Source organism: Lachnoanaerobaculum sp. Marseille-Q4761, from assembly GCF_017565785.1.
GTDB lineage: Bacteria > Bacillota > Clostridia > Lachnospirales > Lachnospiraceae > Lachnoanaerobaculum.
In genome coordinates this window covers 57,672-109,305 of sequence record NZ_JAGEKB010000001.1, presented here as the reverse complement: position 1 = coordinate 109,305, position 51,634 = coordinate 57,672, and the positions used below count along the sequence as shown (strand labels likewise).

Here is a 51,634-nt window from a genome sequence, read left to right as displayed (position 1 = left end):
CTTTTGATAGTAGAATCTATGACGCAGAGAAGAATTTAAGCCAGACTTTTGATAGTAGAATCTATGACGCAGAGAAGAATTTAAGCCAGACTTTTGATAGTAGAATCTATGACGCAGAGAAGAATTTAAGCCAGACTTTTGATAGTAGAATCTATGACGCAGAGAAGAATTTAAGCCAGACTTTTGATAGTAGAATCTATGACGCAGAGAAGAATTTGAGCCAGACTTTTGATAGTAGAATCTATGATGCAGAGAAGAATTTAAGCCAGACTTTTGATAGTAGAATCTATGACGCAGAGAAGAATTTAAGCCAATCTTTTGACAATAGAGTTTGGAAAGCGGAATTATACTTAAAGAAAGAAATTTTAGCAAGAATTTGGTTGTTAAATAGAATGCTGGCTAATATTGAAAACTCTCAAAACCATAAAGATAAACTTTCCACCACATCTATATATGGAGCAAATTTTTATGAAGATAATCAATATGGTTCGTTCATGTCTGCAATTGAAGTTTTAAAGTATTTGATACCCATATATAATCCGAGCAGTATAGTAGATTTCGGATTTGGAACCGGGACATGGTTGGCAGCAGCTAAACAGATTAATAGGGATATACAGGTTACAGGAGTAGATGGTGATTATGTAGACCGAAATATGTTAATGGTAAAAAAAGAGGAATTTTTAGCAAGAGATTTGACAGAAAATCTGGATTTACATAAGAAATTCGACATGGTAATTTCATTAGAGGTGGCTGAGCATTTAAATGAAAAGTATGCAGATACTTTTATAGATACATTGTGCAGGCACTCAGATATCGTTTTGTTTTCTGCAGCTCATGTAGGTCAGGGAGGAGATGGCCATGTGAATGAGCAACCTATAAGTTATTGGGTAGAAAAGTTTGAAAAAAGAGGCTATATTTGGAATGATATAAGAAATGAATTTAAAGATAATTACAATATCGAACAATGGTATAAAGATAATATATCTATTTTTATAAAGAACCGGTAATAATGAGAAATAGATATGGAAAAAAGTTGTAATTTTTGGAAAACCCACAGATGGAAATTATAAATGTCAATATATAATGAGTTCATATGTTAATCATTATACTACTATAGAGTTTTGTTGTGGAGAAGGGCTCAGTATTTAAACTTGGAGATGTTTTGGTAGTAAAGTTTGTAAACCGTAATGAAAAGGAATAAATACTGTACAGAATATGTGTTATTGTTATAGTAAAGCTGAGCTAAAGTAACAGAGTTTACTTTAGCTGGATTTAATAATTATTGCTAGCAACAGATTTTAGATTAGAATAGTAGTTTTGAAAAAATAAGTAAGGGGACTAAGTATTATTTATGTATTGAAGTATTAAGATAATATTAAATATTATGAGTAATACTTTATATTCCATAAATATGTAATTTTTATTGAACATGAGAGGTAATTAAATGACTTTTATTTATAGTTTATTATTTGTTGTATTTACCTTCTTATATCTTTGTTTGATAAAAAAAGATATAAGAAGGTGGATCTATGCACCAATAATGGGAGGGGCCACTGTAATATTTGTAATAATATTGAACCTATTTATTGTTTTTCCGGCAGATACTGTTACCATTAGAGCTTTGGATGAAAAAGATTCGTCTTCAGCTGCAACATATATTACTATGCAGAATATAACAGATAATAATGATACTGTTTTAAAGTATAGTGTTGTAGACGGGAAATGGTTAGATACCAATGGTGGACAGCGTTGGGGGGGAGTATCTGTTACAGGACTTACAGATACCATTACTATAAAATTACGAAAAGGCAATGATAGAAGTATAAACTTCCATGCCACAAGATGGGGAGGAAAGGCTGCCCTTAGTTTTAACGGTTCATCTGAAAAGGTACTATCTTCTTATGTTGATTCTGATAATGACAGTGTATCTATTCCTTTGCCCAATACAGGTGGAATTATAGGTTTTGGCATAATAAATATATTTGCTATTGTTTTGGAATGTATTATTTTAGGAATAGTTATATTTTGTCTATATATACACAGGATAAAGATTTTAAATTTAATTACAGAACACCAATATGAGTTGGTAGCAATAGTAATAGCATTAGTCGGATTCACAATTATGATTTCTTTGGGAAATTATAAATCAACATGGATGGATGATTCGGCAACTATGGGGATAGCGGCAAAAAACAGAAGCCTGGGAGAAGTGATAGAGCTTATCCTTAGGGAGGAGTCAACAACACCACCTTTATACACTGTTGCATGGCACTATTTTTCAAAGCTTATTCCTGTTGGAACAGGAGCTTTGGCATTGTGGGCCAGAATGTTGTCAATTATAGCAAATACTATCGGATTTTATGTTGGTGCTATGGTAGTAAGAAGAGGATGGAATAAATATGTTGGAATAATATTTGAGCTTTTTTTGATAACATCAAATGCTTTGATAGTAAATTCGGGTTTTGCAGTTAGGTCATATGGTTTTATGATATTGATGCCTTTATTTTTGCTCTATGCTATTATTCTTCGCCTGGAAGATGGAAAAGAAAACAAAACTAAAACAACAGTAGTTCATATATCAGCAATTTTAGCCATATGTTATACACATTACTTTGGAATTCTCACTTGTTTTGGATTATTTTTGTATGAATGTTATTTGTTTATAAAGAAAAGATATTCATATAAATTTATATTTTCATATATGGTAGCAGGTGCCGTTTATTTGCCATGGCTTATTATAAATTATTTAATAACAAGAGAACAGTGGGGTAATGCATTTTGGATTAGTCCACCCACCTTCGGAAGTATTATAGATATACTGAATTGGCTTGTATCATCTCAAGAATTTGCGATTTTATGCGTAATGATCGGTTTTTTTGTTACAATTTATAAAATCAGAGAAGCAAAGCTGTGTATTGATTTGAATTTAGCAATGATTATAACAATTATTGTTGAGATATTCATTGTGTTCTTTTACTCTAAGTATCTTAATCCAAAGTCATCTGTATGGACTAATAGATACTTCCTCAATTTATTGCCATATATGCTCATTATAGCAAGTTTTGGTTTGGAAGAAATTATATCTTTCTTTACAAATGGAAGGATAAAAAGAATTGGATTTGTATATTTGGTAATGTCCTGCTTTATTTTTATAAACAGTAATGTTACTTTATATACAAAAAGAGATATGGAATCAAGTTTTTATCAGCCATACAGAGAGGCTGCAGAATATCTGATAAATCAACCTGATGCAAACAGTCCGGATACATTAGTATTAATTAGTTCAACATATTCTATAGGGTGGGACTACTATTTGACACACAATGGTAAGTTTGAGCCTATAAAATATCAGAAAACATTTCAGGGGGATTTTGATAGAGAAAATATAAAGAAATATAAGAAGATATATTTGTTGGATATACATATACTGTTGAATGATGCAGATAGAATGGCTTTAGAGGAAAACTTTCATCAAATATATAAAGATGAAAAATCTACGGTCACAACATATATTCGTAACTAATAAAACTTACAATTCTCAATTATTTATTTGCTAAACTTGATTATTATTGCTTTTTATGATAGTTTATTGTTGATATAATGTAACATGAGAATATAGAGTTTTTAAAATAAAAAAAGGAGTGCATATTTTATGCAAAAAGATTTATGATTATTGCACAGACACCATTTAGAATGTCATTTTTTGGCGGAGGGACAGATTATGAGGGATTTTATAAAGAACATGGAGGTGCTGTCATTTCGACTACTTTTGATAAGTATTGTTATACAACAGTGCGTCATCTCCCTAGATTCTTTGACTATTCCAATCAGATCACTTATGGGATAATTGAAAGAACAAAGACTATTGATGAGATACAGCACCCTGCTGTTAGGAATATCATGAAGTATTTAGATATGCATGAGCTCAGGGTAGTTTATGAAGCGGACCTTCCGGCAAGATCAGGGCTTGGTACCAGTTCTTCATTTGCAGTAGGTTTGTTAAATGCCTGTTATGCATTGAAGGGTAAATATGCAGATAAAAGAAGACTGGCAGATGATGCCATTTATGTTGAAAGAGTACTTTGTAATGAAGCAGGTGGTATTCAAGACCAAATAGCAGCTTCATTTGGAGGATTTAATAGAATTGATTTCAGAGATGATGGATATACGGTAAAACCGTTGGTATTTTCTACTGATAGAAAAAAAGACTTGAATGATAGGCTGATGCTGTTTTTTACAGGTTTTTCAAGATTTTCAAGTGATATTGCAAAAAATCAAGTAAAGGCGACAAAGGATAAGACTGCCGAGTTACTGGAAATGAAGGCACTTGTGGATGAAGTACAGAAACTGCTTGTTTCGAAGGCTGATTTGAGAGAGTTTGGAAAGCTTCTTGATTATACTTGGAAATTAAAAAGAGGTATTACATCAGACATTAGTAATAACGACATAGATTTGTTATATAAAAAAGCAATAGATTCCGGAGCAACCGGAGGCAAGTTACTTGGTGCCGGTGGTGGTGGTTTCTTGTTGTTTTATGTAGAGCCTGAGTATCAAGAGAATGTAAAGAAAGCTCTTGAGGATCTGGTGTATGTTCCTTTTGAGTTTGAAAATGAGGGAACAAGAATTATGTATTTCAGACCTGAGTATTTTGACTTGGAATCTGTTAAGGAAGGTTCATAGGAAAGGAGTAGTATGGCTACAAAAGCGTTAATTACAGGAATTACAGGAATGGTAGGTTCTCATTTGGCTGATTTTCTGCTGGAGGAGACAGATTGGGAAATTTATGGTGTGTGTAGATGGAGAAGTCCTCTTGATAATGTTGACCACCTTTTAGAAAGAGTAAATAGAAAAGACAGGGTTTTCTTTGAGTATGCTGATTTAAATGATCAGATGTCTTTATATCGCGTTGTGTCAGAGATTAAGCCTGAGTACATATTTCATTTAGCTGCGCAAAGTTATCCACAGACAAGCTTTACAGCACCTATAGATACTTTGAACACTAATATATTGGGAACATGCAGATTACTTGAGGCCGTACATGTTGCAATGAAAGCGGATGATAAGTATAAGCCCGTGATTCATGTTTGTGCTTCTTCTGAGGTGTTCGGAAAGATTCCGGCAGATAAAAAGCCTGAGGATGGAATTAATGAGGATTGTCCATTTCATCCAGCATCCCCATATGCTATTTCAAAGGTTGGAACAGATCTTGTCGGAAGATATTATGCAGAAGCATTTGGCATGGTTGTAATGACTACAAGAATGTTTACACATACAGGTCCAAGAAGGGGAGACGTATTCCATGAGTCTACATTTGCAAAGCAGATTGCTATGATTGAAGCAGGTATGCTTCCTCCTGTTGTAAAGGTTGGAAATCTCAAGTCTCTGCGTACTTATGCAGATGTAAGAGATGCGGTTAGAGCATACTATATACTTGTAACAAAGAATCCTGTTGCGGGAGAATATTATAATATTGGTGGTAGGTACACTTGTGAGGTTGGAGATACTTTAGAGGCTCTTATCAATATGTCACCAATGAAAGATCAGATTAAAGTCGAGGAAGATCCGGAAAGACTTCGTCCTATTGATGCAGATTTACAGGTTCCAGATTGTAGAAAGTTTACTGCACATACAGGATGGGAGCCGGTGATTCCATTCGAACAGACTATGGAAGATCTTTTGAATTATTGGAGAGATAGAGTAAAAGGTGGACATGAGTTCTTAACAAGATAAAATATGTGGAAATGTATTGGTCATGGACCGATACATTTCCTTTGTTTGCATAAAGAAGGATGTATTAAGTATTGATTTTATATAATATTAGTTTTAGATAGGAGCGATAATGAAAATAGCTGTTTTAGGTGCCGGTGTATCAGGATTAAGTGCTGCAAGAATATTAAAAGATAAGGGACATGAGGTGGTAGTATATGAGAAGAATCCTACTATCGGAGGTTTGGCAAGAAGCCGTTATGTAGATGGAATGCTTTATGATCCTCATGGTGGTCATATTTTAAATTCAAAACATAAAGAAGTTATGGATTGGGTTTTTTCCATCTATCCAAAGGAGAACTGGAAGTATACTGATCGTAACGCTAAAATTTTCTTTTCGGGCAAATATGTTTCATATCCTTTTGAACTTTCTCTTTGTGAGTTGGATGCAGATGATGCCGTAGATTGTGTACATGATTTTGTGCTTTCACAGATGGGACCGGAACCCGACAATTTCAAGGACTGGCTTACATGGAATTTTGGAAAGAGCATAGCAGATTTCTATATGATTCCATATAATGAGAAAATTTGGGCTTATCCGTTGGAAGACATGGGAACAGGATGGATGAGAGGAAAGATGCCGCTTCCGACTAAAAAAGAAATAATCCGATCAGTTATTCTGAAAGACCCTAAGGAAAGAAAGATGCCACATTCATCATTCTATTATCCACTTCATGGTGGTATACAGTCTATGGTTAATGCTATTGGCGAGGGATTAAATATACATACCGACTTTACAATTAAATCACTAGAAAAGATAAACGATAAGTGGAATGTGAATGGTGAAGGTGAGTATGATAAGATAATCAGTACAATTCCACTTCCAGAGTTGCCAAATGTAATGGAGCTTCCTGAAAAGGTAGTAAACTTGATTAAGGGACTAAAATACAACAGCTTGACAACGGTATTGTTTGATTGCCCAAAAACTGATATCACTTGGTTATATATACCGTCTCATGATTATAAGTGCCATCGTGTAGGATATCAAAGTGCTTTAACACCATATGCCAATCCTGATACTACAAGAGGATGTGGAGCACTTGAAGTTATCGGTACAAGCTTTAAAGTAACAGACGATATTGTGAATGATAATACACTTCCAAAAGAACTTGGTTTTGAGAAAATTTTAGATCAACAGTTTTCAGAGTATGCTTATGTTATTCATGATAAAGCCTATGATACAAATGTTAATGGAATTAAGGAGTATTTTAGGGGGGATCCTACATTTAATCTTCTTGGTAGATGGGCTACATGGAATTATAAGAATATGGATTTATGTATGCTCGACGCAATGGAACTTACAAAAGATCTGTAGGTGTTAGTATGTATTGTATTATCGGTGCAAATGGTTTTTTAGGATCATATATTATAAAATCTATTTTAAAAAAAACGAACGAAAATATAGTTGCCTGTTGTAGGGATATATCATTAGTTGGAGATTCTCTAAAGGATGAAAGGATAACTTGGAGAAGTTTGGATATTTGCGATTTTAAGGCGGTGAGCAGTTTTTGTAAAGAATATAATAGGGAAAACAAAAAGGTTGTCTATCTCGCCGCTTACCATAATCCTGACCTGGTTGAGAAGAATCCGAAGACAGCTTGGAATACAAATATAGTATCTTTGTCTTTTTTCATCAATGAAATGGATAATGTAAGTGCATTTTATTATCCATCATCAGACAGTGTATATGGAAATAGTATAGATGGTAAGGTTTTTGAGGAAGATGATGATACGAATCCTGTAAATACATATGGAAAACAGAAGGCTTTGGCAGAAAGAATTGTTACTACATATGGATATCAGGTGGTGAGGTATCCGTTTTTGATAGGGACAAGCCTTCTGTCCAGTAAAAAACATTTTTATGACCATATTGTGGAAAGTTTAAAATCAAAGGTGGGGATGGATATGTTTAGCGATTCATATCGTTCTACGATATCGTTTAAGCAGGCTGCAGACTATATTGTAGAATTGATAGAAATGAATGATAAACATCCAATAGTAAATATATCTTCTGATAAAGCATTATCAAAGTATGAAGTTGGTTTAATAATTGCAAAAAAACTGGGATTGGATGAGAGTCTTGTCAGACCTGTCAAGGTGGAGGATTCAGAGGGGATTTTTGTTGCAAAGAGAGCAAGTTCCACTATGATGGACAATAAGCTTTTAAAATCTATTTTTGATGTGGATGAGATTCGCTTGGAGATTTAGGAGGGATTGTGAAAGTTAAAGAATTTAAAAATGTATCAATTATTCTTCCAACCTTAAATGAATCTTTTTCATTTAATCAGACGATTGATATTATCTTGGAAGAATGTAATCATGAGGATATCAAAGAGTTTATTGCAGTAGTATGTAATCGTACGTTGCCTGAAAGTATAGAAGCTATAAAAAAATCAAAATCGGTATGTGAAGAGGCCGGAATTCCATTACATATACTTTATCAAAAAAGACCATTTGCAGGAGGAGCTGTAGCAGACGGATTTTTGGAGGCAACAGGAAGTCACCTGCTTATGATGGCACCTGATTTGGAAACAGATCCACATAATGTAAAAGATTTTATTACTATGGGAAAGAAGTATCCAAGTGATATGATAACAGCTTCAAGATGGCTTAATAAGGGCAGTTTTGCAGGATATAGTAAAATAAAACTTGTTCTCAACTTTTTCTTTCAAAAAATGTTTGCTGTTTTTTATGGAGTAAAACTTACAGATATCACTTTTGGATATAGACTTGCACCTACTGAGTTGATGCAAAAAATTAAATGGGAAGAGTTAAAGCATCCGTTCTTTTTGGAAACAGCACTAAAGCCTATTCGTTTAAAGGTAAAGATACATGAAATACCTTCTAATTGGGCTGCCAGAGTAGAAGGAGAGTCACAGAATTCTTTACTTCAAACTTTTAAATATTTAAAAATTGCTTTTAAAGTAAAATTTGAGAAGAAAAGTGAGTTGCTTAATGGTTAAGAATCTGTGGGAGAAATATAAAGAATTATTCTTTTATGGTGTTTTTGGGGTGGGGGCTACGGTTATAAACGTAGCATCCTACCATATTTTGGAAAGAACAGTCGGTTTGCCATACTTAGTAGCTAATATTATTGCTTGGATATTAGCTTTTATTTTTGCATTTATTACAAACAAACTGTTTGTATTTGAAAGCAGGAGCTGGGATAGAGCAGTAGCCATAAAAGAGTTTAGCGGTTTTTTGTCAGCCAGACTTTTAACAGGTGTATTAGATACTTTTTTAATGTGGTTTTTTGTAAGTATAATAAGATTGGATGATACATTATCTAAGATAATTATTAATATATTAGTGATAATAATAAACTATATTGCAAGTAAGTTTTTTATTTTCAAGAAGAAATAGTAAATATAGGTGTGTTCTTATAAAGAGAGAACCTATATACTTTACTGAGAGAGGATATATGTTGATTAATATTTTAAAACCCGACTTTACGTTTAACGATGAAAGGGGAACTTTGGTTCAGCTTGTACATGAGGGTTATAGTCAGATGAATGTGGTGACATCAAAAAAAGGAGTATTTCGCGGAGGTCATTATCATAAAGTAAACAGGGAAGTCTTTTATATCATATCAGGACATTTTAAGTTCACAGCAGAAAAAGACGGTGTAGTAGAGGAGTATGATTTTAAAGATGGTGATATGTTTGAGGTCCTCCCATATGTAATGCATAGCTTTGATTATTTAGAAGATACCACACTTGTAGCTATGTATGATAAAGGTGTGGAATTATCGGACGGAGGTATGGATAGTTATATATCCTAGAATAGAATGAAGTCTAAATATTATGCAGTAAAGGGTATGTTTGCTATTTGCATAGCATGTATATATCATATTGCGACAATAGACTTTTTGTATACATTGACACCTCCTTTTGAGAATGTATGGTGAATTAAATATTTTTTTTCATTAAAACCATTACATTGTTTATGTGAAATTTTGTTTTATATTTACCTTATGAATTACAAAATAGAAGCGGCATTTTATTTATAGAATGAACATAATGCCATTTTATATTTTATATATTGTGATTCATATTTTTGTAGCATATGCTGTAAAAGTGGTTTTAAATATTATGGTGAAAATATAAAAATATATAATAAGGTTGAATATATAGAGGAATATGATGATAGAGAGTATAATTAGAATATTAGATGAATTATTAGATAGATATCCAAGTCTGATTGAGCAAAGAGAAAGTATTATTGGAGTCTATAATGTTTTAGAGGAGTCCTATGCTAATGGTGGGAAATTGCTGGTTGCCGGAAACGGTGGTAGTGCAGCCGACTCTGAGCATATAGTTGGAGAGTTGATGAAAGCTTTTATTAAGCCAAGAAAACTTGATGAGAGTTTACAAAACAAACTTAAATCTATAGATGACAAGTTGGGACAAGTTTTAGCGGACAATTTGCAAGGTGCATTGCCGGCAATTGCCGTTACAGGTCATGTTGGTCTTTCTACTGCATACTTGAATGACTGCAATCCGCTACTTTCATTTGCACAGCAGGTAAATGGATTTGGTAATGAAGGTGATGTGTTTCTTGGAATATCAACTTCAGGAAATTCCGAGAACATACTGTATGCTTTGGTGACAGCCAAGGCTAAGGGTATGAAAACGGTCGGATTATCCGGTAGAGATGGAGGAAAGATGCGAGAACTTTGTGATGCAATTATTATAGCTCCCGAAACAGAGACATTTAAAATACAGGAACTTCATTTACCGATATATCATGCACTATGTTTGATGCTTGAGGCAAGATTTTTTTAGAAAAATTTGATGGCGTTACACTTATTTAGTGGACGCCTTTTTTATTAATCTTTCAGATGAGTCTCTTTTTATTGACGCACACATATTTATGTACTAACATATAAAAATATACAGGTTTTAATATGGGAGTCTTTATCATAGTAATATGAAGATAAAAGGTGTTAAAACGTATTAATGATTTACTCAAAGATATTCATAGAAATGGATTTATAGCAAGTACGGGAAAACCTGAACAAATGAAGAGTAAGAAGGCATACAGCCGCGTATAGATAAAAAGTTTTATGGATTGGTGATTAAAACCGAGATGAGCCTATAATGTCATTACGATGATTGATAGAATATGGAGAGCAAGATGAAAACAGTTATATTAGCAGGCGGACTTGGAACCAGAATTTCCGAGGAAAGCCATTTGAAACCGAAGCCGATGATTGAAATCGGCAGTCAGCCTATATTATGGCATATTATGAAATACTATTCAACATTTGGAATAAATGAGTTCGTTATACTCGCAGGTTATAAGCAGAATAAGATAAAAGAGTATTTTGCAAACTACTTTGTATACAATTCCGATGTAACTTTTGATATGAAAAATAATAAGATGGAAGTTCACAGAAGGAATGCGGAAGACTGGAAGGTAACAGTGCTTGATACAGGACTTAATACTATGACGGGTGGAAGAATACTGAGAGCAAAAGAGCATTTACAGGATGAGCCTTTTATGCTTACATATGGTGACGGTGTATCGGATGTTGATGTAGACGGATTATTAAAATTTCACAAACAGCATGGGAAAACCGCTACAATAACTACTGTAAGTCTTGCACAGCAAAAAGGTGTACTTCAAAAAGATGAGTCGGGACTTATCACATCATTCAGGGAAAAGAGTGAGGATGATTCAGCTATTATAAATGGCGGTTTTATGGTGTTAAATCCTAATATTTTTGACTATATAACGGAGGGTGATGCCACTATATTTGAGCAAAGTCCTATGCTTAAACTTGCTGGTGACAAAGAGCTTATGGGCTTTGAACATGACGGCTTTTGGCAATGTATGGATACTCAAAGAGAGAAAGAAAAACTTGAGAGTCTTTGGGCAAGCGGCAAGGCTCCTTGGATGAGGTGGAATGAATAAATGAATTTTGAGGAATTAAAAAAGTTTTATAGCGGTAAAAAGGTTCTTCTTACCGGACATACGGGCTTTAAGGGTACATGGCTTTCAAAAATACTTATAATGTGCGGTGCCAAATTGACAGGTTATGCTCTGAATCCTCCGACAGATACAAATATTTTTGATATTTTGGGTTTGGATGGAGAAATGAATTCCATCATAGGTGATATAAGAGATCTTAAATATTTGAAAAAAGTTTTTGATAAAGTTGAGCCTGAGTATGTTATTCATATGGCGGCACAGCCAATAGTAAGAGAATCCTATGAAAGACCTGTTTATACATATGAAACCAATGTTATGGGCACTGTAAATATAATGGAATGTGTGCGACTCTCAAAAAGTGTAAGAAGTTTTTTGAATGTCACAACAGATAAGGTTTATGATAATAAAGAACAGGCTGAGGGATATGTTGAAACGGATTTTTTAGACGGATATGATCCATATTCAAACTCCAAGTCATGCTCGGAACTTGTTACCCACAGCTACAAAAAAAGCTTTTTGACTGATTTGCCGGTATCCTGTGCAAGAGCCGGAAATGTAATAGGAGGCGGTGATTTTGCAAAGGACAGAATAGTTCCGGATTGTGTAAGAGCGGCAATATCAAAAAATCCTGTAATAATAAGAAACCCTAATTCTATAAGACCTTTCCAGCATGTTTTGGAACCGCTCTTTATTTATCTTGATATCATTATGAGGCAGGAAAAAGACAGGGGGAAATATGAGGGCTATTTTAATGTGGGACCTGATGACAGTGATTGTGTAAATGCAAAAACACTGGTGGAGAGCTTTAAGAGAGCATGGGGAGACGGCTTTGAATTTAAGATTCAATCTGATGGAGGACCTCATGAAGCAGGATTTTTAAAGCTGAACTGCAATAAATTAAAATCGGTATACGGCTGGAAACCGGGACTTAATGTACATGGAGCCATTGATTTGAGTGTTGAATGGTATAGAGCCTGGTATATGGGTGAAGATATGAATGAAATCACTGGAAAACAGATAAAATCTTATTTGGATAAATAAGATTAAACAGATAAATTTGGAGGAAATATGTTCGAAAATAAAACAGAACAAGAGGCTCGTAAAGAAATATTGGAGACGGTCAAGGCATATCATGATGCCTATCATAATAAATATAAGGAATTTAAAGAGGGAGACAGAATAACCTATGCATCCAGAGTCTATGATTCGCAGGAAATGGTAAATCTGGTGGATGCCTCATTGGAATTCTGGCTTACAGCAGGAAGATATTTTGATGAATTTGAAAGAGAGTTTGCAAAACAGTTCGGAACAAAGTTTGTATCACTTGTAAATTCCGGATCAAGTGCCAATCTGCTTGCCTTTATGACTTTGACTTCGCCGCTTTTAGGTGAAAGACAGGTAAAAAGGGGAGATGAGGTGATAACTGTTGCATGCGGCTTCCCGACAACCGTGACTCCTATGATTCAATATGGTGCAATACCTGTATTTGTTGATGTAACAATACCGCAGTATAATATAGATGTTAATATGCTTGAAGAGGCATTATCTCCAAAAACAAAGGCGGTAATGATAGCACATACTCTTGGCAACCCTTTTGATCTTGAATCGGTTGTGGAATTTTGTAAAAAACATAATTTATGGTTGATTGAGGACAATTGTGATGCACTTGGAAGTACCTATACCATAAAAGGAGAGAAAAAATTTACAGGTACAATAGGAGATATCGGAACATCAAGTTTTTATCCTCCTCATCATATGACTATGGGAGAGGGCGGTGCAGTATATACATCCAATCCTTTACTAAGCAGGATAATGAAGTCAATAAGAGACTGGGGAAGAGACTGTATTTGTCATTCAGGACAGGATAATCTGTGTGGACATAGATTTGACAGACAATATGGAGAACTTCCGGTTGGATATGATCATAAATATGTGTATTCACATTTCGGGTACAATTTGAAACCTACCGATTTGCAGGCGGCAGTCGGAGTGGCACAGTTAAAAAAGTTCCCGGACTTTGTGCAAAAGAGAAAAGAAAATTATAAGAGATTGTATGAGGCATTAAAGCCTGTAGAGGATAAGCTTATACTTCCTATACCTGAAAAAAACTCGGATCCAAGCTGGTTCGGTTTCCTTATTACCTGTAAGGAAGGGGTTGACAGATCTAAGCTTGTAAGCAAATTGGAGTCAAACGGAATTCAAACAAGAATGCTTTTTGCAGGAAATCTTACAAAGCATCCTTGCTTTGATCAGATGAGAGAGAAAAATGAGGGCTATAGAATTGTCGGAGAACTTAAAAATACGGATCGTATTATGAATGATACTTTCTGGGTTGGAGTTTACCCGGGAATGACAGATGCTAAAATTGATTTTATGGCTAAAATGATAATAGAAGGCGTAAAATAATAAAATTTAAGGGCTGAATACCGCTGTTTTTAATACGGTATCCGGTCCTTTTTATTGTGAATATAGTGCCAATTTTTTTCCTTTATTTGCTATGCAAGAACAGATATGATATAATGATAAAAAATGTTGTGAAAAGTTTTTTGGTAGGAGAAGGTATGCTAAACGAAGAGAAAATAAGGCAGATGACCGAATTAGCATTATTAAAAAAGAGGAAGGGCGAGCAGATGTTTGAAATTGATAATTATTTCAAAGAGGATTATGTGGGTAAACAAATGCTTAAGTCCTTTTTTGTTTATACTTTTTGTTTTATCCTTATAATTGTTTTGGCTGTTCTTTATAATTTGGAAGATTTGGTAATAAGTGTAAATACTGTTGGAATGTATTCCTTTTTTTACATTGTTATATATATATTGGGATTGATTGCATTTGAAATGATAACATATAGATTTTTTTCAAAAAAATATGATGAGGCACAGAGGAGTCTTAAGATGTACAATGACAGGCTGAATTATTTTGAAAAAAAGTTTGATAACAAAGATAAATTGCAAAATAACGGAGGTTAGAATGCTACAGCTATATGTGTTTAGAAACAGTTTAAAGAGTTTCTATGCAAAATATTATTCTATCATAGATAAAGGAATTAAATATATAATATTATTTACAGCAATGATGCTTATAAATATCAACCTGGGGTATGAGTCTAAGCTGGTTGCAATACAGACTCCTATAGTATTGTCTGTAATAGGTGCATTTTTGCCATATATGGCAGGTGTTCTTATGGTGGCGGTCTTTTTAATGATTCATCTTTTTACTGCATCATTTGAACTTGCTTTGCTTGTGGGAATTATACTGATATTAACATTTTTTTTGTACTATAGCTTTGGTAAAAAGGACAGTGTACTTTTAATTATTGTGCCTGTACTTTTTGTGCTTAAGATACCTTATGTGGTGCCTCTGGTTGTGGGACTTATGGGAAGTGCTGTCAGCATAGTGCCTATTTTGGCGGGAGTTATTATATATTTTACCTGTTTGTTTGCAAAACAGAATATAGGAGTACTTACAAGTACCCAGTCTGTGGATATTGCGCAGAGATTTTCACAGGCAATAAACGGGATATTCTCAAACAATACCATGCTTTTATTTATTATTGCATTTGCATTGACCACATTTATAGTATATATGGTTCATAAGCAGAATATGGATTATGCCTGGCAAATAGCTATTGCGGCAGGAGCTATTACTATTTTGGTCAGTATATTTGTGGGAGATTTTGTATTTGATATATCTACTCCTCTTTTAGATTTTATAATAGGTCTTGCGATATCTGTGATTATAGCTTATGTGTATGATTTCTTTGTATTCTCGGTGGATTATACGAGATCGGAATATGCACAATTTGAAGATGATGATTATTATTATTTTGTTAAGGCTGTGCCGAAGATTACTATCACAGCGGCGGATAAAAAGATACAATCATTCAGTACAAATGGAAAAAAGAAGAACAAGAATAATGGGGGTAATGAATGAACATAGTCACGAGATTGCTGCGTGATGGGCTTTCATATTTTCCACGAATCGGTATACTCAATATATTTGAGATACTTATTATTGCATATATTGTGTATGAAATAATGACATGGATTACAAAGACCAGAGCATGGACTTTATTAAAGGGACTGCTTATTATATTGGGCTTTACCATAATGGCATATATACTGCATTTTGATGTCATATTATGGATTCTTGGCAGAATTGCAACCATTGCGGTGACTGCACTTATAATAATATTTGCACCTGAGCTTAGAAAGGCTCTTGAGCAGCTTGGCAATAAGAATATAATGAAATTCTTTGCCTTTGACAATAAAATCAGCAATGACGGTATTACTGAAGCTACTATAGAGGAACTTGTAAATGCGGCATTTACCATGTCAAAGCCCAAAACAGGAGCTTTGATGGTAATAGAAAGAAATGAGAATTTGTCAAATATAGAGGGAACGGGTATCTTGATAAATGGTATTGTTTCAAGTCAGCTTCTTATAAATATCTTTGAACATAATACACCTTTACATGACGGTGCAGTGCTTATAAGGGGTAATACCATTGTATCCGCAACCTGTTATCTGCCATTGTCTGAAAATATGAGAATCAGTAAGGATCTGGGAACAAGACATAGAGCCGCTATAGGTATCAGTGAGGTTTCGGATTCTATTACCATTGTCGTTTCTGAGGAGACGGGAAGAGTCTCAGTGGCAATTGCAGGTAATTTGATAAAAGTAAATGACAGTGAAGAACTGAGAAAGGAACTTTCTGTTCTGCTTGAGGATAGGGTAGAAGAAAAGAACAGTTCTTTATTTTCAAAGTTTTTGAAAGGAAGAGGTAATGATAAAGACAAATAATCTTGTTTTGAAAATTAGCTCTTTGGCTATAGCTTTTTTTGTATGGATCATAGTAATTAATATATCAAATCCGATAGTTACAAGAAGCCAAATGGTACCACTTGAAGTGGTAAATTCGGATATAATTGCAGATGCGGGTAAGACATATTCATTGACAAGTGCAAATACCGTGACTGTAAGTTATGAGGTGCGAACAAGGGATGAGGGAAAAATCTCCGCATCGGATTTTAAAGTGTCTGTAGATCTTGGGGATATGTATGATATAACAGGTGCCATACCTATATCGGTGGAGGTAGTAAATAATAAGGATCTTATAATGGGTGCGGTGATTACAAAGCCGAGTATTGTAAGAGTAAGCATAGAAGATTTGCAAAGAAAGGAGTTTACACTTACAACAAAAATAAAGGGTACTCCATCAGACGGTTATTCTGTCGGAGAGATAAGACTTGAGCGAACCGGTGTGGCTGTTACGGGACCTGTATCGGTTATAGGTCAAATAAGTCAGGTAGGTGTGGAGATAGATGTTACTGGGCTTGACAGTAATGACAGCGGAAATGCCAAGTTGCAGTACTTTGATGCCAATGGGAATGCTTTTATAATATCCGACAGCAGGGTAAGTAAAAGCTTTGATAATGTGGATTATGATATAGTAATGCTCAATGGAAGAACTCTTGCACTCAACTTTGATGTGGGAGGAAAGGCTGCTGAAGGTTATGTATTTACCGGCGCCGAGAGCAGTACAAAATCCATACAGGTCAGAGGTATGCCGGAAGTACTTGATACGCTGGATTCGGTTACTATTCCGGCTACGGCACTCAGTGTTGAAGGGGCAACAGGTGATATTACCACTACTGTAGATATTAAAGATTTTCTGCCCGAAAATGTGGAAGCGATAGGAGCAACAAAAATTACGGTTACTTTAAAGGTTGAGGCGCTTGATCATAAAACACTTACTTTGACAATAAGTGATTTGGAGGTAAAGGGTGCCAGACCGGGAGTAACTACAAACATTGTACCTGAAAGAATAATGGTAGTGGTTTCGGGATTGACTGCAAATCTTGAGTCAATAACAGGTGCCGATCTTCAGGCAACACTGGATATAGGCAATATGGTTTCAGGCGGAAATACCGGAAGTCTTACATTTAATCTGCCGGAAGGTTTGAATGTGGATTCATATACACCTTTTGAGGTGCTGATAGGAAATCATGCAAGTGAAACAACTTCGGCAGAACAAAACAGTACTACTATAGGGAACTAAGGGAGGTTTTTGATGGTTTCGGAAGAGATAAAGGTGATAAACCCAAGCGGATTACATCTGCGGCCTGCAGGTAATTTATGTAAGGAAGCATTAAGATATGATTCCAAAATAAATATTATTTTTGGAGATGCTACGGCAAATGCAAAGAGTGTTCTTAGTGTACTTGCTACATGTGTAAAATGTGGTGATATCATAAAAATAACCTGTGACGGAAGAGATGAAAATGAAGCTTTGGAGGCTTTAAAAAATTTGATAAATTCAGGTTTTGGTGAGTTAAAGTAAGTAGAGGTTTATAATGAAAATTTATGGTGTAGGGGCAGCCGAGGGTATAGGCATCGGTGTTGCAAAGGTAGTCAGAGAACAAAGTGTGGAAGTAATAAAAAAAAATATTCCTGATATTGAAACGGAAGTAAAAAACTTCATGGAAATTCTGGAAATTACTAAAGCTGAGACTGAAGAAATGTCACAGACATTGGAAAAAAACGCTTCGGCGAAGGAAGCGGAGATTTTGTTCGGACATATTATGCTTATGTCGGATCCTATGCTTGTGGATGAAATAGTAAACCGTATCAAAAACGACATGGTCTGTGCAGAATATGCTATAGACGAGGTTTGTAATCAGTATGCCGCAGCATTTGCTTCAATGGATGATGAGCTTATGCAGCAAAGGGCGACTGATATGCATGATATAAAGCTGAGACTTATAAAAAAGATCCTGGGTATTGAAAGTACGGATCTTTCAAAACTTCCCTATGGAAGCATTTTAGTTGCAAAGGATCTTACACCTTCTATGACCGCAGGGCTAAATCCTGAGAATGTGCTGGGTATTGTTACCGAGTTTGGCGGAAAGACTTCACATTCGGCAATTCTTGCAAGAGCTCTTGAGATACCGGCTGTAGTCGGTCTTTCGGATTTACCTGACGATATAAAAGATGATACCGATATACTTATTGACGGTGAGAACGGAGAGGTTATTATACTTCCAAATGAGGAAGAAAAGGCGGAATATGAAAAGAAAAGAAATGAATTTGCCTCGAATAAAGAACTTTTAAAGAAATACAGGGAATTATCAAGTATTTCAAAGGACGGTAAAAGGGTAGAGATAGCAGGAAATATAGGAAGTCCTGAAGATGTAAATAAAGTAATTGAAAATGGCGGAGAGGGTATAGGACTTTTCAGAACAGAATTCCTCTTTATGGACAGAGATTCTATGCCAAGTGAAGAAGAGCAGTTTGAAAGTTATAAGAAGGTCGCTGTGGCAATGGATGGAAAGCCTGTAATTATAAGAACTTTGGATATAGGTGGAGATAAGGAAATTCCATATATGGGTATACAAAAAGATGAAAACCCGTTCTTGGGATATCGTGCTATAAGACTTTGCCTTGACAGAAAAGAAGATATATATATACCACAGCTAAGAGCATTGCTTCGTGCAAGTGCATTTGGTAACATAAAGATTATGCTGCCTCTTATTACATCAATGGATGAAATAAGAGAGGCTAAGGCTCTTATAGAAACTATAAAGGCTGAATTTGATTCTAAGAATATTGCTTACAACAAGTACATAGAGGTGGGAATTATGATAGAGACCGCCGCGGCATCACTTCTTGCGGATATATTTGCAAAAGAGGTGGATTTTTTCAGTATCGGCACAAATGATTTAATACAATACACTATGTCTGTGGACAGAGGTAATGTAAAAATAGCCGGTCTGTATTCACCATTTTCACCTGCGGTACTCAGGAGTATTCACAGAATTATAACTGAGGGTAAGAAGGCAGGTATAATGGTAGGTATGTGCGGTGAGGCTGCTGCCGATCCTCTGCTTATCCCTGTGCTTTTGTCATGGGGAATGGATGAGTTTTCAATGTCGGCTTCAAGCATATTAAAGTCAAGACAGATAATTTCTCTTTGTGACAGTGAGGCTTTGCGTACCAAGGTAGATAAAGTACTTGAACTTGCCACAGAGAGTGAAATCACGAACTATTTAAAGAAATTAACAGAGGAGCTTTAATGTTAATATATCTTATTTGTAGTTTATCAGCGTATTTATTTTCCCGGATAGAGCAGTATGCCCTATCCGGGTTTGTTCTGATTTTGGCGGCAGTATATCTGTATATAAAAGAATACGGATACTCAAAATCACTTGTAAACTTGAGAGGAATCTTTTCTCTGGCATTTGTAGGAGGAGAGGGGCTTTCCGCTATGAAACTTTCATATCTTGCAAAGCCTTGGAATATTATTACCTGGCTATGTATAAGCTTGGCTTTTATATGTTTTTATGCCGTATTTAATATATTAAAAGAATATGGAGGAAATCCATATATTAATAGTGAGAGAGTACTTGAAAAGAGTAATGAAAACAGGATGTATGCATGTATTATAATAATTGCTTTAGTATCCGCTGTTGCATTTAATATAGAGGCGATCATACTTGGATTTATTCCTTTTTTTGAAAGAGGTGTTCCTCATGCGTATTCATATTTCCACATTTCGGGAGTACATTATTTTACGGTAAGCTGTGTTTTAATACCTGCTCTGAGTATTATATATCTACATGAGGAAGGTAAATTGGATGCTGTTAAGCTTGTATTTTTAAGCTTGGCAAATATTATAGCTATAATTATACCAATACTATGTGTATCCAGATTTCAATTTATGTTTGCTGTGCTTTTAGCCTTTATTACATTCCTTATTTTAAAAAGAGAAAAAATAAAACCGATATACTTTATTATGCTGATTGTGGTAATAGTGCCTGTATATTTATTGCTTTCTGTTTTAAGAAGCCATGATGTGGAGTATCTGAACGGAATTTTTGAGATGAAATATAAGTTCCCTATTTACATCAGTCAGCCATATATTTATATCGCAAACAATTATGATAATTTGAATACCTTGATTAATGAATTGCCAAATCATAGCTTAGGAATGAAGGGATTATTTCCTTTATGGGCACTTACAGGGCTTAAATTTGTATATCCTAAGCTCGTTGATTTCCCTATATTTGTAAATAAAACCGAGCTGACAACGGTTACATTGTTCTATGATGCCTTTTATGATTTCGGAATCATAGGTGTGGGGGTATTTTCAGCAATACTCGGTGCTGTAAGTTATATGTTTGAAAAATGGATAAGGAGTACAAAGCATGCCGCATTTTATATGATATATGCTCAATTCTTTATATATATGGCGCTATCATTTTTCACCACATGGTTTTCAAATCCTGCGACATGGTTTTATTTTATAGTTACGGTAGCTATATTCTTTATATGTGAACAAAAGGGAAAGCAGGTTTTTAGAAAATAAATGCATAAATTTAAATAGTAAATATTGACAAATTTTAGATTTTAAAGTATAAAATAATAAAACCGTTGATTGGGAGAAAAGAAATTAGTTACTCACAGAGAGTCGGAGGTGCTGAGAACCGATAGGGATGACGATTTTAATATGGACCCAAGAGGGCAAGGTGAAAGGAAACGAGTAGCTAAGACGGGCGCTCCCGTTACAGAGCAGAAAATGTGTCGGCATTTTTTTAGAGAGAGTATTTTTACTAATGAAGGTGGTACCGCAGGCTATGCTTGTCCTTTGGATAAGCGTATCCTGCGTTTTTTATTGCATAAATGTATGGACTGTGATGATATAGACTGATATGTGAATTTCTGTCGGCATCAAAGGAGTTACAGCGGCAAAGGAGTGATGTGTGACTTATGCAGATAACCGGAAAGTATGTTCTAATTATATAAATATTCACTACATAAAATGCCATAAGGAGGAGAAAATGAAATTAATAAAGAAACTTGGAATTATTGCAATAGGTGCGGTATTGATGGCAGGATGTACACCTAAGGATGCTACAACAAGAAGCAGTACCGAGAGTACTGCGGCAGAAAGTTCAGCTACAGAATCCGGCAAGGATGAAAGTAAAGCAGAGAATACAGATAAAGATTTGAAAAAAATCGGTGTAATACAATTGGTTGAACATAAATCACTTGATATAATATATAACTCATTTAAGGATGAACTAAAAAATCTCGGATATATAGACGGTGAGAATGTAAAGATAACCTTTCAAAATGCACAGGGGGATATGTCAAATATCACCAGTATAGTACAGGGATTTGAGGGGGATAAGCAGGATGTCGTTGTAGGAATTGCAACACCTGTAGCACAGGGGGCAATGAGTCTTACAAAATCCACACCGGTGGTATTTTCGGCAGTTACAGATCCTATAGGGGCGGGTATACTGACGGATATGAATGCACCTGATAAGGGGATGACAGGCACAAGTGATGCCGTACAGATTGATAAGATAATGGATTTGGCACTTCAGATAAGCCCTGATGTAAAAAAGGTAGGATTTATATATAATCCGGGAGAGGACAATTCCGTAACCAACCTTGGTTTACTTGAAAATTATGTAAAGGAAAAGAATCTGGAACTTGAGACTGTAAGTATTTCTACAAGTGCAGATCTTCAAACCGCAGCAGCAACATTGTTTGAAAAGGTGGATATGATTTTTGTATCAAATGATAATACTGTTGCAGAGGCAATGCCGATACTTACCTCAGAGGCAATCAAGGCTAAAAAGCCTATATATGTAGGTGCAGATTCAATGGTTATGGATGGAGGTCTTGCCACTGTAGGTATTGATTATACAGACCTTGGAAAAGAAACCGCAAAGATGGTGGATGAGATAATTAAGGGAAAATCTGTAGAAGAGATTCCTGTAAAAGTATTTAAGGATGATTTATTTATATATGTAAATACCGATACTGCAGCCGCACTCGGCATAGAGATACCTGAGAGTATCAAAACAGATAAGAAATTTGTGGAAATCAAATAATAGGAGCAAAAATGACATTATCAACATTACTGGGAAGTATTGAACTGGGACTTATATTCGCAATATTATCATTGGGATTATTTATAGCATTTAGAATACTGGATTTACCGGATCTGACAGTGGATGGAAGCTTTGTGACCGGACTTGCATACAGCGCAGTCTGGTCTGTAGCTAAAAATCCATATATGGGGATCTTTATGGGATCCATGGGTGGAATGCTTGCAGGCATTGTGACCGGAATACTTCATACTAAATTAAAAATACATGCTATATTGGCAGGAATACTCACAATGACAGGATTATATTCCATAAATCTTTTTGTAATGGGTGATAAGCCAAGTGTTTTCTTCTATGGCGAAAAGACTGTATTTACTCCGTTTGAAGGTAAATTTTATATAAGCGGGGTAGATATAGGGAAGCTGATTTTACTTTTTATAATAGTTTTAATACTGACTATACTTCTTAGAATATTCTTAATGACTCAAGTGGGACTATCTTTAAGAGCCACGGGAGATAATGAAGCAATGGTAAGAAGTTCAAGTATTAACACCGATGCAATGAAAATACTCGGATTTGCCGTTTGCAATCTTATTGTGGCTTTTTCGGGAGCGGTATATGCCCAGTACAATATGACTGCAACTCATGGTATGGGAACAGGAATGCTGGTACTTGGACTTGCAAGTATCATAATAGGTGAGACAGTCATAGGAAAGAGAGGAATGTTAAGGCATTTGTTTGCAATAGTTATAGGAGCGATAATATATCGTATAATGCTTACAATAGCCTTCGGACTTGGGCTTCCTGCAATATATTTAAAACTGTTCTCGGCAGTAATAGTGGTGGTTGCAATAAGTATACCGTTGATAAAACCTACAATTGTCAGATGGAGAAAAATACATGCTGGAAATTAAAAATGTAAATGTAATCTTTAATAAGGATACTGTAAATGAAAAAAGAGCGTTAAGGGATCTAAGTCTTATATTAAATGACGGAGATTTTGCTACAGTGATAGGCAGTAACGGAGCCGGGAAGTCCACCATGCTGAATGTTATAGCAGGCAATATAGAGGTGGAAAGCGGAAAAATATATAATAACGGGCTTGATATTACCTATATGAAGGAGCATAAAAGAGCAAGATTTATAGGCAGATTGTATCAGGATCCGCTAAAGGGAACTGCGCCTCATATGACAATAGAAGAAAATATGGGACTTGCATACAGCCGTGGAAAGAGAGTAAGATTCGGGCTGGGTGTCAGAAGAAGTGATAGGGAGTATTTTAAATCGGTCTGTGCCAAGTTGGGGCTTGGACTTGAACATAGATTAAAAAATGAGGTGGGCGGTCTTAGCGGTGGGCAAAGGCAGGCTTTGACACTTTTAATGGCTACTATGGAAACACCTGAATTATTATTGCTTGATGAGCATACGGCTGCGCTTGATCCGAAAACAAGTAAAAAAATAATGGAAATAACCGATAGAATTGTAAGTGAGAATCATATTACAACACTAATGATCACTCATAATATCAGGGATGCACTTGATTATGGAAATAAGACCATTGTTATGAACAATGGAGGTATACTTACAATACTGGAAGGCGAAGAAAGAAAATCAATGACTGTTTCAGATGTGATGAAGCTTTATTCAGGAACAGATGCAATATTAAGTGATAAAATGATTTTAGGAAATTAAAAAAGATGTCGCAAAACCAAAAATATGATTTTGCGACATCTTTTTATTGTCCCGGTCCTATAAGAACAGGTGATCCCTGGTCACCCGGACCTTCAGTGGATATAGAAGGTCCGGGCCCCGAACGGGGAGTATTATTTTGGGGTTTTGTGACTCCGGGACCGTTTAAAACATCAGAATCCTCGGTAGACCTCGGAGGTGATGTGGTTTTTATAGATGAAGAAGTAGTGGTTTCAGGAGTGATAATTTCTGAAGGCTGCTTCTTCGGCTTTGTATTTTTTTGCCCTGATTTAGCTGATGTAGTCGTAGGCTGTGGAACTGTTGGAGGTTGCGTGGCTGCAGTAGGGGCTACCGGTGCAGCTCCGACTGTATCATCTCCGGGTGATGCCGCCACTGAAACATTGCTCTTACTCCTTGGGGTAACAACAGGGTGATTACTTGATATAGGTGCCACTCCTATGCCGGCATCATCGCTTTCATTTGATGTAGGGGCATTGGAATCAAGTATAGGATTCACATTGCCATGTAAATTACAAGTGGCGGACGGTGCAAGATATTTTGAATCATCCGTACTTGATTGTCCGGGAGGCACTATCATAAATACTCTTGTAGTAGTACTTGGGCAGTTTGGTGTAGGTAAAAGACCGCTTTCACTACAGACTGTGACAGCAGTATGGTGGTCACAAAATTCTGTAGGTGCTGTTCCCTTGGCAAAGTATTCTGTATATGTTGCATTGCCGCGAGGATCATGTTCACATACTCCGGGGATGGCAAGTTTACCGGATTTTCTGCATACTACTGCGGTTTCAACGGAATCAGGTACAGGGAAGCCTACATCCTCGGCACCTTCTGAAACTTTATTCATAATCTTTCGCCAGATATCCTTGTGGAAGCTCGTACCTCCATTGTCGGAAAGCGTTTGATTTTCATCACAACCTGCCCATACACCGGCAGTATAATATGGTGTAAATCCTACAAACCACACATCCACATTTTTTGATGTGGTACCTGATTTACCCGCTACACTCATATGATCAAGATGTGCTCTGGTTGAGGTTGAGTTTATATTTACTCCGCTGCTTGCAAATTTTTTGTTATTCTCGGTAGAAGCCGCCATGGCATCTGTTAGAAGGAAGGCTGTGGAATCCTTTATAACTCTATGTGTTTGAGGATTGCTATTATCAAGTATAGTTTTGCCGTTGTGGTCCACAATCTTTGTAAAGAAAACAGGCTTTGTATATACACCATGATTTGCAATAGTAGCAAAGGCGCCTGTAAGCTCAAGATTGGTTACACCCTTTGTAAGACCGCCAAGAGCTAAAGAGCCGTTATAATCCTGGTCTGTAAGAGTGGTAATACCGAAATCCATGGCATATTCCACACCGACTCTTGGGGTGACGGTTTCCATAAGTGTTTTTAGGGCAACTATATTCATAGAATATATTATACCGTCACGTATGCTTGACCAGCCCATATAACCCTGTTTATCATACCAGTTTTGGAAGGTCTTATCTCCGATAGTATATTCAGCATCATAATATGTTGTAGCCAAAGTATCGCCGCTGGTATCAAGAGCAGGTGCAAAGGCGGATATTACCTTGAATGTGGAGCCCGGTTGTCTTGTAGTGCCTGTAGCCCTGTTAAGAGAGAGGGATGAGGTTTTTTCACCTCGACCTCCACTGATGGCTTTTACCGCACCGTTTGTTTGATCCATAAGTACAAAGGATACCTGTGGTTCTAAAACAATCTTCACACTCTCACCCACTACGGTATCTCCTTCCTTTACTACAGTGGCTTTGTAGCTTTCGGCATCGGCTCTTGCAGCTTCCTCGCTTTGATATAAGCCGTTAAAGCCGTCTGCAAGTACTTCTGTATGATATTTATTTATATCTTTTTCCGAATAATTATGTGAGTTCTTTTCACTGTCTGTTACTGTAAGCCTGTATTCCAGTGCAAATTTAGTATCAGGATAATTCTCGGGATTGTTTACCTCGCTGTCAACTATCTGCTGCAGAGCGGGATCCTGAGTGGTATATATGGACAATCCTCCGCTGTATAAAAGATTATGAGCCTGAGTTTCGGTATATCCGAGTTCATTTATAAAGGCGGATGTTACCTGTGATATCAATGCATCAGTAAAATAGCTGTAGGGGCTGTACTTTTCCTTTGCAAGTGTATTTATATTCTGTATTCTTGAATATACATCATCCGCAAGTGCCTCTTCCTGTTGCTCTTTTGATATATAGCCCTGCTCATACATATATTGAAGAATTATTTTTCTTCTTTCGGAATTTGCCTTTTGCCCTGTGATAGGATTGTATTTTGTAGGTCCCTTTGTAATGCCTGCTATTACGGTAGCCTCGGAAAGAGTCAAATCGGATACTTCTTTGCCGAAATACCTTCTGGCTGCCACCTTTACACCAAGTGAGTTGCTTCCAAGATTTATGGTGTTGAGATAATTTGTAAGTATAAGTTTCTTATCCATTTGTTTTTCAAGCTTTACAGCCAGATACATCTCCTGGAATTTTCTCTCTACCTTCTCTCCGAAACTTCTCTCACGACCGCCGTTAAAAACATTGTTTTTTATAAGCTGCTGTGTGATGGTCGAGCCTCCGCCGGAAGAACTTTTATTTGTAAGCACTCCGCTGATTGCTCGAAGGATTGCCCTTGTATCTATACCGTTATGTTTCCAAAATCTTGAATCTTCTATAGCAACAAAGGCATCAATAAGAACTTTAGGTAATTCATCATAGGTCACTTCTTCACGGTTGGAACCTGCCATTACCAAGGTATCGGTTATTTGACCTGAAGAATTATATACTGTCGTGGCATATCCAAGCGGAACAATGCTGTCCACATCCACATCCGGAGCATTATCAATAATTCCCTTTATCATGCCGATTACCATGGCACCACCAAGAACCGATACTACAAGCAGAGAAAGAAAGAATGTTTTTACCACTTTAAATATGACTTTATTTATATATTTTCTTTTCTTTGAACCTGAGGACTTAGCGCTTTTTTCAGGAGTTTTAGTGTCATTCTCTTTATTCATCACTTTTCCCTTTTCAAAATAAATTTACAAAATATTTCAAGCTGTTGCTCTTGCCCTAGATTATACATCATTAATGTAATATAGGCTATCAGCTTTAATCAATCTTCATTTTTTATAATACATTATTTAAGTATAAAAAAGGTATCCGTTAATCGGATACCTTTATAAATATTATTGCTTTGACTTTATCATTGAACGTTTTCTAAGTGTAGGATCAAGGATTTTCTTTCTGATACGAAGATTTTCAGGTGTGACCTCAAGCAGCTCATCCGTATCTATAAATTCAAGTGATTCCTCAAGGCTCATTACCTTTGGAGTGACAAGTCTGAGTGCCTCATCTGCAGATGAAGATCTGGTATTTGTAAGTTTTTTGGTCTTACATACATTGATTTCCACATCCTCAGCCTTACCGTTTTTGCCTATGACCATACCTGCATATACCTTTTCACCGGGGCCGATAAAGAGAGTACCTCTCTCCTGAGCATTAAAAAGACCATAGGTGATGGATTCACCGCTCTCAAATGCGATAAGAGAACCGGTTTTTCTGTAGAACATATCACCCTTATATGGTGCATAACCGTCAAACTCCGTATTTAATATACCGTTTCCCTTGGTATCGGTCATAAATTCACCTCTGTAACCTATAAGACCACGGGATGGAATAAGGAACTGGAGTCTGGTATATCCGCCATGTGTAGGGCTCATTCCCTGAAGTTCACCCTTTCTTGATGTAAGCTTTTGTATAACGGCGCCTGAGAACTCATCCGGAACATCCACAAAGGCAAGTTCCATAGGTTCCTGCTTTTGATTTCTTTCATCATATTTATAGATAACCTCAGCCTTGCTTACGGCAAACTCAAAGCCCTCTCTTCTCATATTTTCTATAAGAACGGAAAGGTGAAGTTCACCTCTACCGGATACCTTAAAGCAGTCAGGTGACTCTGTTTCCTCCACTCTAAGGCTGACATCGGTATTCAACTCTCTAAACAGTCTTTCACGCAGATGCCTTGAGGTGATGTATTTGCCTTCCCTACCTGCAAGAGGAGAGTCATTTACCATAAAGTTCATAGAGATGGTAGGCTCTGAAATCTTTTGGAAAGGTATTGCCTCAGGATTTTCTACTGATGTCAGAGTATCTCCGATATGGATATCGGGTATACCTGAGATAGCTACTATGGATCCGATCCTTGCCTCATTTACCTCCACTCTGTTTAAGCCCTCGTATTCATAAAGCTTACCTATTTTAACTTTTCTCATCTTATCGGGATCATGATGATTTACCAGTGCTATTTCCTGATTAACCTTGATGATACCGTTATCTACCTTACCTACACCGATTCTTCCCACATACTCATTGTAATCTATAGTACTGATAAGTACCTGGGGATCAGCCTCTTCATCACCTGTAGGTGCGGGAATATGTTTGATAATAGTCTCAAAAAGAGGCTTCATATCATCATTTGTATCATTTACATTGTATTTTGCCCAGCCGCCCCTTGCACTTGCAAACAGGAAAGGACAGTCAAGCTGGCGCTCATTGGCATCAAGGTCAAGTAAAAGTTCCAGTATTTCATCCACAACTTCCTCAGGTCTTGCCTCCTCTCTGTCACATTTATTGACAAGGCAGAGTACTTCAAGATCAAGCTCAAGTGCCTTTCTAAGTACAAACTTGGTCTGAGGCATGGCACCTTCGTAGGCATCCACTACCAGAACAACACCGTTTACCATTTTTAAAACACGCTCCACTTCACCACCGAAGTCGGCATGTCCCGGTGTATCTATAATATTGATTTTTGTATCACCATAGTGTACAGCAGTATTTTTTGAAAGTATGGTGATTCCTCTTTCTCTTTCTATATCATTTGAGTCCATGACTCTTTCTGCCACTTCCTGATTTGCCCTGAAAACACCGCTCTGTTTTAGAAGCTGATCAACCAATGTGGTTTTACCATGGTCAACATGGGCGATAATGGCAATATTTCTTATATCTTCTCTTTTTGTTATCATATATACTTCCTTATAAAAATTTACAAATATCTATTATAACACTATTTAAATTGATTTACCATAGAGAAAATTTTGGGTTTGCTATTGAAATAAGCTTATAAAGATGCTATATTAACTGTACTATGATAGATAATACAGTTGAAGGAGAAATCAATGATTGTTATTGACAGTAGGGATAAGAGGGCTATCTACGAGCAGGTAGTGGACAGGCTGTCCGACCTTATGCTTGTTGGAGTATTGGAGCCGGGAGATAAGCTTCCGTCAGTAAGAAGTCTGGCTGTAGATCTCTCTATAAATCCCAATACCATACAGAAGGCGTATATTGAGCTCGAGCGCCTTGGATATGTATATAGTGTGAAAGGTGTGGGAAGCTTTGTGGCGGATATGGATGTCATAAAGGAAAACAAGAAAAACATTATATATAAGGAATTGGAAGAGCTTGTGGATAAATCGAAAAAGATAATAAGTAGGGAAGAATTTTGTAAAAAAGCGGAACAGTTCTATACAGAACCTAAGGCGAAGGAGAGAGCATGATAGAGGCTAAGAATTTGAGCAAAAGCTTTGAGGATATCAAAGCACTTGATAATATCAATGCAAGTATAAGGGATGGGAATGTATTTGGATTGATAGGTACCAATGGAGCGGGTAAAAGTACTTTCCTAAAGATTCTTGCAGGAATATTAAAGCCCGATACCGGAGAAATACTTATAGATGATGAAAAGGTATTTGAAAATATCCTTGCAAAAGAAAAGTTTTTCTATATTTCGGATGATCAATTTTTCTTTTCAAATACAAATGCCAAGGAGATGATAAAATTTTACAGATCGGTATATAGAAACTTTGATGTGAAGAAATGTGAAGGCATTTTAAAAGTATTGGATCTGGATATTAACAGAAAGATAAATAATTTCTCAAAGGGAATGAAAAAGCAGCTTTGTATAGCACTTGGAGTGTCTGCAAATACAAAGTATTTACTATGTGATGAGACCTTTGACGGATTGGATCCGGTGATGAGGCAGACCATAAAGAGCCTTTTTGCAAAGGAGATGGATGATAGAGGACTTACACCTATAATAGCATCACATAATCTGAGGGAACTTGAGGATATTTGCGACCATGTAGGACTTTTACATAAGGGAGGAATAATTCTTTCAAAAGATGTCTCCGATATGAAGCTGAATATACATAAGGTACAATGTGTATTTGAAAAGGACTTTGATATGGAGAGATTAAAGGCACTTGATATTATGCAGATAAAAAACAGCGGACGCGTATATACTGTCACCATAAAGGGAAATGAAAGTGAAATAAGAGAATGTATAGAAGCTTTAAATCCTGTATTTTATGAGATGATGGGACTTAGCTTGGAAGAGATATTTATAAGCGAAACGGAGGTGCATGGTTATGACATCAAAAAACTTATTTTTTAAATTGATGAAAGAGGATTTTAAGATAAGGATTTGGTCTCTTGCCATCAGTATTCTTTCATTTTTCTTCTCATTGATTGTAGCGACCGCCATGCTGATAAGTTATCATAGAAATATGACTTACAGTTATCTGATTGAGGAAACAGGTGAAATCGTAGACGACTCATATAAGCTGGTAGAGAGATTTAACTTCTATATGAATATAAAGAGCCCTCTATTTGCATTTGTATTTTTATGTTTATCACTTATAGTTGCAATATCAGGTTTTACATATCTGTATTCAAAAAAGAAGGTGGATATGTATCACAGCCTCCCTGTAAAAAGAGAGGTATTATTTGCTGTAAAGGTGGTAAACGGTATATTGATAGTTATTGTTCCTTTTATCATTTGTACTATAATTGCAAGTCTTATGATAGCCGTAAATGCCTCTGACGGAAGTGTAATTATAAGAAGTATCGGAGTGGCACTTGGATGGTGTGTGTTCTTTATATTAAACTATTCCGTAGTGATGCTTGCAATAATGCTGACGGGAAATATGCTTATAGGAATTTTGGCATTTGTATTCTTCAGTTTTTATTTTCCTCTGACTGCATTTATGTTGATGGGATTTCAGAGTACATTCTTTGAGACATATTATTATGCAGGAGATATACTGGAAAAGATTTTGCCGAATACCTCAAGCTTTGTGCTTATGTTTAATCTGGTAGAGATTGATACTGTAAAGAGAATCATTATTTCAGCAGTTGTAAGTATATTATTGATGATACTGAATCTGTTCCTGTACAAAAAAAGAGCTTCAGAGACTGCGGGAAAGAGCATAAGCTTTAGTATAATAAAACTTCCAATAAAGTTTATGATAGTAATATTTATGAGTATGCTGATGTATCTTATGGCATATGAAATGATGATGAGCAGTACCATATGGGGTATATTCGGAGCGGTTATCGGCGGAATCATAACTCATTGTATAATGGAAATTATTTACAATCAGGATTTTAAGAAGATTTTTTCCAAGAAAATAGAAATGCTTATATGTATAGTATTGGCACTATTTTTTATAGCATCCTTCCAAATGGATTTATTCGGATATGACCGATATGTGCCAAAGGCTTCAGATATAAAGCAGGCGGCTGTAGTATCCAATTTTTTGGAAAGCAATACAGACCAATATCATAGCAATCCGAAGTTCTCCAACGGATTTTATGGGAATGTTAATTATACAGAGGATGATTATGCGGAAACGAGATTACTGAAAAATCTTAATATAGAAAATAAGGACATAGCGGTAAAGATTGCAAAACAATGCGTGGATTCAATTAATAATTCCTCGGAAAGGGAAGGTACTTTAGGCTATGTAATAATTTCCTATACATTAAAATCAGGAAGAGTTGTACAAAGAAAATACAACTATTTTGAATTTGAAAGTGCAATATCCGAGCTTTCGGCAATATATGATGATCCGGTATACAAAAAGAGTATGTATCCTATACTTTCGGAAAAAAGTGAAAATATATTAAGCATTGATTTTGACGGTGTAGGCTATGATGACAAGCATATAGAAACAAAGGATACCAAACTTACAAAAAAGCTTTTGGAGGCATATAAAAAAGAATTGTCAGCTTTAAAGTATGAAACAAGATTAAAGAGTTATCCGTTTGCATCTATAAGATTTAATGATGCAATTATGGAAAAGGAACTTAATTCGGATTTTGTGAGTGACTATGCCGCCGTATCGGAGAAAAAAACAGATACCGCATATGTAAAAGAAAGAGACGACAAGGGTTATTATCCTGTTTTTCCTGAGTTTAAGGAAACTATAGCGGTATTAAAGGAAATGGGGGTTGATGTTATTGAAAAACTCCCTGCAAAGGATGTGGACAGGATAGAAATTACTTATTATAATCCTGAAAACGGAGCAGAGAATTATGATAGTTATATAGCTCAAAAGACCTTTACAGATACTGCGGATATAGAAAAAATTTTAGATTCATTGGTAGTCTGTGACAGTGCATACCAAGAAAGTTTAAATGAAGATGATAATATAACGGCATTTATTTATATGAAAGATGATAAGGAAAATGCTTATGGGGGGTATACTTCATATCGTTTTAAAAAAGGAAATGTGCCTGATATAGTTAAATAATAAGGGCTGTGAAAACAGCTCCGGTTTAAAAAGTTAAAGGACCTTGGTTTAAAATAAATAAAGGTCCTTTTTTGTATGCCCTGTGGCATATATTTATAAAGGGTGAAATACACACCGAAGATAAATAACAGTATGGAATTATCAACATATTGACCTTGAAAAACATTATTATATGTTGACAAATATATATAAATAGCATATATTGTTCATAATTATAAAAAGAATATATTCTTAATTTTCTATACCTTGAGTGTAGTTATAAATTTTTTCTTTGTGAAAGGAGAATATAAAAAGAAATAACAGGATAGAGTTAGTTTTTAGCTACTGTCTATAATATATTGAAAATAAGTGTGGGTAGATATGAATAAAAAATGAAGACAGTTGAATACTGCAGAACAAAATTATGAAGAAGATAAGTTTGGCGAATAACTAAGTATCTAACAGCTGTGAAGGGGTATTAAATATATGAATAAAAGGCTTAATGTATTAGTAAGTATACTATGGGTTATAACTTCTGCTCTTGATATAGTTATATTTTTTGTAAATACATCAAATATCAGAGAAAAGGTGACCATGGCAGTACTGTTCTTGTGTTCTAGTTCTTTTGCTTATGAAGGAATACGGTCAATCGTTTTGGGAACAAATATCGGTAAGAATACAGTTATTTTTAGATTAATTGTTGGGATTATAAGTATTATAATACAGAGTATTGTCCTTATCAGGTATTTTAGGTAACATCATTAATTTATACAAATAAGCATTTCTAAAGTAGAGGCGAATGATACTTACTGAAGGGACTGCGAGTAAAATTGGTTATAGCTTTGATATATTGATATATTGAAGCTGTCAGTTTTCCGGCAGTCCCTTTTTATTTTTAAGGTTGTTTTCCTATATATGCCAGTATACCGCCGTCTACATAGAGTATATGTCCGTTTACAAAGTCGGATGCGGAGGATGAGAGGAATACTACAGGACCTGCAAGGTCGGCGGGCTCACCCCATCTGTTTGCAGGTGTCTTTGCAAGTATAAAGGAATCAAAAGGATGTTTGCTGCCGTCAGGTTGTATCTCACGAAGAGGTGCAGTCTGTGAGGTGGCAATATATCCCGGACCGATTCCGTTACACTGAATATTGTACTGGCCGTATTCCGATGCGATATTTTTTGTAAGCATTTTTAAACCGCCCTTTGCAGCTGCATAGGCACTTACGGTTTCTCTGCCAAGCTCACTCATCATGGAGCAGATATTTATAATCTTTCCGCTTCTTCTTTTTACCATACCGGGTAAAACAGCCTTTGCCATAATAAATGGAGCTATCAAATCTACATCTATAACTGAATTAAAGTCCTCAATACTCATATCGGTCATAGGAATTCTTTTTATGATTCCTGCATTATTTACCAAAATATCTATTTCACCGATATTTTTCTCGATGTCGGTTACCATATTTTTTACTTCTTCTTCATTGGTTACATCACATACATAGCCGTGAGCTTGGATATTTTCTTTTTTGTATGAATCAAGTCCTTTTTCAAGTCCCTCTTTTGAACTGCTGTTAAATATTATTTTTGCACCTGCATCATAAAGTGCCTTTGCCATAGCAAAGCCTATACCATGAGATGCACCGGTAACTAGGGCTGTTTTCCCGTCAAGTCTGAAACTTTTTAAAACATTTTCCATTATCTTAAATCCTCATTTTTAATAACATCCATATCATCAAATGCCTGATTTTCGCCACCCATTGCCCATATAAAAGTATAGTTTGAAGTGCCTGCGGCGGAATGTATACTCCATGAAGGAGAGATAATCGCCATTTCATTTTTCATTACAACATGTCTTGTTTCATTTGGCTCACCCATAAGATGGAAGATAACATTATCCTTTGGAACCTCAAAATACATATATACTTCCATTCTTCTCTCATGTGTATGTGCAGGCATTGTATTCCATACATTTCCCTCATCAAGAACAGTCATACCCATGGAAAGCTGTGCTGTTTGTAATACATCAGGATGTATAAACTGATTTATAACTCTCTTATTGGAAGTTTTATTATCTCCCAAAGGTTTCTTGGCTGCATCCTGTATTGATATAAATTTGGTCTTATATGAGATATGTGCAGGAGCACTTACCATATAAAACTTAGCCGGATTGCTTTTATCAAGGCTTTTGAAAGTGACATTTTTTGTACCCTTTGTAATATATAGACAATCTTTATAGTCAAGAGTAAATGTTTCATCATCCGCCACAATTTCGCCTTTGCCTCCGATATTAAAAATACCTATCTCTCTTCTTTCAAGAAAATACTTTGTACCGAAATTTGACCATATATCAATATCCTTATCAATAGGCACCACCTCATCAACAGGCATACATCCAAGAGTTACCATCCTGTCAACATGTGAATAAACCGCAACTACCTTATCGGGCTGATAAAGATTTTCAATAAGAAATTCATCCCTTATTTCATCAGTTGTGTAACGCTTAAAGTCTTTTTGATTTGCTGAATAACGAATGTCCATAAAAACCTCCTTTTAATATAATATAAACATTTCATAAAATTTATTATTTAAAGCCGCATTGACTCTTTCAATACCGCCATAAAGATGCTTTTTAACTATTTCCTCTATCTTAGAGGTATCTCTGTTTTTAATAATCTCATACAATTGCTTGTGCTCAAGTATTACATGCTCATAGTTTTCACATTCGAGCATATCAAGCATGCAAAATCTTGTGTAATTTGAATCCGATTTTCTTATCTGTTCCCACAGATAGGTATGTCCGGTTTTCTTATACCACAACTCATGCATAGAAAGGTCAATCTCCTTAAATTTATCAGGCTTGAAGTTTTTTGTATTTTCATAGCTTTTTATCAGGCGACTTACAGTCTTTTCAAGTTTTTTTATATCACTGTCTGTAGCGATGCGGATATAGTCCTTTAAAACCATACTTTCAAGGGCAAATCTCTCATAGATTATCTGCTTTACTATTTCCATATTTATCATAGACACTCTTGAGCCGCTTTTTGGAATAATATCTACAAGCCCCGCTCCGGCAAGTCTTGAAAGCACTGCACGTATGGGAGTTCTGGAAACATTGTACTTTGTACATAGGCTGTTTTCACTTATAAGCCTGCCGGGCTTTAAGTTTAACATCAATATATCATTTTCTATTTCCGAATATATATTTTGAATGGTAGAAATACTTGTATCACCCCTTTCATATATAAATTAATCTTGTATGCAAGCATTATTTTATGCTATGATTAACCCGTATATATGTCTATAATATACTAGGGGTTTTAATAAGTCAATCGAAAACTTGTATCCAAGATTAAAAGAAAAACTTGTATCCAAGAAGGATTAAAACAACCCTTTAACATAATTTTGACAAGGAGAAAAATATGGGCGGACTGTTTAATTATGACAATCCTATATGGAGATTTGTAGGAAGAATATGGGATTTATTTATACTCAATTTATTATGGATAGTATGTTCATTGCCGGTAATAACATTCGGGGCTTCAACCACCGCAATGTATTATTGTACATTAAAAATAGCAAGAGACCGTGACAGCGGCGGTATATTGTCAATGTTTTTTCACAGCTTTAAAGATAATCTTTTACAGTCAACCATTATATGGGTGATAATGGCTTTTATAGGAGGAATACTTTTCTTTGATATAAGATTTTTCAGCTTTTATCTGTCTCAGGGAAATACTTTTTTTAGGATGATTGTATTTACGATTACATGCTTTTTGATCCTTTTATGGCTTTTTATATTTTTATATGTATTTCCAATACAGGCAAAGTTTATAAATCCGGTTAAAAAGACCTTTAAACTGGCACTTCTTATGTCGGTAAAGCATCTTATAAGAACTGTAATAATACTTGGCGGAAGTATTTTAATATTGGTTGCGGTTTATATTTTGATAATGAGATTGCCGGGGGTAATGTCTATGCTTGTACTTTTGCTTGGTTCAGGGATTTCACTGTTTCAGGCAAGCCAGTTTAATATTATATTTGATAAATATATTGATGATAATAATCAATAATAAATTGTACTTGTTTTTAGACATTTTGTTATTTTTTTAACCAATCATAATGCTTGTATTGTAGCTTTTTTTTTACTATACTAGTATATATATGAGCTCTATAGAGCTTTTTATGTGCAAATAAGCACAAATAAAAATAGCAGTCACTTTAAGTCGTATTCTAAATCGGATACTTAAGAAAAATTGCTATATAATATTAGCTATATGCTATAGGAATGGGAAGGTATAAGTCATATGTCAATGATGGATCAACTAAAAAGACGTGCAAAAGAGAACAGGAAAACCATAATCTTACCTGAGTCTATGGATAAGAGAATATTCAAGGCGGCAGAGGTAATTTTGAAAGAGGGTTTGGCAGACCTAATAATTATAGGTACTCCACAGGAAGTGGAAGAAAATTCCAAGGGTTGTGATATTACCGGGGCGACTATAATCGATCCGAATACTTATGAGAAAACAAAGGAATATGAGGATCTCTTTGTAGAACTTAGAAAGTCAAAAGGGCTTACTCATGAAGACGCAAGAAAGCAGATGTTAAGTGATTACACCACTTATGGATGTCTTATGCTCAAGGCGGGAGATGCAGACGGACTTGTAAGCGGTGCATGTCATTCAACAGCAAACACATTAAGACCTGCATTACAGATAATCAAGACCAAGCCGGGTTCAAAGCTTGTTTCAGGATTCTTTGTAGTGGAAGTGCCTAATTGTGAGTTTGGAGAGAATGGAGTATTTGTATTTGCCGATTGTTCCATTGAGCAAAATCCTGATCCTGAAAAGCTTGCATCTATTGCAATTTCCTCAGCTGAAAGCTTTAAGTTCCTTGTAGGAGGAGAGCCGAGGGTTGCAATGTTAAGTCACTCATCAAAGGGAAGTGCAAAACATGATGATGTAACAAAGGTTGTGGAGGCAACAAGAATTGCACAGGAAACAGCGCCTGAGCTTTGCCTGGACGGAGAGCTTCAACTTGATGCGGCTTTGGTACCTGAGATAGGAGCAAGCAAGGCACCGGGTTCAAAGGTGGCAGGACATGCAAATGTACTCGTATTCCCTGATCTTGATGCGGCAAATATCGGATATAAGCTTGTGCAAAGACTTGCAAAGGCAAATGCATACGGACCTATGTGTCAGGGAATTGCAAAGCCGGTAAATGACTTATCAAGAGGTTGTTCTTATGAGGATATAGTAGGTGTAGTAGCAATTACAGCAATACAAGCTGCCGGAGAAGATAAATAATTAAAGACAAGGAATGGAGTTTCGTATGAAGAATATTTTGGTTATCAATTGTGGTAGTTCATCATTAAAGTATCAGCTTATAAATATGGAGAATGAGGAGCCTTTAGCAAAGGGTATATTTGAGAGAATCGCAATACCCGGATCAAAGCTTACACATGAGCCTGTCGGAAGAGAGAAGTTCAAAATAGAAAAGAATGTAAAGAACCATACAGAGGCTATTGCCTTGGTACTTGAGGCACTTACAGATAAGGAACATGGTGTAATAAAGGATGCAAGTGAGATCTATGCTATCGGACATAGAGTTGTACAGGGCGGAGTGGAATATCCGGAATCGGTTGTTATTACAGATAAGGTAAAGGAAGATATACAGAAATATTCAGATCTTGCACCACTTCACAATCCTGCAAACCTTATGGGTATTGAGGCTGTAGAGAAGGCAATGCCTGGGCTTCCGAATGTGGCTGCTTTTGATACATCATTCGGAATGGGTATGCCTGAGAAAGCATATAAGTATGCTATTCCACATGAGTATTATGAGAATTATCATATCAGAAGATATGGATTCCACGGAACAAGCCATATGTATGTATCTCAGGAGGCTGTCAAGTTTGCAGGTCTTGATAAGGATACAGCAAGAGTTATAGTATGTCACCTTGGAAACGGTGCATCAATTTCAGCATCTGTAGGCGGTAAATGCGTGGATTCTTCAATGGGACTTACTCCGCTTGAGGGACTTATAATGGGTACAAGATCAGGAGATGTGGATCCGGCTATTGTACAGTATATCTGCAATAAGGAGAACAAAAGTGTTGATGAGGTACTTGATATCCTCAACAAGAAGTCAGGTGTTCTTGGAATGAGCGGTGGAATATCATCAGACTTTAGAGATATCGAGAATGCTGAAGCTGACGGAAATAATCTTGCAAAAGTTGCACTTGAGGCATTCAGATACAGAATTATAAAGTATGTGGGTGCATATATAGCTGTTATGGGAGGAGTTGACGCTATTTGCTTTACAGCAGGTGTTGGCGAAAATGACAAGATTACAAGACAGATAGTAGGAGATAATTTTGCATTCCTCGGTGCAAAGGTTGATCCTGAGGTGAATAATGTTCGTGGTAAGAAGACCATGATTTCAACACCTGATTCAAAAATAAAGATCATGTTATTACCTACAAATGAGGAGTTGGCAATAGCAAGAGATACCTACAGATTGACAAAAAAATAATATTGACAAGTAAACCCATTGCCAGTATAATAAGAAAAGTTTTGTGACTCGCGATAAGGAGGTGAAAGAATGTCAATTTGTCCAAAGAATAAAACATCTCGCGGTAGAAGAGATAAGAGAAGAGCTAATTGGAAAATGTCAGCTACAAGTCTTGTAAAATGCTCAAAATGTGGAGAGTTAATGCTTCCTCATAGAGTTTGTAAGGCATGTGGTTCATATAACAAGCGTGAAATAGTTACAGTAGACTAATAGTTAGTATCTATAAGTTTTGCTGATTGGAATAACAGGGTTGCTACCAAGTGGCAACCCTGTTATTCTATTATATATATGACTATATATGACAAAAATACACAAAAATAGAAAATAATTTAGTAGACGCTTTGATTTTACAATCCTTGTAGCGTTTAGCTGTACGAAAAAGCGAGACAGGATTCAGCTGCCGAGGACTTGTTTGAGTGCAGTTCGCTGCTTTTCAAGCGAACAAACGAGTTGTGCAGGCTGCGTAAAATCCTGCGAAGCTTTCAAGCATAGCTGCGTTTAGGATTGGAAAATCAAAATTCTACTTATACTAGGGAGTAAGTATATGAAGTGGGAGAAGTATACTCTTATTACAAAGACCGATGCGGTGGATATTTTGAGTGCATCGCTTGGGGACATAGGTGTGGAAGGTATTGAAATAGAAGATAATGTACCTTTAACTGCACAAGAAACAAAGGGAATGTTTATAGATTTTCCACCGGAGTTACCGGAGGATGAAGGCATAGCAAAGGTAAGCTTTTATCTGGATTCGGAAGCTGACAATACAGCGCTTTTGGAAGATATTAAAAACACTTTAGAAGAATTGAAAGAGTTTTGTGATATCGGTGACGGAGTGCTTATAAAGTCTGAGACCGAGGATAAGGATTGGATAAATAACTGGAAACAGTATTTTAAGCCTTTTTTTGTGGGAGATATCCTTATAAAGCCTACTTGGGAAGAGATACCTGAGGATGCCAAGTATAAGACTTTGATACAGATAGATCCCGGAACTGCATTCGGTACGGGAGCACATGAGACTACAAAGCTTTGTATATTGGCACTTGAAAAGTATCTTAGGACAAAGCCTGAAGCTAAGGTGCTTGATATAGGAACAGGAAGCGGAATACTTGGAATTGCGGCATTAAAGCTGGGTGCTGAATGTGTATTCGGAACAGATTTAGATGATATGGCTATAGATGCAGTTATGGAAAATATGATCAGCAATGAAGTGGGGATGACTGAGTTTGTAGCGGTATGTGGAGATATCCTGACAGATGAGAATGTAATGGATATGGCAGGTTATGAAAAGTTTGATATAGTAACGGCAAATATTTTAGCCCCTGTTATAATAGAACTTATAAAGAATGTAGCAAAGCATATGAGAAAAGGCGGTATATTTATAACATCGGGAATTATAGATACAAAAGAAGCCGATGTAGTGCTTGCTTTTAAAAAGAGTGAGGATTTTGAGATTATTGAAATAAATCATCTTGGTGAATGGGTAAGCATAGTGGCAAAAAAGAGGGAATAGATGTATCATTTTTTTGTAGATGAAGATCAGATAAGCGGGGAGTATGCATATATAAAGGGCAGTGATGTCAATCATATAGTAAATGTTTTGCGCATGAAACCCGGTGAAGAACTTCTTATCAGTGTTAAGGGAGAATGGGATTATCTTTGTAAAATAGAAGAGATAGAAAATGACAGGGTGAACTTAAAAGTACTTGAGAGTATGGAACAAAGAGAGCTGCCTGTAAATATCACTTTGCTTCAGGGTATTCCCAAATCAGACAAGCTGGAAATGATAATACAAAAGGCAATAGAGCTTGGTGTAAGTGAGATAATACCTGTAAAGACCAAAAGAGTCGTGGTAAAGATAGAAGAAAAAAAACAGGCTTCAAAGGTTGCCAGATGGAATGCTATTGCGGAAAGTGCAGCCAAGCAATCTAAAAGAAGTATTATACCAAAAGTTTCGGAGCCGAAATCCATAGATAATGCACTTGAAATAGTAAAGGACTTTAGTGTAAAATTGATACCCTATGAGAATGCAGACGGTATAGAGAAGACCAGAAAAATATTAAACGGTATGGACAAAACAAAGAATATAGCTGTATTTATAGGTCCTGAGGGAGGCTTTGAAGAAGAGGAAGTAAAGAAGATAAATAAATCCGGCTTTGAAGTGATTACACTGGGAAAGAGAATACTAAGGACGGAGACGGCAGGTCTTGCATTGCTCAGTAATATAATGATCAGATTGGAAGATGAATAGATGGATGTATATTTTGACAACTCCGCCTCTACAAGGGTAAGCGAAAAAGCAATAGAAATAATGCTAAAGACCATGAGAGAGGACTATGCAAATACAAGCGCAAAACATATAAAGGGTGTAGATGCCGAAAAATATGTAAAAGATGCGGCAGATATAATAGCAAAGACTCTAAAGGTGAAAAAGAGTGAGATAATCTTTACATCAGGAGGTACCGAGTCCAATAATCTGGCTATAATAGGTACCGCCATGGCAAGGAAAAGATATGGAAATCATATTATTATATCGGGTATTGAACATCCGGCTGTATACAGACCTGCCGAGTTTTTGATGGAGCAGGGCTTTGAAGTAACCATACTTCCCGTAAATGCTGAGGGAGCGGTGGATCTTGAAGTATTAAAATCAAGCTTGAGAGATGATACTGTTTTAGTTTCCGTGATGTATGTAAATAATGAAATAGGAGCTATAGAACCTGTAGATGAGATTTCAAGGATAATAAAGGCTAAGAATAAGGATATATTATTTCATGTAGATGCAATACAGGCTTATACCAAGTTTAAAATCACACCGAAGACACAGGGAATTGATATGCTTTCAGCATCAGGTCATAAATTTCACGGACCTAAGGGAGTGGGATTTTTATACATTGACAGCAGTGTAAAGATAAATCCTATAATCTTTGGAGGTGGTCATCAAAGAGGAATGAGAAGCGGAACATTAAATACCACAGGAATTGCCGGAATGGGAGTTGCCGCAAAGGAAGCCTATGATGATTTCGAGAAAAAAATAAAAAATATAGTTGATTTAAAATATTATCTTATGGATAATCTTGAAAAAATAGAAGGTGCCGTATTAAATACAAAAAGAGGTGAAAACTTTGCACCGCAGATAATCAGCGTATCTTTTGAAGATATACGTGCGGAGGTTTTATTACATGCCTTGGAGGATAGAGGAATCTATGTATCAAGCGGTTCAGCCTGTTCCTCAAATCATCCGGGGATATCAGGCACATTAAAGGCTATAGGGTTAAGAGAGGATTTATTGGATTCTACAATAAGGATTTCTTTATCGGAGCTTAACAATAGGGAAGAGGCTGATTATTTTTTAAAGAATTTAGTGGAGCTTTTGCCGCTTCTTAGAAAATTTGTGAGGAAATAATGAAATACAAATCATTTTTAATTAAATATGGAGAGATAGGCGTAAAGGGAAAGAACAGATATATGTTTGAAGACGCCTTGATGAAGCAGATAAGAACCACATTAAAAGAGGTTGAAGGTAAATTTATCGTATCCAAGGAACTGGGAAGAATCTATGTGGATATGGAAGGTGAATACGACTATGATGAGGTAATTGACAGGCTTAGTAAGGTCTTTGGCATAGTCGGTATCTGCCCAATGGTAAGAATAGAATCAAAGGACTATGAAAACTTGAAAAAGCGGGTGGTGGAATATGTGGACGAAGTATACCCGGATAAGAATTTCACCTTCAAAGTGGATACGAGAAGAGCGGATAAAAGCTTTCCGGGAACTTCGGAGAGTATAAATGCAGAGCTTGGAGAAGTGATTTTAAATACCTTTCCTGAAATAAAGGTAAATGTCAGAAAACCTGATGTACTTATAAAGGTGGAAATAAGAACATATATAAATATATATTCTGTGGAAATACCCGGCCCCGGCGGAATGCCTATCGGTACAAACGGCAGAGCAATGCTCTTACTCTCAGGAGGTATAGACTCACCTGTAGCAGGTTATATGATTGCTAAAAGAGGTGTAAGGGTGGAGGCTGTATATTTCCATGCTCCGCCATATACATCGGAAAGAGCCAAGAGAAAAGTAATAGAGCTTGCAGAACTGGTTTCAAAGTATACCGGACCTGTGAATCTGCATATAATCAATTTTACAGATATTCAATTGGCAATATATGAGAACTGTCCACATGATGAGCTTACCATCATTATGAGAAGATATATGATGAAAATAGCGGAAAAGATAGCTGTAGATAACGGGGATCAGGCGCTTATTACGGGAGAGAGTATCGGACAGGTGGCATCTCAGACCATTCAATCACTTCTTACTACAGATGCTGCGGCGACATTGCCTGTATTCAGACCTCTTATAGGATTTGACAAGCAGGAGATAGTGGAGATCTCGGAAAAAATAGGCACTTATGAAACATCCATACAGCCTTATGAGGATTGCTGTACCATATTTGTGGCAAAGCATCCGGTGACCAGACCTGTTTTGGAAGATATAGAAAAGTCTGAAATAAAGCTTGAGGGAATTATAGAAGAACTTATAGAAAAAGCTTTGGAAACCAAGGAAAGGATTCTGGTAAAAGCATAAAAAAAGGTCTGGCAGGTTTTCCTGTCAGACTAAAAAAATCTTATTTGATGATATATGGAGAGAGTGCCTCAAGTATCTGCTCTACATTATCCTCAGCATGAATATTAAGATCGATAGGCTTTGATAAGTCCAAGCTGAAGATACCCATTATTGATTTTGCATCTATAACATATCTTCCTGAAACTAAGTCAAAGTCCACATCGTACTTAGCTAATTCATTTACAAATGACTTTACTTTGTCAATGGAATTAAGGGAAATTTGAACTGTTTTCATATAATCCTCCATGTTAAAAAAATTGTAATAAATGACACAGATACTTTACGTATTTGTACATTTAAAGCTATCTATATCCTATATAAAATTTTTAGTAAAGTCAATGACATTTGATAATTAGAAAGGATTTTTTATGAAAACGGTTGCTTTTCATACATTAGGCTGTAAGGTAAATACATATGAAACCGAGGCTATGCAGCAGCTGATGGAGAACGCAGGATATAAATGCGTTGAGTTTGGTGAAAGAGCAGATGTTTATATAATCAATACTTGTTCGGTAACAAATATCGCAGACAGAAAATCAAGACAGATGTTGCACAGAGCCAGAAAAATGAATGAGGATGCTATAGTGGTGGCGGCAGGATGCTATGTGGAGTCTGCAAAAAATAAGATAGATGAAGATTTAAGTATTGATATAATAGTCGGAAATAATAATAAAAATGAAATAGTAAATATAATAAATGAGTTTTTACAAAATAAAAGTGAAAATAAATTTATTATTGATATAAATAAAGAAACCGAATATGAAGAATTTCATATAAGAAAAATAAATGATCATACCAGAGCATTTATAAAGGTGCAAGACGGATGCAATCAATTCTGTTCATACTGTATTATTCCTTTTACAAGAGGCAGAGTAAGAAGCAGGAAGATGGAAAATATAATGGAAGAGGTAAGAAATCTTGCGGCTTCAGGATATAAGGAGATAGTTCTTACAGGAATACATCTCTCATCCTATGGTTTGGATTTTTTGGATGAATCCTATAATAAAAGGATGGAAAAGCTTACAAATACCTGTGAGAGTGATGAGGAATTTGTCACAAAAAACGATCTGCTTTGTTTAATAGAAAATATAGCAGGTATAGACGGAGTGGAGAGGGTTCGTATAGGTTCGCTTGAACCAAGAATTATAAAGAAAAACTTTATTAAAAGCTTAAGCAAAATAGAGAAGTTTTGTCCGCATTTTCATCTGAGTTTGCAGAGCGGATGTGATAAAACATTAAAGAGTATGAACAGAAAATATACTGCGGATGAATTCTTTGAGGGAGTGAAGCTTATCAGAAAATACTTTGATTCACCGGCTGTTACCACAGATATTATTGTAGGTTTCCCCGGAGAAACAAAGAAGGATTTTGAAGAGAGCAAAAAGTTTGTAGAAAAGGTAAAATTTTATGAAACCCATATTTTCCCTTATTCCATAAGAGAGGGAACTAAGGCTGCAAATATGCCTCAGGTGGACGGAAATGAAAAGGTAAAGCGGGCAAATATTTTAAATGAAATAAATATAAACAATCAAAAAGAGTTTAAAAGTTCAAGAATCGGCAAGGAAGATGAGTTGCTTTGTGAGGAGATATTTATAAAAGACGGTGTTGAATATTTCACAGGTTACACAAAGGAGTATATAAAGGTCGCTGTTTTAAACAGTGATTACAGTACCAATGATATAATAAGAGGCAGGATAACAGGATTTTTGACAGATGAAATATTATTGCTGGAAAACAGCTGATTTTATAGGAACTTAGGAGAGATAAATTTATAATATAAAAATAATATTGCAATATGACCTTAAATCGTATAAAATTAAGTTTATTAGAAAAGGAAGCGTGATGATATGGATGTTCAAAATACACAATATTTTAGGGCAGTACAAGAAAATAAGATGGATGTAAATGAAGTATTGAAGCTTGTGTATGAAGCTTTGACAGAAAAGGGATATAATCCGTTGAATCAGATAGTTGGCTATGTGATGTCAGGAGATCCGACATATATCACGAGCCATAAGAGTGCAAGAAGTCTTATCATGAAGGTAGAGCGTGATGAGATAGTTGAAGAGTTGTTAAAAACCTATATTGACAAGAATTTCAGTTAAACTTTTTTAAGATATTATCTTAACAAGCCGCGTGATGGACCTTCTGAGGCTGGGTCATACAATAAAACATATTTAGCAGTATGGGATAAAATGTATGAGGAAGTTTGCTTGACGGTGGACTTCTTTTTACAGTATTGAAAGTTTAGAGGTGAATTTGAAAGAAAGAATCATGGGACTTGATTATGGTTCAAAGACTATAGGTGTTGCTATAAGTGATGCTTTGGGACTTACAGCACAGCCTCTTGAGACCATTGAGAGAAGTGGAGAAAACAAGCTTAGAAGATCTCTGGCAAGAATTGCCGAGATAGTAAGAGAAAAGGATATTAAAAAGATAGTGGTGGGGCTTCCTATAAATATGGACGGAAGAAGCGGAGAGAGAGCCGCTCTTACTTTGGAATTTGTGGAAAAGCTTAAATTAAGAGTGGATATACCCATTGTGATGCAGGATGAGAGACTTACAACAGTGGAAGCGGATGAGATACTTGATGAATCGGGAGTAAAAAAGCAGGATAGAAAACAGTTTATAGACCAAATAGCAGCAGGTATTATTTTAAAAGAATATATGGAGAAGGAAAATGGAAAATAACAATATATCTTTCTTATCGGAGGATGGAGAAAATATTGAATTAAATATAATTGAAGAAACCAAGTTAAACGGAGTCAGTTATATACTTGTAACAGACAGCATCGAAGATGAGAACGGCGAATGCTATATTATGAAGGATATTTCCGCCAAGGAGGATGAAGAGGCGAATTTTATCTTTGTAGAGGATGACAAAGAGCTCAATGCGGTATTTGAAATATTTGAAAAGATGATGAATGGTGAAGATGTAGAAATCACAAGATGATCTATATGTGAATATATTTAAGAATGGAAAGGAATAAGATTTGAACGAGAACGAAAAAAATCCGTTGCTGAATATGCAAAGGATAAGACAGGAAAGCAAGGAACTTATTGAAGCCGGTGCAAATGAACTGAGTGATATTGTTCCAGAAAAGAAAGTAAAAAAAGAAAAAACGGTAAATGCAAGATTAAAGCATGAACAGGGTAATAAAAAGACTACAGGGCAGAAAAAAAGTACCGCTAAGGAAAAGAGCGTTGAAGCTGGTACAAAAGCTGTAGAAGAGAGTAAAGCGGCTGATACTAAGACAGTAAAAAAGACAGCTGCAAAAAAAACAAAAGCTTCGGATACAAAAAAGGAAACTTTAGAAACAAAGGCTGAGGCTGAAACAAAAAAGACAAAGGCAAGATATGTAGGACCGGCAGACAAGAATGTACCGTCTTTGGCAGAGCAGGTATCAAGTATTCTCATGGAGAATAAAAAGAAAAGAGGCAGAACCAAGAAGGCGGCTAAAAAGGTGAAAATCATACCGCTGGGTGGACTTGAGCAGATAGGTATGAATATCACGGCATTTGAATATGATGACAGCATAATAGTTGTGGACTGCGGATTGGCATTCCCGAGTGATGACATGCTTGGAATTGATTTGGTAATTCCCGATATCACATATTTGAAGGACAATTATCTTAAGGTAAAGGGATTTTGTATAACACATGGTCATGAGGACCATATAGGTGCGCTGCCTTATATTTTAAAACAGCTGAATGTACCTGTGTACGGCACAAGACTTACCTGTGCGCTTATTGAAAAGAAATTAAAGGAACATCAGATAGAAGACAGTGCAAAGCTTAATATAGTAAAATATGGAGATAATGTAAATCTGGGAGATTTTAAGGTTGAGTTTGTAAAGACCAATCACTCTATTGCGGATGCGGCATCTTTAGCTATATTTACACCGGCAGGTACTATATTCCATACCGGAGATTTTAAGGTGGACTATACACCTGTATTCGGAGATCCGGCGGATCTTGGAAGGATGGCTGAAATAGGTAAGGCAGGTTGTCTTGCAATGCTCTCAGACTCCACAAATGCCACAAGACCGGGCTTTACCATGTCTGAAAAGACTGTAGGAAAGACATTTGATCTTATATTTGCGGAGCATAGAGACAGTAGAATTATAGTTGCCACTTTTGCCTCAAATGTGGACAGAGTGCAACAAATAATAAATACCGCATATAAATATGACAGGAAAGTGGTAGTGGAAGGAAGAAGTATGGTAAATGTTATCGGAACTGCCGCAGACCTGGGATATATTGATATTCCTGAGGGTACACTTATAGATATTGACCATTTAAAGGATTATCCTCTTGAAAAGACTGTTATTATCACCACAGGAAGTCAGGGAGAGTCAATGGCTGCCCTTTCAAGAATGGCATCATCCATACATAGAAAAGTGGAGATAGTGCCGGAAGATGTTATAATAATGAGTTCAACACCGATACCGGGAAATGAGAAGGCGGTTTCAAAGGTTATAAATGAACTGTCTATGAAGGGCGCTGAGGTAATCTTCCAGGATACCCATGTATCCGGTCACGCTTGTCAGGAAGAAATAAAGCTTATGTATTCACTTTTAAAGCCGAAATTTGCACTTCCTGTGCATGGAGAGTACAGACATTTGATGGCAGGAAAGGGGCTTGCTGAGGCTGTAGGCATACCGAGTGAAAATGTACTTATAATGTCAAGCGGTGATGTAGTGGAACTTAGTGAGGATTCCTGTAAGATAACAGGTCATGTGGAAGCCGGAGGAGTGTTTGTAGACGGTCTCGGTGTAGGTGATGTAGGAAACATAGTGCTTCGTGACAGACAGAGTTTGTCACAAAACGGTATAATAATAGTGGCAATGAGCCTTGAACATGGAACCAACAGACTTCTTTCAGGTCCGGATATAGTATCCAGAGGATTTGTATATGTAAGAGAGTCCACGGATTTGATGAATGAAGCGAGTGCGGTCGTGAGAGAGGCTGTTGCGGATTGTCTTCATGCAAGAATCACAGACTGGTCAAAAATAAAGAATGTTGTAAGAGATTCTTTGAGCGAGTTTTTGTGGAAGAGGATGAAGAGAAATCCTGTGATATTGCCGATAATAATGGAGATACATTGATAAATGAGCAAAGAAACTACATCAAATAAAACCAAAAAGAGAGTTGCTTCTTTTTTTGGAAGAATAGTGGTATATATTCTGGTGCTTGTATTGATTGCCGGTATACCTTTTGCTTATAAATTCGGGCATAGTGTATTCTATGCTTCGAGTGTCGATTCACCTCCGGGAAGAAATATACAGGTGAATGTAGCAGAGGGAATGAGTTTTGATAAATTGGCAGACACTCTATATGATAAGGGTGTTATAGAAAATAAATTTTCATTTGAAATACAGGCAAGATTTTTTGATATCAGAATGCATACAGGTGAATATACCTTTAATACCTCACAAACATCCAGAGAGATACTGGAAATGATTGATGAAGGTGTTTTGGAGAAGAATATAAATGATAACAAATCCTAAGATTTTGGAATATCTGGATATTATTTCTCCGGTGAATTCAGAGCCTGTAGAAAAAGTAAGAGAAAAAGCTAGGGAAAATTATATCCCGATAATAAAAAGAGATACCGAAAATCTTTTGAAATTTGTTTTAAAAATGCAAAAGCCGGAGTCTATTTTAGAGATTGGCTGCGCTACAGGGTATTCAGCTATAGTTATGCTGGAAAATTCCGATGCGAATATAGTAACTATTGAAAAAATGCCTGAGAGAGTGGAAGAAGCTGTAAAAAATATTAAATATACCAATCTTACAAACAGAGCTAAAGTACTTGAGGGAGATGCAGGGGATATCCTTGAGAAACTGGTAAAAGAAAATGAAAAGTTTGATTTCATTTTTATGGATGCAGCCAAAGCACAGTATATTAACTGGCTGCCGACGGTAAAGGCTCTTTTGAAAGATAATGGAATGATTTTCTCAGATAATTGTTTGCAGGAGGGAGACTTATTAGAGTCTTCCTTTGCAATAAGAAAAAGAGATAAGACTATATATAAGAGAATGAGAGAATATATTTATCTTCTTTTACATGATGAGACATTGGAATCATGGATATTTTCAATAGGAGATGGAGTTTTACTCAGCAAAAACAGGAGGTAAGCTTGAGAAGTTTGGAACTTTTGATACCCGCAGGCAATCTTGAAAACCTTAAGGTGGCAATAGATTACGGTGCAGATGCGGTATATATAGGAGGTGAGTTTTTCAGCCTTAGAGCAAAGGCAAAAAACTTTAGTAAAGAGGATATGAAAGCCGGCATAGATTATGCTCATAAAAGAGGGAAAAAGGTCTATGTGACGGCAAATATTCTGGGACATAATGAGGATTTGGAAGCGGCAAGAGGTTATTTTGAGGAGCTTAAAAAAATAGGTCCGGATGCTTTGATAATATCGGATCCCGGTATATTTACCATAGCAAAGGAAGTATGGCCGGAGGTGGAGATTCATATTTCCACACAGGCAAATAATACAAATTACGGAACATATCTTTTTTGGTGGAAGCTTGGAGCAACAAGAGTGGTTACAGCCAGAGAACTTTCACTTGAGGAGATAAAAAAGATCAGAGAAAATATTCCTGAAGAGATGGAGATAGAAACATTTGTACATGGAGCTATGTGTATGTCATATTCGGGAAGATGCTTATTAAGTAATTTCTTTACAGGAAAGGATGCCAATAAGGGTGAATGTACTCATTCATGCAGATGGAAGTATTCTGTAGTGGAGGAGAAAAGACCGGGAGAGTATATGCCTGTATATGAAAATGAAAGAGGTACATATATCTTTAATTCCAAAGATTTATGCATGATTGAATATATTCCCGAACTTATAGAAGCTGGCATCGACAGCTTTAAAATAGAGGGAAGGATGAAGACGGCGCTGTATGTGACAACCGTTGCAAGAACATATAGAAAGGCGATAGATGATTATTTAAAATCACCTGAGACTTTTAAAGAAAATCTGGAATGGTATAAATCAGAGATAGGAAAATGCACTTACAGAGAGTTTACCACAGGATTTTTCTTCGGTAAGCCGGATAGTGATACACAAATATATGACAGCAATACCTATGTTAAAAATTATATATACATAGGCACCGTTAATGAAGTGGACGAAAAAGGAAGGGCGGTATTTAATCAAAAAAACAGATTCTTTGTAGGAGATAATATAGAGGTTATGAAAAAAAACGGTGAAAATATATCTCTATATGTAGAATCCATTGAGGATGAAAATGAAGAAAAGATGGATAATGCCCCACATCCTATGCAACTTTTGAAAGTGACATTTGATAAACAGGTAGCAGAAGAAGGAGATATATTAAGAGTTTATAATCCCGAAAGAGAATAATGGAGGTATAATGATTGCATTTATACTTAGTGTATTATGTGGGTTATATGGAACAGCGGTTATTATTATGACAGGCTTTTTGGAATTGCAAAATTACATATGGTATGTGTTTGCATTTGTATTTTTTGCCCTGGGTAAACTTATCAAATT

Annotated in this window: 49 protein-coding genes (1 of these 49 running past the window's edge); 43 read left to right on the top strand and 6 right to left on the bottom strand. The window is 36.1% G+C overall.

From position 1 onward, the window contains the following. From J4O15_RS00535 to J4O15_RS00420, 23 genes are all read left to right on the top strand, one after another. Positions 1-1,007 (top strand): class I SAM-dependent methyltransferase (locus J4O15_RS00535; protein ID WP_208099307.1); only part of this gene is annotated, 1,007 nt, incomplete at its 5' end. 566 nt (positions 1,008-1,573) lie between these two features. After that, positions 1,574-3,523 carry a hypothetical protein gene (locus J4O15_RS00530; RefSeq protein ID WP_243761910.1) on the top strand — a complete coding sequence of 650 codons (1,950 nt, stop codon included), beginning with the start codon at positions 1,574-1,576 and terminating at the stop codon, positions 3,521-3,523. 143 nt (positions 3,524-3,666) lie between these two features. Next, positions 3,667-4,680: a GHMP family kinase ATP-binding protein gene (locus J4O15_RS00525; RefSeq protein ID WP_009219494.1), complete on the top strand. Its 1,014-nt coding sequence runs from the start codon at positions 3,667-3,669 to the stop codon at positions 4,678-4,680. A gap of 12 nt (positions 4,681-4,692) precedes the next feature. Beyond that, complete coding sequence (locus tag J4O15_RS00520) at positions 4,693-5,730, top strand: GDP-mannose 4,6-dehydratase (protein ID WP_009219495.1); 1,038 nt, start codon at positions 4,693-4,695, stop codon at positions 5,728-5,730. A gap of 109 nt (positions 5,731-5,839) precedes the next feature. Then, positions 5,840-7,081 carry a protoporphyrinogen/coproporphyrinogen oxidase gene (locus tag J4O15_RS00515; protein ID WP_009219496.1) on the top strand — a complete coding sequence of 414 codons (1,242 nt, stop codon included), beginning with the start codon at positions 5,840-5,842 and terminating at the stop codon, positions 7,079-7,081. 8 nt (positions 7,082-7,089) lie between these two features. Next, the gene (locus J4O15_RS00510) at positions 7,090-7,974 is read left to right on the top strand and encodes a sugar nucleotide-binding protein (RefSeq protein WP_208099305.1); all 885 of its coding nucleotides are present in this window, start codon (positions 7,090-7,092) and stop codon (positions 7,972-7,974) included. Positions 7,975-7,982: 8 nt separating this feature from the next. Continuing rightward, positions 7,983-8,729, top strand: coding sequence for a glycosyltransferase family 2 protein (locus tag J4O15_RS00505; protein ID WP_009219498.1), 747 nt, complete (start codon positions 7,983-7,985; stop codon positions 8,727-8,729). After that, positions 8,722-9,129, top strand: coding sequence for a GtrA family protein (locus tag J4O15_RS00500; RefSeq protein ID WP_009219499.1), 408 nt, complete (start codon positions 8,722-8,724; stop codon positions 9,127-9,129). Before J4O15_RS00505 ends, J4O15_RS00500 begins: the two co-directional genes overlap by 8 nt. A gap of 58 nt (positions 9,130-9,187) precedes the next feature. Next, positions 9,188-9,547: a polysaccharide biosynthesis C-terminal domain-containing protein gene (locus J4O15_RS00495; protein ID WP_208099304.1), complete on the top strand. Its 360-nt coding sequence runs from the start codon at positions 9,188-9,190 to the stop codon at positions 9,545-9,547. A gap of 361 nt (positions 9,548-9,908) precedes the next feature. Beyond that, a complete protein-coding gene (locus J4O15_RS00490) occupies positions 9,909-10,550 on the top strand; it encodes a D-sedoheptulose-7-phosphate isomerase (RefSeq protein ID WP_208100248.1) in 642 nt (213 codons plus the stop codon). Between the two features lie 352 nt (positions 10,551-10,902). Further along, positions 10,903-11,682, top strand: a complete 780-nt coding sequence (gene rfbF, locus J4O15_RS00480; protein WP_009219502.1) for a glucose-1-phosphate cytidylyltransferase — start codon at positions 10,903-10,905, stop codon at positions 11,680-11,682. Next, positions 11,683-12,741 carry a CDP-glucose 4,6-dehydratase gene (gene rfbG / locus J4O15_RS00475; protein ID WP_208099303.1) on the top strand — a complete coding sequence of 353 codons (1,059 nt, stop codon included), beginning with the start codon at positions 11,683-11,685 and terminating at the stop codon, positions 12,739-12,741. A 27-nt stretch (positions 12,742-12,768) separates the two neighbouring features. After that, positions 12,769-14,106 (top strand): lipopolysaccharide biosynthesis protein RfbH, encoded by a 1,338-nt coding sequence (rfbH, locus tag J4O15_RS00470; protein ID WP_208099302.1) that lies wholly within the window; start codon positions 12,769-12,771, stop codon positions 14,104-14,106. Positions 14,107-14,261: 155 nt separating this feature from the next. Next, positions 14,262-14,669 carry a hypothetical protein gene (locus J4O15_RS00465; RefSeq protein ID WP_208099301.1) on the top strand — a complete coding sequence of 136 codons (408 nt, stop codon included), beginning with the start codon at positions 14,262-14,264 and terminating at the stop codon, positions 14,667-14,669. 1 nt (position 14,670) lies between these two features. Next, positions 14,671-15,633, top strand: coding sequence for a hypothetical protein (locus J4O15_RS00460; protein WP_009219506.1), 963 nt, complete (start codon positions 14,671-14,673; stop codon positions 15,631-15,633). Then, positions 15,630-16,502, top strand: a complete 873-nt coding sequence (gene cdaA / locus J4O15_RS00455) for a diadenylate cyclase CdaA (protein ID WP_208099300.1) — start codon at positions 15,630-15,632, stop codon at positions 16,500-16,502. Before J4O15_RS00460 ends, cdaA begins: the two co-directional genes overlap by 4 nt. After that, positions 16,486-17,760 carry a CdaR family protein gene (locus J4O15_RS00450; protein ID WP_208099299.1) on the top strand — a complete coding sequence of 425 codons (1,275 nt, stop codon included), beginning with the start codon at positions 16,486-16,488 and terminating at the stop codon, positions 17,758-17,760. Before cdaA ends, J4O15_RS00450 begins: the two co-directional genes overlap by 17 nt. Positions 17,761-17,772: 12 nt before the next feature. After that, positions 17,773-18,042 (top strand): HPr family phosphocarrier protein, encoded by a 270-nt coding sequence (locus tag J4O15_RS00445; RefSeq protein ID WP_009219509.1) that lies wholly within the window; start codon positions 17,773-17,775, stop codon positions 18,040-18,042. Positions 18,043-18,055: 13 nt separating this feature from the next. After that, on the top strand, positions 18,056-19,774 hold the full coding sequence (ptsP, locus tag J4O15_RS00440) for a phosphoenolpyruvate--protein phosphotransferase (RefSeq protein WP_208099298.1): 1,719 nt from the start codon (positions 18,056-18,058) through the stop codon (positions 19,772-19,774). Beyond that, a complete protein-coding gene (locus J4O15_RS00435) occupies positions 19,774-21,066 on the top strand; it encodes an O-antigen polymerase (protein WP_208099297.1) in 1,293 nt (430 codons plus the stop codon). The genes ptsP and J4O15_RS00435 overlap by 1 nt, the downstream gene beginning before the upstream one ends. Positions 21,067-21,538: 472 nt before the next feature. Further along, on the top strand, positions 21,539-22,603 hold the full coding sequence (locus J4O15_RS00430) for an ABC transporter substrate-binding protein (RefSeq protein WP_208099296.1): 1,065 nt from the start codon (positions 21,539-21,541) through the stop codon (positions 22,601-22,603). A gap of 11 nt (positions 22,604-22,614) precedes the next feature. Further along, entirely contained in the window at positions 22,615-23,514 is a 900-nt protein-coding gene (locus J4O15_RS00425; protein ID WP_009219515.1) for an ABC transporter permease, read from the top strand. Then, positions 23,501-24,292: an ABC transporter ATP-binding protein gene (locus tag J4O15_RS00420; RefSeq protein ID WP_009219516.1), complete on the top strand. Its 792-nt coding sequence runs from the start codon at positions 23,501-23,503 to the stop codon at positions 24,290-24,292. The genes J4O15_RS00425 and J4O15_RS00420 overlap by 14 nt, the downstream gene beginning before the upstream one ends. A 43-nt stretch (positions 24,293-24,335) precedes the next feature. Here the strand turns inward: J4O15_RS00420 and J4O15_RS00415 are convergent, their stop codons facing one another. After that, a complete protein-coding gene (locus J4O15_RS00415) occupies positions 24,336-27,344 on the bottom strand; it encodes a transglycosylase domain-containing protein (RefSeq protein WP_208099295.1) in 3,009 nt (1,002 codons plus the stop codon). 171 nt (positions 27,345-27,515) lie between these two features. Next, on the bottom strand, positions 27,516-29,351 hold the full coding sequence (gene typA / locus J4O15_RS00410) for a translational GTPase TypA (protein ID WP_208099294.1): 1,836 nt from the start codon (positions 29,349-29,351) through the stop codon (positions 27,516-27,518). A gap of 153 nt (positions 29,352-29,504) precedes the next feature. On the opposite strand from typA, the gene J4O15_RS00405 reads away from it, so the two are divergent. Genes J4O15_RS00405 through J4O15_RS00395 form a run of 3 tightly spaced genes read left to right on the top strand, consistent with a single transcriptional unit; the run spans position 29,505 to position 32,921 of the window. Next, positions 29,505-29,885, top strand: coding sequence for a GntR family transcriptional regulator (locus tag J4O15_RS00405; protein ID WP_009219519.1), 381 nt, complete (start codon positions 29,505-29,507; stop codon positions 29,883-29,885). Continuing rightward, a complete protein-coding gene (locus tag J4O15_RS00400; protein ID WP_208099293.1) occupies positions 29,882-30,781 on the top strand; it encodes an ABC transporter ATP-binding protein in 900 nt (299 codons plus the stop codon). Before J4O15_RS00405 ends, J4O15_RS00400 begins: the two co-directional genes overlap by 4 nt. Further along, on the top strand, positions 30,756-32,921 hold the full coding sequence (locus J4O15_RS00395) for a DUF6449 domain-containing protein (RefSeq protein WP_208099292.1): 2,166 nt from the start codon (positions 30,756-30,758) through the stop codon (positions 32,919-32,921). Before J4O15_RS00400 ends, J4O15_RS00395 begins: the two co-directional genes overlap by 26 nt. A gap of 874 nt (positions 32,922-33,795) precedes the next feature. Here the strand turns inward: J4O15_RS00395 and J4O15_RS00390 are convergent. From J4O15_RS00390 to J4O15_RS00380, 3 genes are read right to left on the bottom strand one after another with little or no spacing between them, the layout of a single operon-like run. Continuing rightward, positions 33,796-34,599 carry a gluconate 5-dehydrogenase gene (locus tag J4O15_RS00390; RefSeq protein WP_243761909.1) on the bottom strand — a complete coding sequence of 268 codons (804 nt, stop codon included), beginning with the start codon at positions 34,597-34,599 and terminating at the stop codon, positions 33,796-33,798. Further along, the gene (gene kduI, locus J4O15_RS00385) at positions 34,599-35,441 is read right to left on the bottom strand and encodes a 5-dehydro-4-deoxy-D-glucuronate isomerase (protein WP_009219524.1); all 843 of its coding nucleotides are present in this window, start codon (positions 35,439-35,441) and stop codon (positions 34,599-34,601) included. Before kduI ends, J4O15_RS00390 begins: the two co-directional genes overlap by 1 nt. 12 nt (positions 35,442-35,453) lie before the next feature. Next, the gene (locus J4O15_RS00380) at positions 35,454-36,074 is read right to left on the bottom strand and encodes a GntR family transcriptional regulator (protein WP_243761908.1); all 621 of its coding nucleotides are present in this window, start codon (positions 36,072-36,074) and stop codon (positions 35,454-35,456) included. A 248-nt stretch (positions 36,075-36,322) separates the two neighbouring features. On the opposite strand from J4O15_RS00380, the gene J4O15_RS00375 reads away from it, so the two are divergent. The 8 genes from J4O15_RS00375 to thiI all read left to right on the top strand — a co-directional run bounded on the left by J4O15_RS00375 (position 36,323) and on the right by thiI (position 44,063). Next, entirely contained in the window at positions 36,323-36,973 is a 651-nt protein-coding gene (locus tag J4O15_RS00375; RefSeq protein ID WP_009219526.1) for a YesL family protein, read from the top strand. 234 nt (positions 36,974-37,207) lie between these two features. Next, positions 37,208-38,209: a phosphate acetyltransferase gene (gene pta, locus J4O15_RS00370; RefSeq protein WP_009219527.1), complete on the top strand. Its 1,002-nt coding sequence runs from the start codon at positions 37,208-37,210 to the stop codon at positions 38,207-38,209. A gap of 25 nt (positions 38,210-38,234) precedes the next feature. Continuing rightward, a complete protein-coding gene (locus tag J4O15_RS00365) occupies positions 38,235-39,437 on the top strand; it encodes an acetate/propionate family kinase (RefSeq protein WP_208099291.1) in 1,203 nt (400 codons plus the stop codon). A 69-nt stretch (positions 39,438-39,506) separates the two neighbouring features. Continuing rightward, complete coding sequence (gene rpmF / locus J4O15_RS00360) at positions 39,507-39,686, top strand: 50S ribosomal protein L32 (protein ID WP_009219529.1); 180 nt, start codon at positions 39,507-39,509, stop codon at positions 39,684-39,686. Positions 39,687-40,020: 334 nt separating this feature from the next. Further along, on the top strand, positions 40,021-40,986 hold the full coding sequence (prmA, locus tag J4O15_RS00355; protein WP_208099290.1) for a 50S ribosomal protein L11 methyltransferase: 966 nt from the start codon (positions 40,021-40,023) through the stop codon (positions 40,984-40,986). Next, on the top strand, positions 40,987-41,724 hold the full coding sequence (locus tag J4O15_RS00350; protein ID WP_208099289.1) for a 16S rRNA (uracil(1498)-N(3))-methyltransferase: 738 nt from the start codon (positions 40,987-40,989) through the stop codon (positions 41,722-41,724). Further along, positions 41,725-42,879 (top strand): cysteine desulfurase family protein, encoded by a 1,155-nt coding sequence (locus J4O15_RS00345; RefSeq protein ID WP_208099288.1) that lies wholly within the window; start codon positions 41,725-41,727, stop codon positions 42,877-42,879. Further along, on the top strand, positions 42,879-44,063 hold the full coding sequence (thiI, locus tag J4O15_RS00340; protein ID WP_208099287.1) for a tRNA uracil 4-sulfurtransferase ThiI: 1,185 nt from the start codon (positions 42,879-42,881) through the stop codon (positions 44,061-44,063). The genes J4O15_RS00345 and thiI overlap by 1 nt, the downstream gene beginning before the upstream one ends. A gap of 40 nt (positions 44,064-44,103) precedes the next feature. Here thiI and J4O15_RS00335 read toward each other — a convergent pair whose 3' ends face one another. Then, entirely contained in the window at positions 44,104-44,337 is a 234-nt protein-coding gene (locus tag J4O15_RS00335) for an HPr family phosphocarrier protein (protein ID WP_007593716.1), read from the bottom strand. 133 nt (positions 44,338-44,470) lie between these two features. Here J4O15_RS00335 and J4O15_RS00330 point away from each other — a divergent pair, with 133 nt between their 5' ends. The 9 genes from J4O15_RS00330 to J4O15_RS00290 all read left to right on the top strand — a co-directional run. Continuing rightward, positions 44,471-45,844 (top strand): MiaB/RimO family radical SAM methylthiotransferase, encoded by a 1,374-nt coding sequence (locus J4O15_RS00330; RefSeq protein WP_208099286.1) that lies wholly within the window; start codon positions 44,471-44,473, stop codon positions 45,842-45,844. Positions 45,845-45,949: 105 nt separating this feature from the next. Beyond that, positions 45,950-46,207, top strand: coding sequence for an IreB family regulatory phosphoprotein (locus J4O15_RS00325; RefSeq protein ID WP_009219535.1), 258 nt, complete (start codon positions 45,950-45,952; stop codon positions 46,205-46,207). 169 nt (positions 46,208-46,376) lie between these two features. Further along, on the top strand, positions 46,377-46,793 hold the full coding sequence (ruvX, locus tag J4O15_RS00320; protein ID WP_208100245.1) for a Holliday junction resolvase RuvX: 417 nt from the start codon (positions 46,377-46,379) through the stop codon (positions 46,791-46,793). Beyond that, entirely contained in the window at positions 46,783-47,055 is a 273-nt protein-coding gene (locus tag J4O15_RS00315) for a DUF1292 domain-containing protein (RefSeq protein WP_009219537.1), read from the top strand. Before ruvX ends, J4O15_RS00315 begins: the two co-directional genes overlap by 11 nt. A 40-nt stretch (positions 47,056-47,095) precedes the next feature. Beyond that, positions 47,096-49,210, top strand: a complete 2,115-nt coding sequence (locus tag J4O15_RS00310) for a ribonuclease J (RefSeq protein ID WP_243761907.1) — start codon at positions 47,096-47,098, stop codon at positions 49,208-49,210. Between the two features lie 3 nt (positions 49,211-49,213). Continuing rightward, positions 49,214-49,612: an endolytic transglycosylase MltG gene (locus J4O15_RS00305; RefSeq protein WP_009219539.1), complete on the top strand. Its 399-nt coding sequence runs from the start codon at positions 49,214-49,216 to the stop codon at positions 49,610-49,612. Further along, positions 49,596-50,243 (top strand): O-methyltransferase, encoded by a 648-nt coding sequence (locus tag J4O15_RS00300; RefSeq protein WP_208099285.1) that lies wholly within the window; start codon positions 49,596-49,598, stop codon positions 50,241-50,243. The genes J4O15_RS00305 and J4O15_RS00300 overlap by 17 nt, the downstream gene beginning before the upstream one ends. Positions 50,244-50,245: 2 nt before the next feature. Further along, entirely contained in the window at positions 50,246-51,484 is a 1,239-nt protein-coding gene (locus J4O15_RS00295; protein WP_208099284.1) for a peptidase U32 family protein, read from the top strand. Between the two features lie 10 nt (positions 51,485-51,494). After that, positions 51,495-51,634 carry the 5' portion of a YdcF family protein gene (locus tag J4O15_RS00290; protein ID WP_009219542.1) on the top strand. It continues 667 nt past the right edge of the window, so the window shows 140 of its 807 coding nt (coding positions 1-140); its start codon is at positions 51,495-51,497; the stop codon falls past the right edge of the window.

What these genes read in the sequence shown, in the direction of transcription:
- J4O15_RS00525 (WP_009219494.1), top strand. Translation starts at nt 3,667, where the DNA reads ATGATTATTGCACAGACACCATTTAGAATGTCATTTTTTGGCGGAGGG.
- J4O15_RS00520 (WP_009219495.1), top strand. Translation starts at nt 4,693, where the DNA reads ATGGCTACAAAAGCGTTAATTACAGGAATTACAGGAATGGTAGGTTCT.
- J4O15_RS00515 (WP_009219496.1), top strand. Translation starts at nt 5,840, where the DNA reads ATGAAAATAGCTGTTTTAGGTGCCGGTGTATCAGGATTAAGTGCTGCA.
- J4O15_RS00510 (WP_208099305.1), top strand. Translation starts at nt 7,090, where the DNA reads ATGTATTGTATTATCGGTGCAAATGGTTTTTTAGGATCATATATTATA.
- J4O15_RS00500 (WP_009219499.1), top strand. Translation starts at nt 8,722, where the DNA reads ATGGTTAAGAATCTGTGGGAGAAATATAAAGAATTATTCTTTTATGGT.
- J4O15_RS00495 (WP_208099304.1), top strand. Translation starts at nt 9,188, where the DNA reads ATGTTGATTAATATTTTAAAACCCGACTTTACGTTTAACGATGAAAGG.
- J4O15_RS00490 (WP_208100248.1), top strand. Translation starts at nt 9,909, where the DNA reads ATGATAGAGAGTATAATTAGAATATTAGATGAATTATTAGATAGATAT.
- rfbF (WP_009219502.1), top strand. Translation starts at nt 10,903, where the DNA reads ATGAAAACAGTTATATTAGCAGGCGGACTTGGAACCAGAATTTCCGAG.
- rfbG (WP_208099303.1), top strand. Translation starts at nt 11,683, where the DNA reads ATGAATTTTGAGGAATTAAAAAAGTTTTATAGCGGTAAAAAGGTTCTT.
- rfbH (WP_208099302.1), top strand. Translation starts at nt 12,769, where the DNA reads ATGTTCGAAAATAAAACAGAACAAGAGGCTCGTAAAGAAATATTGGAG.
- J4O15_RS00465 (WP_208099301.1), top strand. Translation starts at nt 14,262, where the DNA reads ATGCTAAACGAAGAGAAAATAAGGCAGATGACCGAATTAGCATTATTA.
- J4O15_RS00460 (WP_009219506.1), top strand. Translation starts at nt 14,671, where the DNA reads ATGCTACAGCTATATGTGTTTAGAAACAGTTTAAAGAGTTTCTATGCA.
- cdaA (WP_208099300.1), top strand. Translation starts at nt 15,630, where the DNA reads ATGAACATAGTCACGAGATTGCTGCGTGATGGGCTTTCATATTTTCCA.
- J4O15_RS00450 (WP_208099299.1), top strand. Translation starts at nt 16,486, where the DNA reads ATGATAAAGACAAATAATCTTGTTTTGAAAATTAGCTCTTTGGCTATA.
- J4O15_RS00445 (WP_009219509.1), top strand. Translation starts at nt 17,773, where the DNA reads ATGGTTTCGGAAGAGATAAAGGTGATAAACCCAAGCGGATTACATCTG.
- ptsP (WP_208099298.1), top strand. Translation starts at nt 18,056, where the DNA reads ATGAAAATTTATGGTGTAGGGGCAGCCGAGGGTATAGGCATCGGTGTT.
- J4O15_RS00435 (WP_208099297.1), top strand. Translation starts at nt 19,774, where the DNA reads ATGTTAATATATCTTATTTGTAGTTTATCAGCGTATTTATTTTCCCGG.
- J4O15_RS00430 (WP_208099296.1), top strand. Translation starts at nt 21,539, where the DNA reads ATGAAATTAATAAAGAAACTTGGAATTATTGCAATAGGTGCGGTATTG.
- J4O15_RS00425 (WP_009219515.1), top strand. Translation starts at nt 22,615, where the DNA reads ATGACATTATCAACATTACTGGGAAGTATTGAACTGGGACTTATATTC.
- J4O15_RS00420 (WP_009219516.1), top strand. Translation starts at nt 23,501, where the DNA reads ATGCTGGAAATTAAAAATGTAAATGTAATCTTTAATAAGGATACTGTA.
- J4O15_RS00415 (WP_208099295.1), bottom strand. Translation starts at nt 27,344, where the DNA reads ATGAATAAAGAGAATGACACTAAAACTCCTGAAAAAAGCGCTAAGTCC.
- typA (WP_208099294.1), bottom strand. Translation starts at nt 29,351, where the DNA reads ATGATAACAAAAAGAGAAGATATAAGAAATATTGCCATTATCGCCCAT.
- J4O15_RS00405 (WP_009219519.1), top strand. Translation starts at nt 29,505, where the DNA reads ATGATTGTTATTGACAGTAGGGATAAGAGGGCTATCTACGAGCAGGTA.
- J4O15_RS00400 (WP_208099293.1), top strand. Translation starts at nt 29,882, where the DNA reads ATGATAGAGGCTAAGAATTTGAGCAAAAGCTTTGAGGATATCAAAGCA.
- J4O15_RS00395 (WP_208099292.1), top strand. Translation starts at nt 30,756, where the DNA reads ATGACATCAAAAAACTTATTTTTTAAATTGATGAAAGAGGATTTTAAG.
- J4O15_RS00390 (WP_243761909.1), bottom strand. Translation starts at nt 34,599, where the DNA reads ATGGAAAATGTTTTAAAAAGTTTCAGACTTGACGGGAAAACAGCCCTA.
- kduI (WP_009219524.1), bottom strand. Translation starts at nt 35,441, where the DNA reads ATGGACATTCGTTATTCAGCAAATCAAAAAGACTTTAAGCGTTACACA.
- J4O15_RS00380 (WP_243761908.1), bottom strand. Translation starts at nt 36,074, where the DNA reads ATGTTAAACTTAAAGCCCGGCAGGCTTATAAGTGAAAACAGCCTATGT.
- J4O15_RS00375 (WP_009219526.1), top strand. Translation starts at nt 36,323, where the DNA reads ATGGGCGGACTGTTTAATTATGACAATCCTATATGGAGATTTGTAGGA.
- pta (WP_009219527.1), top strand. Translation starts at nt 37,208, where the DNA reads ATGTCAATGATGGATCAACTAAAAAGACGTGCAAAAGAGAACAGGAAA.
- J4O15_RS00365 (WP_208099291.1), top strand. Translation starts at nt 38,235, where the DNA reads ATGAAGAATATTTTGGTTATCAATTGTGGTAGTTCATCATTAAAGTAT.
- rpmF (WP_009219529.1), top strand. Translation starts at nt 39,507, where the DNA reads ATGTCAATTTGTCCAAAGAATAAAACATCTCGCGGTAGAAGAGATAAG.
- prmA (WP_208099290.1), top strand. Translation starts at nt 40,021, where the DNA reads ATGAAGTGGGAGAAGTATACTCTTATTACAAAGACCGATGCGGTGGAT.
- J4O15_RS00350 (WP_208099289.1), top strand. Translation starts at nt 40,987, where the DNA reads ATGTATCATTTTTTTGTAGATGAAGATCAGATAAGCGGGGAGTATGCA.
- J4O15_RS00345 (WP_208099288.1), top strand. Translation starts at nt 41,725, where the DNA reads ATGGATGTATATTTTGACAACTCCGCCTCTACAAGGGTAAGCGAAAAA.
- thiI (WP_208099287.1), top strand. Translation starts at nt 42,879, where the DNA reads ATGAAATACAAATCATTTTTAATTAAATATGGAGAGATAGGCGTAAAG.
- J4O15_RS00335 (WP_007593716.1), bottom strand. Translation starts at nt 44,337, where the DNA reads ATGAAAACAGTTCAAATTTCCCTTAATTCCATTGACAAAGTAAAGTCA.
- J4O15_RS00330 (WP_208099286.1), top strand. Translation starts at nt 44,471, where the DNA reads ATGAAAACGGTTGCTTTTCATACATTAGGCTGTAAGGTAAATACATAT.
- J4O15_RS00325 (WP_009219535.1), top strand. Translation starts at nt 45,950, where the DNA reads ATGGATGTTCAAAATACACAATATTTTAGGGCAGTACAAGAAAATAAG.
- ruvX (WP_208100245.1), top strand. Translation starts at nt 46,377, where the DNA reads ATGGGACTTGATTATGGTTCAAAGACTATAGGTGTTGCTATAAGTGAT.
- J4O15_RS00315 (WP_009219537.1), top strand. Translation starts at nt 46,783, where the DNA reads ATGGAAAATAACAATATATCTTTCTTATCGGAGGATGGAGAAAATATT.
- J4O15_RS00305 (WP_009219539.1), top strand. Translation starts at nt 49,214, where the DNA reads ATGAGCAAAGAAACTACATCAAATAAAACCAAAAAGAGAGTTGCTTCT.
- J4O15_RS00300 (WP_208099285.1), top strand. Translation starts at nt 49,596, where the DNA reads ATGATAACAAATCCTAAGATTTTGGAATATCTGGATATTATTTCTCCG.